General features: G+C 42.1%; 57 protein-coding genes and 1 tRNA gene (1 of these 58 cut by a window edge). 19 read left to right on the top strand and 39 right to left on the bottom strand.

The genetic code is table 11. From position 1 onward, the window contains the following. Positions 1-96 carry the end of a winged helix-turn-helix transcriptional regulator gene (locus RG47T_RS24845; protein ID WP_083627518.1) on the top strand. Its footprint begins 324 nt before the window's first position, so 96 of the gene's 420 nt are visible here — the last part of the coding sequence; the start codon falls outside the window, past its left edge; it ends in the stop codon at positions 94-96. Between the two features lie 6 nt (positions 97-102). Here RG47T_RS24845 and RG47T_RS24840 read toward each other — a convergent pair whose 3' ends face one another. Then, a complete protein-coding gene (locus RG47T_RS24840; RefSeq protein ID WP_074492875.1) occupies positions 103-471 on the bottom strand; it encodes a winged helix-turn-helix transcriptional regulator in 369 nt (122 codons plus the stop codon). Between the two features lie 107 nt (positions 472-578). Here RG47T_RS24840 and RG47T_RS24835 point away from each other — a divergent pair, with 107 nt between their 5' ends. Next, complete coding sequence (locus RG47T_RS24835; RefSeq protein ID WP_074492872.1) at positions 579-1,331, top strand: SDR family NAD(P)-dependent oxidoreductase; 753 nt, start codon at positions 579-581, stop codon at positions 1,329-1,331. 176 nt (positions 1,332-1,507) lie between these two features. On the opposite strand, the gene RG47T_RS24830 is transcribed toward RG47T_RS24835, so the two are convergent. The 6 genes from RG47T_RS24830 to RG47T_RS24805 form a co-directional block, all read right to left on the bottom strand. Then, positions 1,508-2,659 (bottom strand): FAD-dependent oxidoreductase, encoded by a 1,152-nt coding sequence (locus tag RG47T_RS24830; RefSeq protein ID WP_074492869.1) that lies wholly within the window; start codon positions 2,657-2,659, stop codon positions 1,508-1,510. A 38-nt stretch (positions 2,660-2,697) separates the two neighbouring features. Next, positions 2,698-3,465 (bottom strand): helix-turn-helix domain-containing protein, encoded by a 768-nt coding sequence (locus tag RG47T_RS24825; protein WP_074492867.1) that lies wholly within the window; start codon positions 3,463-3,465, stop codon positions 2,698-2,700. Positions 3,466-3,635: 170 nt separating this feature from the next. After that, positions 3,636-3,902, bottom strand: coding sequence for a LytR/AlgR family response regulator transcription factor (locus RG47T_RS27130; RefSeq protein WP_083627517.1), 267 nt, complete (start codon positions 3,900-3,902; stop codon positions 3,636-3,638). A 233-nt stretch (positions 3,903-4,135) separates the two neighbouring features. After that, on the bottom strand, positions 4,136-5,392 hold the full coding sequence (locus RG47T_RS24815) for an alpha/beta fold hydrolase (protein ID WP_216351103.1): 1,257 nt from the start codon (positions 5,390-5,392) through the stop codon (positions 4,136-4,138). An 88-nt stretch (positions 5,393-5,480) separates the two neighbouring features. Further along, positions 5,481-6,086 (bottom strand): TetR/AcrR family transcriptional regulator, encoded by a 606-nt coding sequence (locus RG47T_RS24810; protein ID WP_074492861.1) that lies wholly within the window; start codon positions 6,084-6,086, stop codon positions 5,481-5,483. 115 nt (positions 6,087-6,201) lie between these two features. After that, a complete protein-coding gene (locus tag RG47T_RS24805; protein WP_074492859.1) occupies positions 6,202-6,744 on the bottom strand; it encodes a cupin domain-containing protein in 543 nt (180 codons plus the stop codon). A 286-nt stretch (positions 6,745-7,030) separates the two neighbouring features. Here RG47T_RS24805 and RG47T_RS24800 point away from each other — a divergent pair, with 286 nt between their 5' ends. From RG47T_RS24800 to RG47T_RS24770, 7 genes are all read left to right on the top strand, one after another. Continuing rightward, a complete protein-coding gene (locus RG47T_RS24800) occupies positions 7,031-7,615 on the top strand; it encodes a Crp/Fnr family transcriptional regulator (protein ID WP_074492857.1) in 585 nt (194 codons plus the stop codon). A 69-nt stretch (positions 7,616-7,684) separates the two neighbouring features. Continuing rightward, the gene (locus RG47T_RS24795; protein ID WP_074492854.1) at positions 7,685-8,656 is read left to right on the top strand and encodes a quinone oxidoreductase family protein; all 972 of its coding nucleotides are present in this window, start codon (positions 7,685-7,687) and stop codon (positions 8,654-8,656) included. 171 nt (positions 8,657-8,827) lie between these two features. Beyond that, a complete protein-coding gene (locus tag RG47T_RS24790) occupies positions 8,828-9,214 on the top strand; it encodes a DoxX family protein (RefSeq protein ID WP_074493753.1) in 387 nt (128 codons plus the stop codon). Positions 9,215-9,432: 218 nt separating this feature from the next. Beyond that, positions 9,433-10,560 (top strand): ferredoxin reductase family protein, encoded by a 1,128-nt coding sequence (locus RG47T_RS24785; protein ID WP_074492852.1) that lies wholly within the window; start codon positions 9,433-9,435, stop codon positions 10,558-10,560. A gap of 244 nt (positions 10,561-10,804) precedes the next feature. Next, positions 10,805-11,290 (top strand): YbhB/YbcL family Raf kinase inhibitor-like protein, encoded by a 486-nt coding sequence (locus RG47T_RS24780; RefSeq protein ID WP_074492850.1) that lies wholly within the window; start codon positions 10,805-10,807, stop codon positions 11,288-11,290. Positions 11,291-11,301: 11 nt separating this feature from the next. Continuing rightward, positions 11,302-12,123, top strand: coding sequence for a helix-turn-helix domain-containing protein (locus RG47T_RS24775; RefSeq protein ID WP_074492847.1), 822 nt, complete (start codon positions 11,302-11,304; stop codon positions 12,121-12,123). A gap of 4 nt (positions 12,124-12,127) precedes the next feature. Further along, positions 12,128-12,634: a DinB family protein gene (locus RG47T_RS24770; protein WP_074492845.1), complete on the top strand. Its 507-nt coding sequence runs from the start codon at positions 12,128-12,130 to the stop codon at positions 12,632-12,634. 24 nt (positions 12,635-12,658) lie between these two features. On the opposite strand, the gene RG47T_RS24765 is transcribed toward RG47T_RS24770, so the two are convergent. Beyond that, positions 12,659-13,015, bottom strand: a complete 357-nt coding sequence (locus tag RG47T_RS24765; protein WP_074492842.1) for a winged helix-turn-helix transcriptional regulator — start codon at positions 13,013-13,015, stop codon at positions 12,659-12,661. Between the two features lie 113 nt (positions 13,016-13,128). Here RG47T_RS24765 and RG47T_RS24760 point away from each other — a divergent pair, with 113 nt between their 5' ends. From RG47T_RS24760 to RG47T_RS24745, 3 genes are all read left to right on the top strand, one after another. After that, entirely contained in the window at positions 13,129-14,112 is a 984-nt protein-coding gene (locus RG47T_RS24760; RefSeq protein WP_074492840.1) for a quinone oxidoreductase family protein, read from the top strand. A gap of 402 nt (positions 14,113-14,514) precedes the next feature. Next, the gene (locus RG47T_RS24750) at positions 14,515-15,039 is read left to right on the top strand and encodes a Crp/Fnr family transcriptional regulator (RefSeq protein WP_074492834.1); all 525 of its coding nucleotides are present in this window, start codon (positions 14,515-14,517) and stop codon (positions 15,037-15,039) included. 70 nt (positions 15,040-15,109) lie between these two features. Continuing rightward, entirely contained in the window at positions 15,110-16,591 is a 1,482-nt protein-coding gene (locus tag RG47T_RS24745; RefSeq protein WP_074492832.1) for an FAD-dependent monooxygenase, read from the top strand. 215 nt (positions 16,592-16,806) lie between these two features. Here RG47T_RS24745 and RG47T_RS24740 read toward each other — a convergent pair whose 3' ends face one another. The 5 genes from RG47T_RS24740 to RG47T_RS24715 form a co-directional block, all read right to left on the bottom strand. Then, positions 16,807-17,745, bottom strand: coding sequence for a helix-turn-helix domain-containing protein (locus RG47T_RS24740; protein ID WP_074492830.1), 939 nt, complete (start codon positions 17,743-17,745; stop codon positions 16,807-16,809). A 1-nt stretch (position 17,746) separates the two neighbouring features. After that, complete coding sequence (locus RG47T_RS24735; protein WP_074492828.1) at positions 17,747-18,532, bottom strand: SDR family oxidoreductase; 786 nt, start codon at positions 18,530-18,532, stop codon at positions 17,747-17,749. A 114-nt stretch (positions 18,533-18,646) separates the two neighbouring features. After that, positions 18,647-19,576: an alpha/beta fold hydrolase gene (locus RG47T_RS24730; RefSeq protein WP_175538910.1), complete on the bottom strand. Its 930-nt coding sequence runs from the start codon at positions 19,574-19,576 to the stop codon at positions 18,647-18,649. Positions 19,577-20,225: 649 nt separating this feature from the next. Further along, on the bottom strand, positions 20,226-21,542 hold the full coding sequence (locus RG47T_RS24720; protein WP_074492821.1) for a tyrosine-type recombinase/integrase: 1,317 nt from the start codon (positions 21,540-21,542) through the stop codon (positions 20,226-20,228). Positions 21,543-21,756: 214 nt separating this feature from the next. After that, positions 21,757-21,830, bottom strand: a tRNA-Asn gene (locus RG47T_RS24715). Positions 21,831-21,917: 87 nt separating this feature from the next. Between RG47T_RS24715 and RG47T_RS24710 the strand changes: the two genes are divergently transcribed. The 4 genes from RG47T_RS24710 to RG47T_RS24695 all read left to right on the top strand — a co-directional run bounded on the left by RG47T_RS24710 (position 21,918) and on the right by RG47T_RS24695 (position 26,728). Continuing rightward, positions 21,918-22,841 carry a PfkB family carbohydrate kinase gene (locus tag RG47T_RS24710; RefSeq protein WP_074492818.1) on the top strand — a complete coding sequence of 308 codons (924 nt, stop codon included), beginning with the start codon at positions 21,918-21,920 and terminating at the stop codon, positions 22,839-22,841. Between the two features lie 156 nt (positions 22,842-22,997). Next, positions 22,998-24,659 carry an ArnT family glycosyltransferase gene (locus tag RG47T_RS24705; protein WP_171972597.1) on the top strand — a complete coding sequence of 554 codons (1,662 nt, stop codon included), beginning with the start codon at positions 22,998-23,000 and terminating at the stop codon, positions 24,657-24,659. 8 nt (positions 24,660-24,667) lie between these two features. Beyond that, entirely contained in the window at positions 24,668-25,699 is a 1,032-nt protein-coding gene (locus RG47T_RS24700; RefSeq protein ID WP_074492814.1) for a lipid A deacylase, read from the top strand. A gap of 471 nt (positions 25,700-26,170) precedes the next feature. Beyond that, complete coding sequence (locus RG47T_RS24695; RefSeq protein WP_139235786.1) at positions 26,171-26,728, top strand: hypothetical protein; 558 nt, start codon at positions 26,171-26,173, stop codon at positions 26,726-26,728. Positions 26,729-26,823: 95 nt separating this feature from the next. On the opposite strand, the gene RG47T_RS24690 is transcribed toward RG47T_RS24695, so the two are convergent. From RG47T_RS24690 to RG47T_RS24675, 4 genes are all read right to left on the bottom strand, one after another. Continuing rightward, positions 26,824-27,531, bottom strand: a complete 708-nt coding sequence (locus RG47T_RS24690; protein WP_074492809.1) for a head GIN domain-containing protein — start codon at positions 27,529-27,531, stop codon at positions 26,824-26,826. A 115-nt stretch (positions 27,532-27,646) separates the two neighbouring features. Then, complete coding sequence (locus RG47T_RS24685; protein WP_074492808.1) at positions 27,647-28,336, bottom strand: response regulator transcription factor; 690 nt, start codon at positions 28,334-28,336, stop codon at positions 27,647-27,649. Between the two features lie 3 nt (positions 28,337-28,339). Further along, positions 28,340-29,992: a sensor histidine kinase gene (locus tag RG47T_RS24680; protein WP_074492805.1), complete on the bottom strand. Its 1,653-nt coding sequence runs from the start codon at positions 29,990-29,992 to the stop codon at positions 28,340-28,342. Between the two features lie 11 nt (positions 29,993-30,003). Continuing rightward, positions 30,004-31,899 carry an alpha/beta hydrolase family protein gene (locus RG47T_RS24675; protein ID WP_074492803.1) on the bottom strand — a complete coding sequence of 632 codons (1,896 nt, stop codon included), beginning with the start codon at positions 31,897-31,899 and terminating at the stop codon, positions 30,004-30,006. A gap of 148 nt (positions 31,900-32,047) precedes the next feature. Between RG47T_RS24675 and RG47T_RS24670 the strand changes: the two genes are divergently transcribed. The 3 genes from RG47T_RS24670 to rfbC are packed head-to-tail and all read left to right on the top strand — an operon-like array spanning position 32,048 to position 34,731. Beyond that, the gene (locus RG47T_RS24670; RefSeq protein ID WP_074492801.1) at positions 32,048-33,859 is read left to right on the top strand and encodes a tetratricopeptide repeat protein; all 1,812 of its coding nucleotides are present in this window, start codon (positions 32,048-32,050) and stop codon (positions 33,857-33,859) included. A gap of 17 nt (positions 33,860-33,876) precedes the next feature. After that, positions 33,877-34,179 (top strand): DUF4286 family protein, encoded by a 303-nt coding sequence (locus RG47T_RS24665; protein WP_074492799.1) that lies wholly within the window; start codon positions 33,877-33,879, stop codon positions 34,177-34,179. A gap of 3 nt (positions 34,180-34,182) precedes the next feature. Continuing rightward, entirely contained in the window at positions 34,183-34,731 is a 549-nt protein-coding gene (gene rfbC / locus RG47T_RS24660; protein WP_074492796.1) for a dTDP-4-dehydrorhamnose 3,5-epimerase, read from the top strand. A gap of 405 nt (positions 34,732-35,136) precedes the next feature. On the opposite strand, the gene RG47T_RS24655 is transcribed toward rfbC, so the two are convergent. The 22 genes from RG47T_RS24655 to RG47T_RS24550 form a co-directional block, all read right to left on the bottom strand. Further along, positions 35,137-36,111, bottom strand: a complete 975-nt coding sequence (locus RG47T_RS24655; protein ID WP_074490421.1) for an integrase core domain-containing protein — start codon at positions 36,109-36,111, stop codon at positions 35,137-35,139. Between the two features lie 104 nt (positions 36,112-36,215). After that, positions 36,216-36,992: a metallophosphoesterase family protein gene (locus tag RG47T_RS24650; protein WP_074492793.1), complete on the bottom strand. Its 777-nt coding sequence runs from the start codon at positions 36,990-36,992 to the stop codon at positions 36,216-36,218. A 47-nt stretch (positions 36,993-37,039) separates the two neighbouring features. Then, positions 37,040-37,891 (bottom strand): OmpA/MotB family protein, encoded by an 852-nt coding sequence (locus RG47T_RS24645; protein ID WP_074493751.1) that lies wholly within the window; start codon positions 37,889-37,891, stop codon positions 37,040-37,042. Between the two features lie 13 nt (positions 37,892-37,904). After that, entirely contained in the window at positions 37,905-38,567 is a 663-nt protein-coding gene (locus RG47T_RS24640; protein ID WP_074492790.1) for a DUF2461 domain-containing protein, read from the bottom strand. Continuing rightward, complete coding sequence (locus RG47T_RS24635) at positions 38,545-38,952, bottom strand: DUF983 domain-containing protein (protein ID WP_074492786.1); 408 nt, start codon at positions 38,950-38,952, stop codon at positions 38,545-38,547. The genes RG47T_RS24640 and RG47T_RS24635 overlap by 23 nt, the downstream gene beginning before the upstream one ends. Positions 38,953-38,997: 45 nt before the next feature. After that, positions 38,998-39,273, bottom strand: a complete 276-nt coding sequence (locus RG47T_RS24630; RefSeq protein ID WP_074492784.1) for a hypothetical protein — start codon at positions 39,271-39,273, stop codon at positions 38,998-39,000. A 23-nt stretch (positions 39,274-39,296) separates the two neighbouring features. Next, complete coding sequence (locus RG47T_RS24625; RefSeq protein WP_074493749.1) at positions 39,297-39,869, bottom strand: DUF420 domain-containing protein; 573 nt, start codon at positions 39,867-39,869, stop codon at positions 39,297-39,299. 5 nt (positions 39,870-39,874) lie between these two features. Then, entirely contained in the window at positions 39,875-40,576 is a 702-nt protein-coding gene (locus tag RG47T_RS24620) for an SCO family protein (RefSeq protein WP_074492782.1), read from the bottom strand. Next, entirely contained in the window at positions 40,576-40,923 is a 348-nt protein-coding gene (locus RG47T_RS24615) for a cytochrome C oxidase subunit IV family protein (protein ID WP_074492779.1), read from the bottom strand. The genes RG47T_RS24620 and RG47T_RS24615 overlap by 1 nt, the downstream gene beginning before the upstream one ends. 20 nt (positions 40,924-40,943) lie before the next feature. Further along, on the bottom strand, positions 40,944-41,657 hold the full coding sequence (locus RG47T_RS24610) for a cytochrome c oxidase subunit 3 (protein WP_074492774.1): 714 nt from the start codon (positions 41,655-41,657) through the stop codon (positions 40,944-40,946). A 20-nt stretch (positions 41,658-41,677) separates the two neighbouring features. Beyond that, the gene (locus RG47T_RS24605; RefSeq protein ID WP_317041623.1) at positions 41,678-42,259 is read right to left on the bottom strand and encodes a cytochrome c oxidase subunit 3; all 582 of its coding nucleotides are present in this window, start codon (positions 42,257-42,259) and stop codon (positions 41,678-41,680) included. Beyond that, positions 42,259-43,146, bottom strand: coding sequence for a heme o synthase (cyoE, locus tag RG47T_RS24600; protein ID WP_074492771.1), 888 nt, complete (start codon positions 43,144-43,146; stop codon positions 42,259-42,261). Before cyoE ends, RG47T_RS24605 begins: the two co-directional genes overlap by 1 nt. Next, complete coding sequence (locus RG47T_RS24595) at positions 43,143-44,201, bottom strand: COX15/CtaA family protein (RefSeq protein WP_074492769.1); 1,059 nt, start codon at positions 44,199-44,201, stop codon at positions 43,143-43,145. The genes cyoE and RG47T_RS24595 overlap by 4 nt, the downstream gene beginning before the upstream one ends. 89 nt (positions 44,202-44,290) lie before the next feature. Next, entirely contained in the window at positions 44,291-46,180 is a 1,890-nt protein-coding gene (locus RG47T_RS24590) for a cytochrome c oxidase subunit I (protein WP_074492766.1), read from the bottom strand. An 18-nt stretch (positions 46,181-46,198) separates the two neighbouring features. Continuing rightward, positions 46,199-47,392: a cytochrome c oxidase subunit II gene (locus RG47T_RS24585; RefSeq protein ID WP_074492763.1), complete on the bottom strand. Its 1,194-nt coding sequence runs from the start codon at positions 47,390-47,392 to the stop codon at positions 46,199-46,201. A 50-nt stretch (positions 47,393-47,442) separates the two neighbouring features. Further along, positions 47,443-48,717 carry a quinol:cytochrome C oxidoreductase gene (locus RG47T_RS24580; protein ID WP_074492761.1) on the bottom strand — a complete coding sequence of 425 codons (1,275 nt, stop codon included), beginning with the start codon at positions 48,715-48,717 and terminating at the stop codon, positions 47,443-47,445. 11 nt (positions 48,718-48,728) lie between these two features. Beyond that, positions 48,729-49,313, bottom strand: coding sequence for a c-type cytochrome (locus tag RG47T_RS24575; protein WP_074492759.1), 585 nt, complete (start codon positions 49,311-49,313; stop codon positions 48,729-48,731). Continuing rightward, the gene (locus RG47T_RS24570; protein WP_074492757.1) at positions 49,297-49,833 is read right to left on the bottom strand and encodes a DUF3341 domain-containing protein; all 537 of its coding nucleotides are present in this window, start codon (positions 49,831-49,833) and stop codon (positions 49,297-49,299) included. Before RG47T_RS24570 ends, RG47T_RS24575 begins: the two co-directional genes overlap by 17 nt. Positions 49,834-49,835: 2 nt before the next feature. After that, entirely contained in the window at positions 49,836-51,308 is a 1,473-nt protein-coding gene (gene nrfD / locus RG47T_RS24565) for an NrfD/PsrC family molybdoenzyme membrane anchor subunit (RefSeq protein ID WP_074492755.1), read from the bottom strand. A 25-nt stretch (positions 51,309-51,333) separates the two neighbouring features. After that, positions 51,334-54,375 carry a TAT-variant-translocated molybdopterin oxidoreductase gene (locus RG47T_RS24560; protein WP_074492753.1) on the bottom strand — a complete coding sequence of 1,014 codons (3,042 nt, stop codon included), beginning with the start codon at positions 54,373-54,375 and terminating at the stop codon, positions 51,334-51,336. Positions 54,376-54,416: 41 nt separating this feature from the next. Then, positions 54,417-55,685 carry a c-type cytochrome gene (locus tag RG47T_RS24555; RefSeq protein ID WP_074492751.1) on the bottom strand — a complete coding sequence of 423 codons (1,269 nt, stop codon included), beginning with the start codon at positions 55,683-55,685 and terminating at the stop codon, positions 54,417-54,419. A 256-nt stretch (positions 55,686-55,941) separates the two neighbouring features. Continuing rightward, on the bottom strand, positions 55,942-56,922 hold the full coding sequence (locus RG47T_RS24550; protein WP_074492749.1) for a deoxyhypusine synthase family protein: 981 nt from the start codon (positions 56,920-56,922) through the stop codon (positions 55,942-55,944). Positions 56,923-57,671: the final 749 nt, after the last annotated feature.

The raw sequence follows: 57,671 nt of genomic DNA, 5'->3' as shown, positions 1-57,671 counted from the left end.
AAAAGTATCGCTGACCCTGTGATGGCCCTGTTGAATTGGACAAAGGAATGGAAGGACGATCTCAGTGCTGTCTATGACGGATATGTTAGTCTTTAGCAACACCTAATTAACTTTCAAAGAGCCGATGATTTTTTTTCGGTGGTTACGCCCCCATGCACCCATGATATGGATAACAGGAACGAGCGTTTTACCATACTCCGACAATTCGTAACTAACGGTTATCGGTTTGGTCGCAAGCGGTAACCGTGTAATTATTCCATTCACTTCAAGTTCCTGTAATTCTTTAGAAAGCATCCTGGGTGATATGCCTATTACATCTCTTTTAAGTTCCATGAAAAATTTCTTACCAAAAGTAAGACTGCAAATGATCTCTATTTTCCACTTTCCGCTCAATAATTCAACAGTGTCATGTACCGGAATTAAATGGCTTCTGTATAAAGGCGTTTCTGGTTTATCACTTCTTTTATTCATAGCTAAACAGATAGTTACTCAAAGATAACTACTTACTATCAAGTAACTAATAGCAGACTTAAAAAAGCCCTACTTAAATTTGCCAAACAAATAAATTTAAAAGAACAATGGAACTTAATTTGAAAAATAAAACCGCTATCGTTACAGGCGGTTCTAAAGGAATCGGTGCAGCTATTGCCAGAGCATTGGCTTTAGAGGGAGTAGCGGTAGCAGTAAATTATGCAAGCAGCGAAGATGATGCAAATAAAATAATGGCGGAAATAGTTGATGCCGGAGGCAAAGCTATAGTGATAAAAGGGGATGCAAGTAATGAAAAAGACGTGAAAAATATGTTTGCGGTTACCAAAGAACATTTTGGACCAATAGACATCATAGTTAATAATGCCGGAATTTATAAATTTAATCCTATAGAAGAATTTGAGGTTGCAAGATTTCAACAATTCTTTAACACAAATGTACTTAGCGTCTTTCTCACTACTAAAGAAGCTTTACATCATTTTCCAGTTGCTGGCGGTAATATCATTAATATTGGTGCTACACTTAGTCACAGTCCGAATATAAACGGTAGTTTATATAGTGCTACAAAGGCGGCTGTAGACACGCTGACAATGGCCTTTGCAAAGGAACTTGCGGCCCGTAATATCAGGGTTAACACAGTTGCTCCCGGACCGACGATTACGGAAGGCTCGAAAGAAATGAAAAAGAACCAAAGTAGCGTTTCGATGGATATCACGAAAATGATTCCGCTTGGACGATTAGGAACTCCAGAGGATATAGCCAAGGTTGTTGTATTTTTAGCTTCAGATGCATCCGGCTGGGTAACCGGAGAAAGAATAAATGCATCTGGTGGTATGCGGTAACAAGTTAGGTTGATGGGGAATAGAATCTAATACCTTATTTGCTAAATAAATAATGGAGTGTCTCGCAGTGCCTTTTTAAAAATTCGCGGTATTCAAATATTAGGTTAAATAAGAAGTGTAGAGATAAATACTCCAAGAGAATATTTAAAATGCTGGGTGTAACCTATGATGGCTACTCAAAAAGATTTTAAAACTCCTCGATTGAAAAAATGATAAAACTTCATAACGACACCGCTGAAAAAGATGCCCCAACGAGATTTGATTTGCTTTTCAGGTTTATTCCTTTTTTCGGCACTTTCGCCAAGCTTTTTAGCTTCTTCCGCACGATTTTTTTGAAATGTTGTCATTTTTTCCTCGCTCAAGTTTCCGGAAAGAAGCATTTCGCACAACGCTTCAGCATCTTTCAAAGCCATACTAATTCCCTGCCCCCCTGGACCGTAGGGGTGGGCCGCGTCGCCAATTAAAATCATATTTTTGCTAAACCAGGAGGACGGTACTTTTCCATTGTATACTGGACCGTGAGCAATGATGGATTTAGAATCCGTCTTGCACATTTCAAATAGCTTTCTCAATTCTAAACTCCAGCCTTGCGACTTAACTTCAAGCATCTTCATAACCTTTTCGTTTGTCATTTCTTTAGCTTCCTGCTCTGTCATATAAAGGTGACTCCATAAGAAGACATTATTATTAACATCACTGGCACTCATCTTCCCAATTGAGGCAACACCAACATGATTACCTGGATGTTCGTAAAGGGACATTTCAATCTGCAAATCGCTTTGTGTTATTAACCCAACGCCTAAATAGCCGGCATAAGCCTTACTTGATGGTTGATCCGGATTCAATATTTTTCTTACTGTCGATCCTACTCCATCTGCACCGACGAACAACCGGCCTGTCACTTTCTGACCTTTTTCAGAGATGACTTCAATGCCATCGGGATGTTCTATTGCATTTAACAATTTGAAACCAGTAATCAACTCAATCTCCAGCAACTTCGCTTTCTCCAATAACTTTTCATAGACGGCCAATCTTGTTACCATGATTGCCGGGCTTGCTCCCGGAGGATTACTCAAAGCAAAGTCCGCAACGATATTTCCATAGTGCATAATCGTCCGCTGTGTAGGCTTACCCACACCACTGATCTTCATTTTTTCCAATATACTTACGCCTTGCGTGGAAATTCTAACTCCACTTGTAACACCATTGAAATTGTGCTTTTCTTCGAGGAGGATACAAGCTATTTTGTTTTCAGCAAGCTGAATAGCCAAACTTAATCCAGCTATACCCGCGCCTACAATTATAACTTTGTCAGTATTTTGTAACATCGTATTGAATTTTTAATTACGATGCAAAAGTGGGTAAGCTAAATGGCAGATAATAGAATAAATCGGTCGTTTTTGTTTTTTGAAAGTTCTTTTGGCGTTACGCCTGCCATCCGTTTCACTTCTCGGATAAAGTGGTTTTGGTCGGCAAAATTTAGTTCGGGAAATAGTTTCCCTTCTTTGATGTGATGCAGCGAAGTTTTGAAACGAAGGATGTTGCAATATGTCTTTAATGAAATTCCAAACTGCTCATTGAAATAACGATTGATTTGTCGGCTGTTCCAAAAAACTTTTTCTGATAATTCTTTTACAGATAAAGAACCACGAGAAGAATAAATCAAGTCAAATAATTTTTGTTTTCTGCTGTCAATGTTTGCTTTTTTTTGTAAAAGCATTTTTTCAGACACTTTTTCGCAAAAGCCTTCAAAATCATTCAGATCACTTTTTTTTATTCCCCAAAATTCAGTTGGTAAAGCATAAGCATTGTTAGGTCGTGAAGCCGCTTTCATCGCCAACAAATATTCGATTGCAAGCAATTTAAAACTGATTGCAAACATTACAATTTTAGGCGGAATGGACTGTTGTACCGCTTCTGTTCCTAAACCCATCAGCATTGCATCGAAAGGCTCGTTCTGTGAATAGGAAAAAATGATATCAAACCTGCCGTCAGGTAAGCCAACTGCTTCATGTGGTATAGCTGATGTATTTTCTATCATCCAAAAACTTTCTACAAAGTCGGATAGTTCCGTAGACGGTTTGGCAATTTTGTATTCAATACCACTGTCGGCTATACTATTGGTGCTTTGCATTTTTTGAGGAAGAAAGGTAAAGATATGATAATGATTTTGTTGCAAATTGCAGTTTCATTCCTGTTTACCATGCACAATAGTCACAATGCCCCCAGTTCTTAATATGACTGGGCCACTCTTTAGCGGCAGCGCTGCCTGATGCGGAGATTATCTGCCGATCAGTTTCCTTTTCACATATTCGTCAAAAAAAGGTTTTCTGAGATATCCCCTATAGGGACTTCTACCTCTCTGATCGTTACGAAATCATTATCAATAGCGGTGATGCGGTGGACGTTTATTACATAGGATTTGCTCACCCTAATAAAAGGTGATTTGGGCAGCTGATCATGAATTGTTTTAAGATTCATGGCGGTGATAATTTTCCCTTCTTCTGTCCGCATGACAACGTAATCTTTCAGGCCCTCGATATAAAGAATATCCTTAAACGCAACTTTAATATATTTCTTTCAGTTTTGACAAATACGTAATGGTCGTAAGTAACCTTTCAACCGTTTATTTCAATTGCTCTAATTAGGGGTGCGAACTATGTCCAACCTCAGGATCGTTTTTCGGATCTGTGTTTCCAAATCGAACGGTGGCTATTTTTGCTGATTCCATCTTGGCAATCAAAGAGCCGATACGATCTTTTAACATCATATCGGCTCTGATTTATACCATTATCAAATGTCCTCTATTTTAAGTTTTTCAAAAAATCAACTACCAATCCTGTAACTTGTTCAGGCTGCTCCTGCTGCAACCAGTGACCCGCACCTTCTATAATGTGAAAGCTTTCCATTTTTGTACAGGCCTTGCGCTGCATCTGCTCCAATGCGCCGGGCGGGCGAAATGTCGCCCAGTCTGCCACACCTGAAATAAAGCAGGAAGGCACATCTATAGTGTAACCCGAAAAAAGTTCGAGGTCAGATCTGTTTAATCCGTTGGTCGTACAACGGTACCAGTTTAATCCGCCCTGGAAACCGGTACGTTTAAACTCATGTATATAAACATCAAGATCGGCATCCGTGAGCCATTTACAAGCGGCTACTTCGTGCTGCGATGGCATGTAAGGAGCAACTTCCTCCGGCATCGTTTTATCAAGATCCAAAACATAGTACATCGGCTGTTTAGCGAATTCTTCCGCCGTGCCCGAAGTAAGGGGAAACGGTTTATTCTGGCTCCAGTCGGCACTTTTAACGTGAAAGTAAGCCCGCTGAAAATCGTGCAGGCCCTGCTTGCAGTTCAGCATATCATTATTTGCGCTGCGTGTGGAAAAATAAGTCGTACTGTCCTTACTGGGTCTTGGTAATGATGCAAGAGGATCTTGTGCAGGTGCTGTTGGTTGTAGATTCGGTCCGGATTGTGTTACAACGCCAAAAGGTAAAGGGGGTACACCGCCGAAAGGGCAACTTAGCAGCACAACAGACCGGAAAAAATCTGGTCTGACTAGCGCGCAATAAGACGCTATTATCGCACCCACGTCGTGTCCGATGATCGTATGGACAGCATCGTGTCCCATCGCCATCGCCACACCCAGGGCATCGCGGGAAAGTTCATGAGTCCTGAAAGAGGCAAAATTTCCATCATAAGAGTTGTCCCATCCCGTCGTGCGACCATAGCCGCGCTGATCATAAGCAATCACATGGTAACCCGCAGCTGCCAATGGCAGCATTACTTTCCGCCAGCTGTAGGCAAGTTCCGGAAATCCGTGCAGCAATAATACAGCCGGGCGTTTTGGTGTTTCAAAACCGGCTTCCAGTACATGCACGGTCAAGCCATTGACGCCGGGAACATACCGTTCGCGTATGCCTGCCGGTAGTTCCATTTCCTTTAATTGTTCATTTGTTTTCATATCATTTGGTTTTTTTTCTGCTAATACCTTCAAAGGGCGGATCAAAACCGCTCCTAAAGCAACAAGTGCTGTGTTTTTTACAAAGTTTCTGCGTTCCATATCCGCTACTCATTAAAAGACCTTTTAGTCTTATTTTGATTATAAAAAAATGGTTCTCCTGATTCAATCATTTAAACCATATACCTATTTATTTTTGCTTAATCTCGAAAGATCTCAATTCAGATTTAAGCATTTTGATGACCGTATGCATCGGCTTAACACTATCGGTTACTCTTGAAATCAAAGTTGCCCCTTCCAGCATGACCAGTACTTTCAAGCAATACTCTTCAGGGTTCAGTTGAGCAGATAATTCTCCGCTTGCTATACCTTGTTTTAAAATATCGATAAAAGAGGCCATAGATCCTTCGATCATAGCTTTTACCTTATTTTTGACTATTGGATTTGTGTTATCCGAGTCCACGCCGAAATTCAAAATAGGGCACCCACCTTCGATAAAGGGAACCAAAGGATTTTCACGGAGATTTATAAACGCAAACAGTTTTTTAACCGCTGTTTTTTCTTTTGACATCACGGAATAAGCTTTAGCGGACATTTTACCGAAAAGAAAATCTACACTAGCGATAGAAATCGCCTCTTTGTTTTCAAAATTCCCGTAAATTCCTCCTTTCGCCATTTTTGTGGCCGCCAGTATATCATATATGGTCGTACCGGCTATTCCTTTAGCATTGAATATTGGTGCCGATTGTTCAATGATAAACTGCTTGGTTCTTTCCGCTTTTCCTTTTACGTTCATTGGTTATTTTTAATAATTCAAATATAGACTAAAAGGTCTTATTTTGAAAATTACTTAAAAAACTAACAAAATTATGACAATGCAAGGTTGATTCGAATAATTATTGACGAATTGATCACACACAATATTTACTTATAAGCCGTTCTGTAATCCCTGTCCATCTTGCGCAGTGTGCAAGTAGGATAAATACTGGATTTAATAGTGATTTCAACCCAGGAAGCCGGGTATCACTCATCACGGAACAAACTGAAAGGTGAACAAAATTCCGCGGCATTTTATGTGCGTTATAAAGTCCGTCATTAGCTAAGCCGTACATTATTCGTAATGCAGATTCAAATCCCTGGTTGGCAGGAATTATGATGCTCCTAAGTTTTAGCTTCACATCAGCCGCATTTTGTAAGCTGTGTACTTGTCCTGCCTTAATAACATATTGGTCACCTTGCAGCAGGGTGATTTTGGCTCTCTTAGACAAAGTAAGCAATAATATTCCTTCAAGCACATGAACCGTTTCGTCATATTTTTTATGGAAATGTGCAGGGTTTATCCCACCCGGCATGACCACAACTTCTAACTCGGTTACGTCACCGCCGGAACTTTCGGAAGTTTGAATGAAAGTTACCGTATCCCTTAATTGAGCGTTTTTGATTGTACGTTTCATAGTAAAAATGTAATCGACGATACTCCGTCATTTTTAGCTAATCCTCCAATTCATGTATGCTGATCAATTCCATCATCCTTATAATGCTGTGTAGCCGTATTACAAATTAAGTGGACACCATTGTCTTTAGCGATAACATATGTTATTAAATGCAGATAGTGTGCAAGTAAAGATTATGTTGCTGATATTTGAACTACGCAGAATTATTTACTTATCGTAAAACTAATTGCATGTCCGATCTGAATATTATGTGTAAAGGGTATTATTATCAATAACAACATGGACAATGATTTTTCAATTTAAAGAACGGTTTCCGGAATTGAATCCTTACTGGGATAAGTATCTGGAATTTCAAAAACGTATGGAGGTTCCCGCAAAAACGGTACTTCTTGAAGAGGGAAAAACCTCCCAAAACTATATCTATATCGAGAAGGGCTGTGTGCGTCTATATTTTAATAATAACGGGCAGGATAAAAATGTGCAGTTCTTTTTTGAGCATGAAGGCCTGACCTCCATCGACAGCTTTATCAATGATGTGCCCAGCGCTTTTACCATTGAAACCATTGAACCATCCGTCGTTTACATGTTGCCTAAAAAATATGTGATGCAACTCATGGATGAGCTAATTCATATACATGACTTCAGTAAAACACTTATACAGATGTCTGCACAGCGGCAAACGCATTATATGAACGAGTTCTTATCTTTTATACGGGATACACCTGAAATGCGGTACCAAAAACTGCTGTCCGAACGTCCGCATATTATTTTGCGCGTCCCCCAGAACTATATCGCGAGCTATCTTGGTATTACCACTGTCCACCTTAGTAGGATCAAAACCAAGATCGCATCAGGCAAAGCACATTTTTGATTACATAACATATGTTATCGCTGCTGCCATTTTAGTCGCCTAATTTTGTTCTAACAAATACTAATAAAAATGAAAGCAGCAGTAATGTATCAAAAAGGGGAACTTCCGCAATATGTAGATTACCCCGAACCAACTCCTCAAAATGAGGATGAAATATTAGTTACCGTGAAAGCGGTAGCGATCAAACATCTGGATAAAAGCAAAGCCAGCGGTAAGCACTATTCAAGCGACGGACTTAAGGAAGGCGGCAAAGTTGTAGGCGGTGACGGCGTTTGTATTTTACCAGACGGAACAAGAGTTTTCGGGATGGGTGTCAGCGGTATGCTGGCCGAAAAAGCAACTATTGAAATAGACCGGATCGTAAAACTTCCCGATAACCTTGATGATGCTACGGCAGCAGCACTGCCGAATGCAGTGATTGGTGCCGCAATGGGACTCAAATACAAAGCCGACATGCAGGATGGCGACGTGGTGCTGATCAATGGCGCAACCGGTTTCACCGGGCGCGTGGCTGTACAGATCGCCAGGCATTACGGGGCAAAAAAGATCATCGTAACAGGCCGGAACCAGGATTCCCTGAATGACCTCTTGTCATTAGGCGCTGATGAGATTATAACCATACTTCAGGACGACGACAGCTTTAAGTCAAAAATCAAGAAAATACATCAGGAAACGCCAATAGACGTGGTCATAGATTATCTCTGGGGTCACACGGCGGAGATGATCCTTTCCTGTCTTAAAGGAGATGGTTCATTTGGTAACAGGACAAGGTTCGTATCTGTGGGCAGCGTAACAGGCGACCTGATTCAACTTTCAGCCGCTATCCTGCGAAGTGTAAACATTCAGCTGACCGGTTCGGGACTGGGTGCCTGGACGAAGGATCAGGTGCGCAGTTTATTCACTGATATCCTTCCGGAAATGTTCGAACTGGCGGCGGACGGTAAGCTGGTGGTGGAAACTATCAAAGTCAAACTCGAATCTATCGCTGATCTTTGGGATCTTGAAGTTCCAGATGGACAACGCCTGGTCGTAACTATATAATATGCATTGATTACCCATGCAGCGATAACATGGGTAATCATTCCTGAAATTTTACTGGAGATTAATATCTGCTGCCGGGTTTTCCGGCTGCCGGCCATTCTATTTTCAAATTTTGCCATTTTCTAAATGGCAATAATGAGTTCCACTTATTCGATAACGAAAAAAAACCATATGAAAAAGTTAAAAATCACATATTGGGTATCTGCAGCCATGATCGCGGCCATGGTATTTTTCTCCGGTTATAATTACTTAACCAGGGAAGAGGTGAAACAAGCCTGCCAGCACTTGGGCTTTCCAGATTATTTCCGGATCGAGCTTGCCTTCGCAAAGTTCTCAGCAGTTCTGGCCTTGTTAATTCCTGTGGGATCAATTTTAAAAGAATGGGCTTATTTTGGATGCATTATTATTTTCATTTCCGCCCCCATCGCACACCTGGCATCGCATGATCCCGTTGCACATAGCTTCGGTTCAATAGGCTATTTGATTATTCTGGTAGTTTCCTATGTTTCTTACCGCAAATATTTTAGGTCGGTCAATATCCGCGAACTCTTATTTTAAAGATGAAATCATCATGACGAAATCTGGATTGGTTGTTACAGGAAGTATTTTGCTTACTTGTCTGATTTACGCGCTTTCACCAGGCCCAAAGTTGTATTTGCAACATCCTACAAACTGGGAGTTGAGAAACCAAGTGATCTATCTGTCTGGTGTATGTAGTATTTCACTTATGGTCGCTTCTATGCTGATCTCGGCAAGGATCAATTGGATCTCTAAAAATGATGGCCGGACTTGATAAGGGGTACATTGTTCACAAATGGGCCGGTATATGGACTACAATATTTGTGCTCTTGCATTTCATGATGGCTTATGTGCCGGATTGGCTGGTAGTCCTGCATATCATTTCAGATCCGGGGCAATTAGTTGACTGCAGCCAATATACCAAGCCTGAACTGATCCTGTTCCAGACCGGCGTCCTGTTTGCTCACCTGCTTTTTTATATTTTATTGGCGCTGGTTATTATCGCGTTGTTCGAAAGGTTCAGCTATCATTTTTTTCGGAGATCTCACAAATATTTTCCGGGTGTATTTCTATTATTTGCATATCACTCCGCAACAGCGCAGCTAAAAGATCACTGGCTGGGGAGCCCAGGTAGTTACTTATTATTCCTATTATTGTTAGCGGGCTGTTATGCAGGTTTTACCGGACTTTTCCAGCGTATCGGAAAATCCAGGAAACATACATTGGTCATTAAGGAAATCGTAAATTATGAGCAAGGAATTATCGATCTGCATCTGGGAAACCCAGGGAAGACTTTCGTTCATCAGCCGGGCCAGTATCGATTCCTCCGTTTCGAGCATGATAAAGAACCTCATCCTTTTACAATTGCCTCAGCCAGTAAAGATGCTGTCAGCCTAAGATTTGGTATCAAGGCTTCCGGAAATTTTACGAAAGAACTCGCAGATCATCGGGCTATCGGCCAGGAGGTCGAGTTCGAAGGTCCGTATGGGGAATTCAAATTTGAGGATAGTTGCAAAAGGCAGGTTTGGGTAGCCGGAGGTATCGGAATAACCCCGTTCATGGCCCGGCTGGAATATCTGGCCCAAAATGGCGGCAGCAGTCAACCGATTCCCTTTTGGTACGCTACCCAAAGCGAGAAACGCCAGATATATCCGAACTCACTTACCGATTCCTGTAAGGAAGCTGGGGTGAACTTTTACCATTTAGACTCCAGAAATAATGAACTGTTAGGAACCGAGCGTATTAAAAATGTAATCGGAGATTTCGATAACGTTAGTTTCTGGTTTTGCGGTCCACCGGGTTTTCGGCAAAAGTTACTCGAAGATCTGAAATTCTATGGATTTGATAAGCGCAGGTTTCACTTTGATGTTTTCAATATGCGCTAATAGCATCTGCTTTAACAATAGACTTATCTTTCATTTGCTGGTTTAGGTCTAGAATTTAAATAATGGATCATACGAACCGGGCTAATAACTAATCGACTTCCATTATAAAGTTAGGAACAAATGTGGAAGCCAAAATAATATAAAGCCATTAATTTGACCGTTTAGCAATACTTTTTGAACGTTGGCCTATCGGCTCGCTTGGATGAAGGGTTTAACTTTGATCTATAATCAAATGTAAAAAACAATGACAACATTCACTTTAAAAAGCACCGAATTAGGGGGGCAGTTAAACAGAGAACAGTATGCCGACGTTATCGGCTTTGATGGACAGAACCGCTCACCTCAACTTTACTGGGAGAACGCGCCGAAAGATACCAAGGCTTTTGCGCTGACAATGCATGACATCGATGCGCCAACCGGCAGCGGATTCTGGCATTGGGTTGTATTCAATATTCCAGCTGACGTTCATGAACTGCCACCCGATGCCGGCAACCCGGCGAAAAATTTAATGCCGGGAAATGCGATACAAAGTAATACCGACGTGGGTATTCCCGGTTATGCAGGAGCAGCACCACCCGAAGGCCCGGCCCACCGTTATATGATTACTGTTCATGCCCTCGCCCAGGAAATTGAGCTGAATCAGAACGCTACGCCTGCCTATGTAGGATTCAACCTTCATTACGCTACGCTTGCTAAGACCTCTTTATTGGTTTACGGACAAAAGCATTAAATTAGCCTGAAATGAAACAAGCGGAACCGATCTCTATCTTTAGCTATCAGGCGGAAGGAACCAGCATCAGGAACAGGATCACACTTCAGCAAAATCTGTTTAGTTTTTTGCTGGAAGGCGAAAAAACTGTTCATTATGCAGGCACAACGGTCGGGATAATACCTGGCCAGTTCCTGCTGCTCGCCGCAGGCAACTGCCTGATGAGCGAAAAAATAGTGGCCCCCGGCGGAGATTACCGAAGCATTTTGATCTCCTTTGATAACGGAGTGCTTGCTGATTTTTTTACAAGACAGCCAAACCTGCTGCGTATTCAAGCTGTCGAAGTACCTGAAGAGCCCATTTTACGCTTTGAGCAGGATGCTTTCCTCCGTGATTTTATCAGTTCCCTGGGACATATGCTCACAGGTGGTCAAACCATTTCGCCAAATATGCAGCAATTAAAGCTGCATGAGCTCTTACTTTACCTTGGCGAAAAGTATCCCGGCGCTTTACAAAAACTCCGGGGAATGAGCCAGTCAGACGCTGATGACATTCTTATCAAGCAGGCGGTAAACGCGAATATTGATCATCCGATAAGCGTTGAAGAACTGGCTTTCTTATGTAATACAAGCTTATCCACCTTCAAGCGGCGCTTCGACAGACTCTATGGTACCTCGCCCAGTAAATGGCTGCTGGAAAAAAGAATGCAAAAAGCTGCCATGCTCCTTAAGCAAGGAGACAGCACCGCCAGCGAGATCTATTATGAACTTGGTTACGAGAATTTATCCAGTTTTATACATTCTTTTAAACAGGTACACGGCATCACACCGAAACAGTACCAATTAAGCAATTAAAAAAATGACTAAACAATATTTTACGGCCTTAGCTGCATATAACAGCTGGGCGAACGATAAAGCTATGGCCTGGCTAGGCCAGATCAATGACACACAATGGGATCAATCCTTTACCAGCAGTTTCGGAAGTATTCGACAAACAGCGGCCCATATTGCCAGTGCGGAAAAAATATGGATCGATTTCTGGACGGAAACACCAAGCCCAATCTATCTTTCGGCTGATTTTCAGGGTTCTAAAAATGAGCTTATCAATATTTGGAAAACAGCTTCATCGGGGATGCTGGATTTTATAAAAAATTGTCCGGAAGAAAGTTACAATGATCCTGTCACCTTTGTTTATCCCAGGGGCGGATCAGGACAACTGTTATACTGGCAAACCTTCGCGCATAGCATGAACCACTCCACCTATCATCGCGGGCAGTTGGTTAACCTTTTGCGCCAGGCAGGTTTCATCGAACTCTCTTCAATCGACCTGGCAACCTATTATTTGACAACTCATCAATCTCAGTAAAAATGTGCGAAGAATTGCGGGAAATTATTTCGCGGCTATCTCCTGAATAACTTTAACCCTGTGCTGGCTTCCCCAAGAAGCCATTTCATCAATAATTGGTTTAAGTGTGCTTCCGTATGCAGTAAGCTCATACTTGACGGTAACAGGTTTAGTGGGCATGACAGTCCTTTTGATTAATCCGTTTATTTCGAGTTCCTGCAATTCTTTTGACAGCATCTTAGTGCCTATACCGTCAATGATCCGCTGTAATTCTGTATAACGCTTTTCTCCAAATACGGACAGGCTTGCGATGATCATGATTTTCCATTTTCCGCTCAAGATATCTTTTACATCATTTATCGCCTTAAACCGCTGTAAGCAGTCATTTGAGATTATTTCCATTCTTATTCTTATTAGAAAGTTCCTTTTGGGAAGCGACTTCCCTTTGGGACAGCCATTCCTTTTATAAAGTTACATGGATTAATTTTGTAATTCAAAATAAACAGAAGTACAAAATGAAAACAGAAAGATCAAGCGCGGTAGTGCTTATTGAACAGACCGGATCACCTGACGTGTTGAGATATCAAACCGTAACGCTGCCGGAGCCGGGAGAAACAGAAGTTTTAATTGCTCAAAAAAGTATTGGGGTAAATTTCGTAGATATTTTTTTTAGAAACGGAACGTTTCCGATGGACACCTACCCCGCACCCGTAGGTTCGGAGGCGGCCGGTATCATTGAAGCTGTCGGGCCTGGCGTAAAGGATTTTGTCATTGGCGACCGTGTAGCTTATCCATTTGCTATGGGGGCTTATGCAGAAAGCAGGATCATTCCTGCATCCAGTCTGTTTAAACTTCCTGATGACATCACTTTTGACCAGGCTGCGGCTGTTTTAGTTAAGGGGTTAACCGCCCATATGCTCCTCAAACAAAGTTACTGTGTAAAGTCCGGCGATATTGTCTTAATACACGCTATGACAGGTGGGGTTGGTACCTTACTTAGTGACTGGGCAAGGGCGTTAGGTGCTATAGTGATCGGAACCGTAGGTGGTGCCGCCAAAAAAGAGCTCGCCTTGACGCGTGGATTTGAGCACGTTGTTAATCTGCAATCGGAGGATTTTGCTGACGTAGTAAATAAGGTCACGCAGGGCAAAGGCCTGGATGCGGTATATGATGGCACCGGGGAAGCAACTTTTCAAAAATCTGTTGACTTGATCAAAGCCGGGGGCAGTGCGGTATTGTACGGCTGGCCTTCCGGGATGCCAACTATATACACAGAATTAATGGAGCAAAAGAACATTCATTATGCAAATCCTGCCCTTTATCAGTACCTGCAAGATCAGGAAAAGATAACTTTAGCGGTCACTGAAGTATTTAATTTGCTGAGGAAAGGTATATTGAATGTTCAAAACACAAGCATATACGCATTAGCCGATGCAGGGAAAGCACACGCCGATCTTGAATCACGTAAAACCACAGGCAGTATTATCCTCCGGCCATAATTGTTATTCATTCACAAATGAAAAATTAAGAAAATTAAAAACGCGTAGTGCACATCTACCGGCCATCTTGTGCTGGGGTGTGCGCCACGTTTATTAATTATTTTTTTAACCCGGCCTTCAAGCAATTTTTGCTCACCTCGCCTGGTTTTTTGTTTAAATAATTACTGAAGGACGGCACATGTTCGAAACCGAGACTATAAGCGATCTCACTCACTGTCTGATAGGTATTAGATAGTTCCGTTTTCGCGGCTGATATGTTTTTCATATGCTTAAGAGCCATGTCATACGAAAAAGCGAAAGAACTCGTTACGAGTATAAAGATGGCACAGAATAACCGACTTACTCAAATAAAGCACTTGATCATTCAGTAGCCGGAATTATTATTTTCCCGAACTTAGTTCTATGGAGCATTTTACGGATCGTCTAAAATCCATTTGTACAAGGGAAGAATTCCCCGCAAGGGTGTTATTGGTTAAAGAAGGTGCTTTGGCCAAAAAGTTATTTTTCATCGAAACCGGCTGTTGCAGGTGTTGGTTCAATGCCGACGATGGCAAAGAAATTACGATGTCATTTGGATTTGAAGGTAACTTCGTGTCATCCATGGAAACCATTATTTCTAATGAACCCAGTTGGTATAGCGTGGGAACCCTAGAGCCAACCGTAGCTTATAGCTTGCCCTTAAGCGAATTCAAAGAAAGGAAAGCCAAGGATGCAGATTTTCGTGCTTCTTATTGCGCACTTGTGGAAAGTAGGTTATTGCATTATCAGAAGCTTTTTGTTTCTCGCATTAAAGACAGCCCGGAAAAGCGGTACAAAGAATTGCTGGAACATCATCCCGAAATCATCCTCAGGGTACCGCAACATTATATCGCTTCTTTCCTTGGGATCACTTCCGTTTCACTCAGCCGGATCAGGAATAGGAAGTGATTAATTAACAATTGTTATCGTGTGCCGGCTTGGACGACCGGTAATTTTGCATCAACAAAACATTACAACGATGAACCATACTACTGTCCTCATAATCGGTGCCGGTCCCGTAGGCCTTACATTAGCCTGTGAATTGGCAAGACGTAACATTAACTATCGGATAATTGAACGCTCAGTATTACCACCTAGTGGCTCACGCGCCAAAGCATTGCAACCCAGAAGCCTTGAAATACTAAACGAGCTTGGTATAGCGGACAAATTAATGCCATTAGGCCATACCGAGCTGCCGTACCGCAAATTTAGCGGCAACCAATTCATTGGTGAAACGCCACGCAACACAATCCCCCGCGAAGACACAAAATATCCTAAAGTCTTATTGCTCCCGCAATACCAAGTTGAGGAAGCCTTGCGCCATAAACTGGCCGAGTTGGGAGTAAATGTGGAATGGGCTACCGAATTAATTGAATTTACCCAAATAGATAACGGCTTCACTTGCCGACTGGAAAACCCCAACTGGACAGAGGAATTGACCTGTGATTATATGATTGCCTGCGACGGCGGAAAAAGCACTACCCGCAAAAAGCTTGGAATCAATTTTGTGGGCGAAACCCATCAGGAAGAGCAACTCTGGGTGGGTGATGTTGAAGTGGAAGGTTTTAAGCCTGATGCCTGGTACAACTGGCTTAGTCCGGAATTTGGTCTGGCATTCGCTTTATTCCCATTTAAGGGTAGCAATAGCTGGCAGTTGCAGGCCGTTGTGCCGCGAGATAACGATGGTAATGTACCAATACCTACGCTGGAAGGCTTTAGACAGCTTTTTAAGGAACGCACGCAAATGGAGGGTGTTTCTTTTACTAATAGCACGTGGCAATCTATTTACCGAGTAAATGTCCGCCGGGCAGAACAATACCGTGTAGGTAATGCCTTTATTGCCGGAGATGCCGCACACGTGCATTCTATAGCTGGAGGCATGGGGATGAACACCGGCATTCAGGATGCTTATAACCTGGGCTGGAAACTGGCGGCAGTGATTCATGGAGAGGCAGGTGATGATCTATTAAATACCTACGCGGAGGAACGCATACCGATTGCTGACTGGCTACTTAGGACTACCTCCGAACGTCAGCAAGTGATGTTAAAAGCTGCCACAGCGGGTAAGGGAGCCTTTGAAACCTTAGCCACAAGTGACACGACCCAGCTTAACCTCAATTATCGGGATAGCCCATTAACTGTAAAAAGCAACGACACGGAAAGCAAATTACAAGCCGGAGACCGCGCCCCTGACGTTGAATTAGCTGATAGAACATGGTTATCTGATCAATTGAAAGGAACGCAATGGAGAGTCCTGGTTATTAACGATAAAGCACCGGTGGAAACTATAGAAGGGATAAAAATTGTAAACAGTAATGATAAGGCAATTGTTAGTGCTTACGGCATTGATAAAGGCTGGGTGATTATACGCCCTGATGGTTATATTGCAGCTATCGTGGCCGATTGGGAAAAAGTAAAAGTTTATTTCCAACAGTTTTATAAAAGTAATCTGCCGAAATAATATAAGATGGCATAAACAAGTTTTCATTGACCTTTTTCCGTTGTTCATGACAAATGTTTTAATAGCTGTATGAAGTTATTACCTTTAAAATGGCTAGGCTAATAGGACACATGCTCATGCTGTCCAGCGATTAGCTTAAAAGGGATCTATTCTTAGCTCCCTTTTTTATTTAAATCTTAATTGTTATAAGCCAGTGAAACTGAAGTCACGTTAAATTAGTTTTCCGTAAAGCCATTTTGGAAACCCTGCCTGAACGCGACGGGTGATTGCCTGGTTTTTTGCTTAAATAATTTGCTGAAGGACGGCACATGTTCGAAACCGAGGCTATAAGCGATCTCACTCACTGTCTGATCGGTATTAGATAGTTTAAGTTTCGCAGCCGCGATGAGTTTTTCATGGATATGTTGCTGGGTGTTCAAGCCGGTAAGTGTTTTCAGCAGGCCGCTCAGGTAATTAGGGGACATGTGGAGTGTTTCGGCTACAGACTGAACCGTGGGAATACCATGAAGCAACTGTTCTCCGCTGCTGAAATACTTGTCGAGTAAAGTTTCCAGGCGGCCAAGCACCTGGTGGCTGCCGCTTTCGCGGGTGATGAATTGACGATGATAGAAACGGTCTGCATAGCCAAACAGAGCTTCGAGTTCAGCCACGATGATCTGCTTTGAAAACCTGTCGGTATAAGCCTCGCATTCCTGCTGGATATGACTGATCAATCCATTCACAGTTTGCTCTTCCCGCTCGGACAAGAAAAGCGCTTCATTGGCCGAATAGCCAAAATAACCATATTGCCTGATATTTTTCGACAGGGCCGTGTTAGCTAAAAAATCAGGGTGCAGCAGCAGCAACCAACCGGAAGGCTCATTGTTTGCATATTCGTTTACCTCAACTCTCAGCACCTGGCCAGGGCCCAAAAAAAACAGGATGCCCTCATCAAAGTCATAGGATTGCTGGCCATAGATCATTTTATAGTTCAGCCCCCGCTTGATCGAGATCGAATAAAAATCGAATACTACACTTAACCCGCTTCGTTCCTGCGGATGGCGGATCATGGCATAGTCTACCAGGCTAACGAGCGGATGCAGCGGTCCGGGCAGGCTATTCAGCCTGTGAAACTCGGTAATGGTCTTTACCCTGTATGGTGCAGCACTGCTCATACTACGAATGTAAGTTTTTCGACCGCGTTTTTTGCAGCGTTTTGTCTAAAAAATTGAGGATAAAATCTGGCATCAGCCTGCTCATGAATTTGAGCACTTTTGAAAACCCCGGTTTGATCTCCAGCTGATCGTTTAACAAACCTTTAATAGCGATGCCGATCATTTTGTCCACAGCCATGTTGTGGCTGCTGTCCACCAGTCCTGTAAAATCTTTTTGCAACGGAGTTTCCGTACTTGGCGGGGCGAGTTCGAACACCTTGACTTTGGTAGACTTCAGTTGCAGGCGTAGCACACGGGTATAGGCCCGCAGTCCTGCCTTTGCGGCACTGTAAATTGGTGAGATCGGGAAAGGAACAAAAGCCAGGCCCGATGTGACGTTGATAATAGCAGCTGACGACTGAGTGAGTAAGTGCGGCAGAAATTGCTGCACCATTAAAATGGGGCCGGCAAGGTCGATGTCGATCTCGGCAGTGATGCTCTGCTGATCCGCGATGTTATCCAACAGGTTGATGTTACGCATAACCCCTGCATTATTGATGAGGATATTGAGTTTAGGGAATTGCGCTATGGTTGTTTCCGCTAATTGCATAATGGCTTTAGGATCGCTGACATCGCTCTGAAAAATGTGTACCTGCGGGTATTGCTGCCTGACTTGTTCCAGGCGGGAAATATCCCTTCCAGTGATCAGGATGGCTTCAGGTTGCTGAGCTATCAATTGTTTTACGAATTCAAGCCCTATGCCACTGCTACCGCCTGTGATGAGTATGGTGCTGTTTTTTAATTTCATGGTTGTATAATTTAATGATACAAACTTAACTGGTTGGCAAGATTGATGATTAACCGATTACACGATTGCGTTAGCCAAAAGCAACGAAATGTGCGGACCATTAAATCTCCCGTTTTAATTTAATTTTTTAAAATATTCAATGATAGCATTTGCAACGAGTTCCGGACTGCCGCCTTTATCTTTATTCCATGGGCCGGAATGGTCAAGCCCTTTAAATATTTTCCGGCTGCCGTTCGGAAGGATCTTTTGCAAAGAATCAAGCGATAATTGGAGGTACTTCGGACTTTTAGTTCCTCCTAATAATAATATGGGCTGGTTAACTGAATGGTAGGTTTTGATCTCGCCGCCCCGTTCCAGTACGATCTTCGCATCATAGCGAATGGAGGGGATCAGTTTGCTATAATACTCGTATTTGCCGGGGCCATTTTTTTGCTCAAGTTCGAGCGGCCTTTTTACTAAAAAGGTAAGCACGGGCCTTGGGATATAAGCGAATACCGGCGGACCGACTTTTATCGTTCTGAAAATGGTAACCATGGCCGAAGCCAGTTTTCCTTCAGCAACTTCTTGATTCAGACGGTCAATATTTTTGGTTGGAACCCCTTTGACATAAAATGGCGGCTCATACAATACTACTTTTTGGATAGCTGGCAAAACCTTACAAGCCTCCAGCGTAATGATCGCCCCGGAACTCAACGCGAAAACCAGGTGCGCCTGCGTTTTTTCTAAGATGCTTTGCAGGTCTTCCACATCCCTTTGAATGGTATATTGTGGCGTGTATTCCAGCGTGCTCAGCCCTCTTCCCCGTCTGTCTGGAACGTAAACCGTAAAACCCGCGGCCAGTGCTTTAGCCAGTTGATCGTAGTTATAGGCCACACCCATTGCCCCCTGCACAATAACCAATGGCGTACCATGCCCGTACTGCCGGTAACCGATTTTAGTGCCGTCTTTTGAAATAACCGAACCTGTAGTATAGGAAGTATCGGTGTAAGTTGCTTTGTCGCTAACTACTTGCGACTGCACTTTAGAAAAGGAAAAAAGTGTCATAATTAAAATCCCGATTTTGCTAATGCGTTTCATATGTACCTTTATTTAATAGAACAATGTGTTATTTTAACTTCCATCATTGTATGAGTTAATGGTACAAAATTGCCTGTCCGGCACGGTAATGGTTTAGCCAAATCTATTATTGCGTTAGCCAAAAGCATTCTTTATGCTGATAATGTGCGCCGCTTTTATCAATTATTTCTTTAACCTGCGAGCAAAAGCATATAACCTGCTCCTTTTCCTCAACTGGAGCCGGATATCGGATAGCAAGGCAAAATCCCTAAAATCACATCAGGTTCTTCCGCTTTTGATCTGCCAAGTAGCCGGCGATCCTCAGTCTCATGGATTCCCAGCGGCTGCAGTTGGCGACCGAGCAAAGCCGTGCCATCGGCATTATAATAACAACCATTGAATTTTTGATGCGGTGAATTAGAGATGCTACGGTTCATAGGGATATTGATTTCAGGACTTTAATTGTAAAAAAAAGTCCTGAAATCTCTAAAACCGTTGATCTGTACAAAACTCATTCTTACCAATTAGTAAGGATAAGTTTGCTTGCTACATTAGACTTGTTCGATGGGAGCCAAGTTTGAACGACTTGGGTCTTTAATATACAACAAAGGTATATTTACAGCTGAATCAGCAGCTGTCAAAACAACTGGGGTAATCTAATGTCTTTGAAAATAATGGTTCTGATACCAACGCGTTCACCCTCTGATAGGATTGGTTGTATCCTAAGCAGCTTGATAACCGAGGCTTGTACTTCATCCACTATACTCCAGTCCTTTTCCAAATAGATGTCGGTCGTTTTTCGACCCTGATCGACGTGGTTAAGCGCCAGCGCCACGTCGTCTTTGGATTTCCGGCATTTATTACGGGCTAAATTGCCAAAAGAATGGCGTGCCCAATAAAACGTAACTCCTGATAAGCCGGTTAAATCACAAATAACTTTCATGCCTTTGCTTAATGCTTTATTGAAATTCGTAATCGTAGCATAACGTTTAGAGAGTTTACCATTATATTTCAATATTAAAGACATTGCTTCAGGAGGGATGTTGATGCTTATGAACGCATTATCTTTTCTCTTGCCTTTAGTTTTCGACCTGTTGTATTCCAGCCTGCCCTCGTTAATTATGTAGCTTCCCTGATAAATATCAACCGCATTAATTCCACAAAGGTAGAAAGACAGCATAAACATGTCTCGCGCGAGTTCAGCACGGCTACTTTCCTCTGGGCGACAATCTCTGATTTTAATAATTTGTTCAACATCTATATTCCTTTTTTTGGTTTCAGGTCTTTCTATTGACCTGAATTCCAAAAAAGGATTGTATGAAATTGGGTTATATCCTAATGCGGGCTTGTTATAGTAATGGATCGCTGCGGTAAAGAACCCGCTAAAATCTCTTAAATAATTCGATATGCTACCAGCGGCAGCGCCTTTAGCTTGAAATTCGTATGGCTTGCCAAATTGATTCTTTCGAATTACCTTTCTTTTTGAGCTTAGAAATCGAACAAAAGCCTTTATGACAGGAACAGATATATCGGATATCTGGAATCGGTCACCTTCAAAAAAATCTACCAAGTGATTTCGCAGCGTGTTATAATTCGCAGCACTCTTTACCTGGCCGTTTGCCTTTAATTGGTCAATATGAATTTGGCAAAATCCAAGGAAGTTAATTCCGTCCTCTTTTTTTTGAAGATAATCTTTTAACGAATGTGCATCTAGTAGATCAAGGCGTGCACCAAGATCACTAATAGCCTTTCTGTAATCGTCCAATGTCCTGTTAAGTATTGAAAGCAAGAACGTGTCTTTAATCTGCAAATCTTTCTTTAGTTGTTTGTCAGTGACGTAGTGCTCCGTATCCATATAGGATCGAACGGAATTGTGATAGATGTAAATTTTAACATTGTAAGTACCATCTGCTTTTTTGTGGTGCTTAAAAACTTTAGCGCTTAAAGTGGCCATAACTCAATAATTAACCACGAAAATTCTGTCGCACATTTGTGGCAGTCATTCGTGAAATTCAACAAAAATTGATGCGAAATTGAAATATTGAAGTAATTGCCTCTGATCGTTCAGATGGAGAAATTTTCATTTATTATAATGAAAATATGCTTTAATTGCATCAAAAAGGCCATTTTTTAGAAATAAAAGCCCCCACAGGCATGTGGGGGCTTTGCTCCTGAGGCTGGGCTCGAACCAGCGACCCTCTGATTAACAGTCAGATGCTCTAACCAGCTGAGCTACTCAGGAATCGTTTTCCGTTTGGAGTGGTGCAAAAGTATAATTTCTCCGTTAATTTCACAATATTTGCACAAAAAAAAATTAAAATATTTTTTCATGAGTCTGTTAGTTATTGGTACTGTGGCGTTTGACGCAATTGAAACACCTTTTGGTAAAACTGATAAAATTGTTGGCGGGGCAGCCACCTATGCAAGCCTTGCGGCATCATATTTCTATGATAAGGTAAAGATTGTAGCCGTTGTTGGTGATGATTTCCCGGCAGAGTCGATAGCCAATTTTGGCAGTCATCATATTGATACCGAAGGCCTTCAAGTTAAGGCGGGGGAAAAATCTTTCTTCTGGAGCGGCAAATATCATAACGATATGAACAGCCGCGATACGCTGATTACTGAGCTAAATGTGCTTGCAGACTTCGATCCGATCATTCCGGCGAATTACCAGGACTGCGAATATTTAATGCTGGGTAATTTAACACCACAAGTGCAGCAAACGGTAATAAAAAGATTAAAAAATCGCCCCAAATTAATTGTGATGGACACCATGAACTTTTGGATGGACATAGCAATGGACGATTTATTGGAAACAATTAAGCTGGTTGATGTACTTACCATCAATGATGCCGAGGCCCGCCAACTATCCGGCGAATATTCTTTAGCCAAAGCTGCCAACAAAATTTTAACCATGGGCCCAAAATACCTCATCATTAAAAAAGGAGAGCATGGCGCCCTGTTATTTGGCGAGGGTAAAATATTTTCGGCCCCGGCTTTACCGCTCGAAGAAGTGTTTGACCCAACTGGTGCCGGCGATACTTTTGCGGGCGGCTTTATTGGTTATATGGCTAAAGCCGGAACTGTTAATTTCGACAATATGAAAAATGCCATCATTTACGGTTCGGCGCTGGCATCTTTTTGCGTGGAGAAATTTGGTACCGAAAAAATTAAAAACCTAAGTGCCGGTGAAGTTGCAGCACGTGTACAGCAATTTGTAAATCTTACCAAGTTTGAGATTATCACTGCGTAAGCAATAATTACCTTACTTATACCGTTAAAACGCCTGTTTATTACTTACAATAAACAGGCGTTAATTTTTAATATACCTTTGTAAGCGCCGGCGATTATTATGAATTTAACTTACCCCAGTAAAGCTGTAAATCAAGAAAAACTTATTTGGTTTTTTATGCTAGGCTGGACCGTATTAAATGCCCTGCAAGCCTTTACACTAGGCCTTCACTCAGATGAGGCCTATTACTGGCTCTATTCGCGCCTGCTTGACTGGGGATACTATGACCACCCACCCATGGTGGCTATCTTTATCCGGATAGGTTACGCAGTGTTTAAAAACGAGTTTGGCTTGCGGATGGTTACCGTAATCAGCAGTACCCTGGCTATCCGTTTACTGTGGTTAACATTAAGAGATTATAAGGTTGATGCCCGCCAATTTATTTTGGTTGTTGGCGGCATGTTCATCTTTCACATCTATGGCTTTATTACAACGCCCGATGCCCCTTTGTTCTTTTTCACGGTATTATTTTACTACCTGTATCAGCAATATTTAAAAACAGATAAATGGCTGCTGGCTACATTAATCGGGCTAACTATTGCATGCCTTTTGTATAGCAAGTACCATGCTGTACTGCTTATTACTTTTACCATTGCGGCAAATATTAAACTGCTTAAACGCAAGTCTTTCTGGCTTATACCAGTGCTGGCTACCGTTTTATTTATTCCTCATATTTACTGGCAGGTAAGCCACGGCTATCCTTCGGTAAATTACCATTTGTTTGAGCGATCATCAGAAGTTTACGATTTTGCACACACCTACCAGTTTATACCCGGCCAGTTATTAATGGCAGGGCCGCTAATTGGCTGGATTGTATTTTATTATGCCTTTAAAGTGCGTATTAAAGACGCATTTATCCGCACGCTGGTTGTTAATGCTGCAGCTACCTTTATCTTCTTTTTAATTAACACGCTTAAAGGTAATGTACAGCCACATTGGACATTGATTGCCTTTGCCCCGCTTAGTATGCTGGCCCTTATCTATTTTGGGCAGGGCTTTAAACCACCGGGCTGGTTTAATAAGGTGGCAATAGCCAATATTCTGCTCATTATACTACTTCGTATCGCTTTGATATTCGGTATCCCGGCTGTTGCACAACTAAGGCCGTTTAAAAGCTTTTTCGGCTACAGGCAGTGGGCCGGTCAAATTAAACAGCGGGCAGGCAATAGTTACGTTATATTTGGATCAGGGTTTCAAGACCCATCCAAATACAGTTTTTATACGCAATCATTAAAAGGCTTTGCATATGATAACCGGTATTACCGCCGTACCCAATTTGATATATGGCCGCTGGAAGACAGCTTGCAACACCAACGCGCCCTGTATATTTTGTCTGAAACAGATAGCGCCTCAACCAACCAGATTATGCATACGGTAAAAGGCTCTTTTTATACAACCTGGGTTAATGATATCCGTACCTATCAGCGTATTAACATCCAAAGCGACAAATACAAAGTAACAGCAAGCACGGGCCAGCCACTTATATTTAATTTAACCCTTACTAACCCCTACCCTTACGCCATTAATTTTAGCGATACTGGGCAAACACAAAAAGCATTAATGGGCGCATGTTTTATACAAAATGACAGCCTTGTTTTGGCGCTGCGCGCACCAGCAAACTTTAATAAAATAAAATTGCAACCAAGTGAAACTATACATTATACTTTTGCACTTAATGCACCTAAGCAAAAAGGCAAATACGATCTTATATTTTCGATCAGGACAACACCTTTTCCAGGGGGCAGAAACAGCAGAATCATTAATTTTACCGTTCAATAATTTTTTAGATGAATAGAAAACTCTACCTCGTATTAAGCTTATTATTTTTATCTGTACTTGGCGCAAAAGCCCAGGGCAGCCTTGATATACATTTTAACGGTTTCAGCTTTCTGGACAACCGCGAATACAAGGCCTTTACAGAGCGCTCACGCACTTATTCGGGCACACGTACTCAACTAGACCTTGGTGTGAACATCGATAGCGCAAATCACTTTATTGTGGGCGTTAACGGCATACATGAATATGGTGCACAGCCCTATTTTTTAAAAGTAGACCCGGTTGCCTATTACAGCCACGAAAGTCATAAGTGGCTATTTAATGCGGGTATGTTTCCGCGCGATGGCCTGGTGACACAAATACCAAGGGCTATGTTTAACGATACGCTGCTTTATTACCGCCCTAACATACAGGGTTTGCTAACCCGCTATCAAACTAAATACGGTTATCAAACATTGTTTATTGACTGGGTGAGCCGCCAAACAGCCATTGAGCGCGAACAATTTATATTTGGGATGCTGGGTAAATACCAGCCCAACCCAACAGGGCCATTTTACCTGATGAATTATTTTACAATGCTCCACGATGCAGGCCCGGCGGTATCCATCCCCGGCGACCATATTCGTGATAACGGTGCAGCGCAGATTCGTGGCGGATTAAATTTTAAACAAACAACATTTGATTCCCTATCTGTTGAGGCGGGTGGCATGATCTCACTAGAGCGTACCCGGGTTAATGATGGCGGCGGTTTTAAAATACCTAAAGGTTTTGTAGCAAGCGTATATGCCGGCTTACACCGCTTTGCATTCTTCGACGAGTTTTATGCGGGCCAGGGGCACCATGTAACTTATGGTGATGCTTTTTACGAAAAGAAAATGTATAACAGGCTCGACGTAATTTATTCACCCTTTTTGTTCAAAGGCATTACCGGCCAGTTTATTATCAGCTTAATGCAGTCACCGGGGCAATGGGGCGATAGCCAGGAAGCCTTCAGGCTCAAGTATGATATTGGCCGAAAAAGGCTCGTGAAGTTTAAAGATTAAAACAAAGCAGGCCCCGATTTGATCGGGGCCTGCTTTGTTTTAATTAGTTAGGGTTGTCCATAATGCTATTTTAAGAATTGGAGTGGAACGTTCCACGTGTGCCACCTGTTCCATCTTGCAGACTTAAAAGTCATTATTATACCAAATGGTACATTTTTAATGTATTGAAAACTAAATATTTAAGTCAGATATTCGTGTATTTTGAGATCGCACCCATGTTCCACTTTTCGTGCTTATAAGCCATTTTTATAACTACTTTTAAGTTTTATTTGTGACAAGGTATTGGCATATTTTTCGAAAACCAGTCATCCCGAACTTGTTTCGGGAACCCACGGGACAGGTTGTAAATTATGCAAAGTATACACCTAACATGTGGGGTGCTGAAACAAGTTCAGCATGACTTAAGAGTTATTTCAGTCTCCGCAGGGTCTCTCAGAGAGAACCCTGCGGAGACTGAAATAAACAAATTGAGTGAAACACGCGGTACGCGTGCACCAACAGGGGGCATCCTCTCCGAGAGACCCTGCTGAGACTAAAAAGAATTTAAACTATATCAATGGACGGAAAATGGCTAAGAGAGTAACAACGATTATTGGGGACTTATTAGAAAATAATGAAAAGAGCAAGTTGTTTTCTAATAGATATATTTTATCAGTTCATAGCCATTGGTTAAGTGAAGAAGAAGCTGATGAAGCATTTAAAATACTGGGGATAAAAGACTACAGGAGATTAATAGATATAGAAATTAAAATAATTGAATTTTTAGTCGAGCTTAACAAGATTTACAAGTTAACTTATTTTGATAAGAGTGAGGCAATCATGTATGACTTTTGGGATGATGGCGAATTTATAAAGAAGGCTGCTGATGGATTGCGTGAAGTAACCCAATTTGTGTTTTATGCCAAATCATTGGACTTAATATTAATTAGTGGTTTCGATCAGGATATTAGAATTTTTTTTATTTCAGACGGAGATCAAAGTCCATTTAAAAACCTTGTTTACGATAATAAATTATATTTACTCGAGTAAGACTAAAAAAAAGCAGGCCCCAATACAATTGAAGCCTGCTTTTTATTGAATTGATTGGTTAGCGAATTTGAACTTAATCAACCATTCACTAAAAATCAACTCCCGTGAATATCGCCGCTTCCTGATTTAGATTTTGAAACACTTTTGGCACCACCGCTGTAGCGGATATCGCCCGAACCCGATACTGATGCATCGATTTTTGTGCTTGCATTTACAGAGGCATCGCCAGAGCCGGATACATGAACTGCAGTACTTAACGTAGTTAAATCGCCTCCTCTGTAATCACCAGAGCCAGACACGCGCACATCGGAGCTTGTTGCGCTGCCGATAAGGCGTACATCGCCCGAGCCCGAAACACTGGTTTGCAAATCTTTAACCTGCACCTTACCGCTCATATCGCCCGAACCGCTAACTCTTAATTTTAAAGAACTTGTAGTAATACCGTCTTTAAAAGAAACATCGCCCGATCCGGAAACAGTTACCGCATTTAAATCTTTAGCGGTTACATAGACGATCATTTTTTTATGATTACCACCAAACCAGTTAAAGTTCCAATCAGCGTTACGTTTATTGTAAATTTTAAGCACGCCATCCTGCACTTCAGTTTTTATACGGTCCATTACATCGCTTGGGGCTTCCACTTTAACAGATTCTGTGTTCCCCTGGGTAATGTATACATCAAATGATCCAGCCACGTCTACAGCTTTAAAGCCTGTAAGGTGGCGGTCTTGCGTATCTGCAAATGCACTATTAACACCCGCTATTAATAACAGGGCAAAAAATATTTTGGTCAGTACTTTCATGGTCTTTTTATTTTTTATTCAATATTAAGACGCCTGTTTTAAGTAACAGGTTGCAGCAACAGCAATATATTTTTTAAACAACTATGCAACATGCTTAAAATCAACAAATTATTAATTAATCGTGCGCAAACTTATAGCCTACTCCCCTAACGGTTTGCAGGTATTGCGGCGAATCCGGGTTGTCTTCAATTTTTTTACGCAGCCTTACAATGTGCATATCCAGTGTACGGGTGTTTACATCAGCATTGTAACCCCATACTTCCATCATCAGCTCTTCGCGGTTAATAACCTTGTTGCGGTTTTTCAGAAAGTATAATAAAATACGGTTCTCTAAAATGGTAAGCTCTACCTTTTTACCATCCTTTATCAGCAGGTGGGTATTGGGGTGGTGCTCCATATTGGCAAAGCGGTAAGTTTCGGGCTTATCGTTGTTTAACGAAAATTTGATCTTGTTATCAATCATCGCTACCAATACGTCCATATTGTATGGTTTGGTAATATAATCTGATACGCCAAAATTATAAGCCTCTATCTTATCTACATCCTGCGCTTTGGCAGTCATCATAATTACCAGCTTATCGAAACCATTTTTGCGGATGTTTTCGCAAACTTCAGATCCTTGTTTACCCGGCAGCATCCAGTCTAACAACACAATGTCGGGGTTTTCTTCCATAATCATTTTTTCGGCATCGTCACCATTTGATGCTTCTAAAACACGGTAACCTTCGGTCTGTAATCTTTCCGACACCAGAAAACGCAGGTTCTCATCGTCTTCAACCAGCGCAATTTTTATTTCTTGATTCATATATTATATTTCGTATGGTAAGGTAACCGTAAACTCCGATCCCTGGTTCAGTTCACTTTTAACGGTGATATCTCCGTTCATAAAATTAACCAGTTCTTTACAGAACGCCAAACCGAGGCCTACGCTACCATTCTGATTGTACTTATTCTCTATGCGATAAAATTTCTTGAATATATTTTTAATCTCGCTTTTAGGTATCCCAATGCCTTTGTCTATAAATGTAAATACAATATCCCGTTTTTCGTGTATAACGCTTATGAACAATTCTTTATGCTGCGGATGCGAATATTTGTAGGCGTTTTCTATCAGGTTTTGAAATATACTGCCCAGCAAAACCGGGTCTGTATAAAACTTATCAACGCCCTCAATCTTATAATCGGTTTTAAAATCGGGATATTTAATCCGGAAGGTTTCGATAAATCCCTTTACAAACTCTTCAATATTTACTTCTTTGCGCTTAATGTTGATAGACCGGTTTTCTATCTGTGTAAAAGAAAGCAGTTTGTTCATCAAATCATTTAGGCGGTCGGCTTCTTCATCCAATATGCGGCCGTAGTGTTTACGCTGTCGTTCGGTAAGTTCGGCCTCGCTGCGCAGGTTAGAGCCTGCAATTTTTATCACACTTACCGGCGTTTTAAACTCATGGGTAAAGTTGTTAATAAAATCATACTGCAGTTTAAAGATCTTGAGGTTGGTGCTCAGGTTACGGTAAATAAGCCACCCTATAAACACCAGTACAAAGTATATCAGAAAAACGATAGCGCCGGTTGGCATAAACCTGCGGTTAATTTCGCCCTGCAAATAATTAGTAGATGCCATAAAGTACAGCTTGTAATCAGAAAACGCACCGGGGAAAGCCAGCTCGGTAACATACTGCTGCTTATTATCATTATTATCAAGCGGATCATAAACTACCGGCTTAATACTAATTTGCTGATATAGTTCGGGGTGTGGGTTGGCAACATGCAAGGCATATGGGTCAAGGTAAAAAGTCATCATGTTTTGTTTGTAAAACGATGATGTTTGCCCGGTTTGCTGCAAGTTGCGGTATGCCTTTATCTCCTGCCTGCGAGGTATGTTAAGGTAACTTACCTTATCGGGCTTAATATCATAAAATGTCTTATAAATCTCATCGGGGTTGGGCGCCCTGGAGGTATCGGCATTGGCAATGTAATAGCTGAATTTGGCAGCCATTTGCCTGAAATTGATATCCTCAACATCGGGCATGCGGGTGCCGGTTAAGCGTTTTTGCTTGTTTAATGTATACTCGTATATAGATTTTACGCTAATACCGAGACGATACTTTTTAGACCCCGGCTCTACCAGTTCATTGCCAATGCGTACATCATAAAAAACGGTGCGTTTTACAAAAGGATAATCCTTAAAAACCGTTGCAGAATATTTGCCCGCCGAAGCCGAATCTAAGAACCCCTGGTAAGATGTAATTTCATATACCTTATTAAGGTAAAGGTCATTGTAGGGTTTCAGCGTTTGCTCCAGTACATCTATTTTTTTTGATGCAAACTCGTTTTCAACATAGCGCTGGGTAAGGTTATATACAATAATGAGTGCTACAACAAGCGTCACCGAAATCAGGACGAAAAATGCAATAATTAGCGAGAAGTTTTTCTGATAGCCCTGTTGCTGTGGTTTCATCAACTACAAGGTTATGGTTTCCCATGCATATTATCATCCAGATATTTTTCTATATCGGTGTACATCTGGGTACGGTTATGTTCGCTGCGGAAATAAGTCCGCTCGTTTTCTTTAAGCACATAAGTAACCGCCACATTACGCCGCTTCAACTCGCGCACGTATTGGTTAAGTTCGCTAATGTTTGCCCGCGGGTCTTTAGCACCCTGAAATATCAGCAAAGGAGCCTTAATTTTATCAGCATGAAACACCGGCGATATAGCCCGCAACTGGTCGGCATCTGTTTCGGGGTTGCCCACCATTTCATAGGTCATTTTTAAATAGGGCTTTAAAAACGGCGGTGCATCTTTAATATAAGTAAAAAAGTTAATGAGGCCGTATTGTATCACCCCGCAATTATAAAGTTCGGGATGGAATGACATGCCATAAAGGGCCGAGAAACCACCGAAGCCGCTGCCAAACATCGCTATCTTCTTAGGATTGGCTATTTTTTGATTAATTAACCAATGTACGCCATCGGTAATATCCTGCTGTACTTTACCTCCCACCTGCTTAAAGCCGGCGCTATGAAAAGCCTTGCCATAGCCCATGCAGCCACGGTAATTTATCTGGAAAACAGCATAACCCCTATTAGCCAAAAACTGCGCTTCGGCGTTATACCCCCAGCTGGTTCTGCTCCACAAATTATTTCGCAACAGCAAAACTACCACAGGCAGGTTTGTATTTTTATCTCCCTGTGGCAGGGTTAAATATCCTTTAATATTTAGCCCATCAGACGCTTTAAAGCTCACAGGTTTCATTCCGCAAAGTTCGTCAGGCTTAATATCCGAGTTTACATCGCCCAATTTGGTTAATTTTTGCGTATCGCTTTCATACAGGTAAAACGAGCCGGGGTTGGTATCAGTACTGCTGCTGATAATAAATTTTTGTTCGGCGCTGTCCCTGTCGGCTACCTTTACATCGTTGCCCGGCAATTGCCTAATAAGCGTATTGTAAAGGCGCTGTGCATCATTACTTAAAAAGTGAATCTGCGGCTTATCATCATTCCAGGCAACATATTCTATTTGCTTGCTCTTTTTAGAGTAGCCCCAATCTTCCACGTCGCCACGCGGAGTTGCAAAAAGCACCTTTTCTTCGTGCCCGTTCTCGGCATTTATTTCAACCAGTGCTGCTTTGTCGCGGTTTATGTTTGATAGCGCGTAGAAGTTATTTTTGGTGCCGGTAAACGCAATAGGCTGCACCATATCCTTAAAATTGCTTACAATAATGGGCTTAAACGTGGTATTTTCATCCTTACGAAATAAGATGGTTCTGTTTACCCCGTCAGAGGCTTGCACCAGCCTTATTTTACCATCAGCATCAGGAAACCAATCGGTTATATTACCGGGGTTTATGAGGTATGGTTTTAGTTCGCCGGTGCGGATATTTAAACGGTAAACATCGGCATTTGCCGGGTCGCGTTTGTTTAAACTACAGGTAATAATATCGGGATTAAACCGCCCCCTGTTCAATACCCTAAGCCTCACGTTAGTGCCCAGCGAAAGTACTTCGCGCAATTTAAACGTGGCTATATCAATGGCATAAACCTTAAACTGGTCTAAAGCAATAATGTCCTGGCTTAGCACAATCTGGTTATTATACGTCCATGAGTAATCGCGGATACCGTAGTCGGTAAAAGAAGTTGCCATTACTTCCTTGCCATCTGCCAGCGATTTAACAAACAGGTTCTGCTTCTCCTTATAGGGTTTTAAATAAGATATATACTTACCATCCGGCGATAGTTTAAAGAATGTTTTCTCCGGCGTTTTAAAGAAATCGCGCACGGGTATTTGCCTAACCTGTTGTTGCTTACACGAGCTTATAGCGATAATTATAAGGCTTAGAAAAAATAATTTAAAATGGTTTATCATGTTGCACTAACGGCTCTGCTCGTATTCAATTAGGTCAAATTAGGTAAATTTAATCATTAGCTACAAAATTGTCACTACAATTTTACCCGTTTATGGCGTTATTAATTACAGATGAATGTATTGCATTTATTAAGTATTTTTGATTTGAATGAAGCGATTTTACGCATTAATAGCCATAAGCCTGTTTACCTGTATAAAGGTGCTGGCACAAAGCAGTGATTTGCAGCTTGCCCAGCAATATAATCTTAACGGCGAGCAGCAAAAAGCGTTCGATATCTATCAGAAACTTTACAAACAGGATAACGAGAATTATTTCAGCTATTACGTAAACAGCCTCATTGGCCTCAAAAAATTTGACGAAGCCGAGAGCATTACCAAAAAACTTCTCCGTAAGCACCCCGCCGATTACCAGTACACCATTGCGCTTGGCCGCATATACCGCGAACAGGGCAATACCGCTAAAGCAGATGAAGCTTATGACAACCTGGTTAAAAACCTACCCGCCGACCAGGGCATTATAGGTAACCTGGCAGCGCAGTTTTACCAGTCTGAAAATGCAGATTATGCCATCAAAATATTTTTGCAAGGCCGCAAGCTGCTGCATAATGATCAATTATATGCGCTCGAACTCATCAGCCTGTACCGTTACAAGCGCGATAAGGAAGCATTAACCAATGAGTATCTTAACTTTTTACCGGCCAACCCCGGTTATTTAAACCAGGCCGAAAATATTTTCGCAACAGCCTATGAGGGCGAGGGTGATTATAACGTGTTGAAGTTTGAATTACTAAAACGCATCCAGAAACAACCGGAGGCAACCATTTACGCCGACCTGCTTACCTGGCAGTACATGCAGCAAAAGCAATACGACCAGGCGCTTAACCAGGCTTTAGCCCTAAGCCGCCGGCGCAATGATAAAGGCAGCAGTATCTACGACCTAAGCCGTACACTGGCCAGCTTAGGCGCTTATGATGAAGCTATACGCGGGTATAACTTCATCCTCGAAGGCACTAAAGATGACCCATTTTACATTCCATCTAAAATTGACCTGATAGATGTTAAAAATCAAAAGATCACCTCGGGCAAATACACAGAGGCCGATTTGCTGGGCCTTGAGCAAGATTACCTTTCTTTATTGAACGAATTTGGCCGCAACGGCAGCACGGCCTTTGCCATGCAAAAGCTGGCTAACCTGCAGGCGTTTAAACTGCACAAATATAAAGATGCCGAAAAACTACTGTTAGAAACCATCAATATAGCCGGTACGCGGCCGGGTACAGTATCGTCGTCCAAGTTAGATCTGGGTGATATTTACCTGATGGACAACCAGCCCTGGGAAGCCACTTTGATTTACAGCCAGGTAGAGAAAGCTAATCCGGGTACGCCTGTTGGGCAGGACGCTACCTTTCGTAATGCTAAGCTGGCTTACTATACCGGCGATTTTGTTTGGGCCAAAGGCCAGCTGGATGTTTTAAAAGCAGCCACCTCGCAACTCATAGCCAATGATGCGCTTAACCTGTCGCTCATGATTACCGATAATACCACGTTTGATACCACCGGCAATGCCCTGCGTATGTACGCCCGTGCCGATCTGTGGATCTTTAAAGAGCAACCCCAAAAAGCGCTGATCACATTGGATAGCATCGATAAAAAATATCCGGGCAACTCACTGGCAGATGATATCCTGATGGCCAGGGCACGCATTTATATACAGCAAAAAGATTATCAAACAGCCATTACCGCGCTTAAACAAATTGCCGAAACCCACAAGTTTGACTTATGGGCCGATGATGCTGTTTACATGCTGGGCGATATTTATGATAACCAATTAAACGACAAGGCGCAGGCTAAAACTTACTATCAAAAAATTATCACAGATTATCCCGGCAGCTTGTGGATAAATGAGGCCCGTAAACGTTTCAGATTATTACGCGGAGATAAGCCCGACAGTTCATCTTAATTTATATTTTTGTGCTAATGATCATTTATAACGAAACCTTTGTTGTTGACGAAGGCATCCACGAGCAATGGCTTGCATGGGTAAAAGAAAACCATATTGCTAATATTATTGCCACCGGCGATTTCCAATCGCACCAGATATTAAGGGTGCTTAATTCGCCCAATGAAGGCGTTACCTACTGCATCCAGTATTTTACAGACCATGTGGATAAACATGAGCATTTTATGCTTTACCACATGAACCCGCTACATATTGCCCATAACCAGCAATTCGAAAACCGCTTTGTATTGTTTAATACGTTAATGGAGCAAATAAACTAACTTATGACTGTTACAACCACTGCCATTGAAGGCTTACTGATACTTGAACCACGCATTTTTCCGGATGACCGAGGTTATTTTTACGAAAGCTATAACAAGCAAAAATTTGCCGACATAGGCATCACCGCAGATTTTGTGCAGGATAACCAATCATTCTCTCAAAAAGGTGCGCTACGTGGGTTACACGGCCAGGCTAATCCATTTGCACAAGGTAAGTTAGTACGCGTATTAAAAGGCAGCGTATTAGATATTGCTGTCGATATCCGCAAAAATTCGCCAACATACGGCCAACATGTGAGCATCGAATTGAGCGGCGATAACCATAAACAATTTTGGGTACCGCCCGGCTTTTTGCATGGTTTTGCAACGCTGGAAGATAATACCATTTTTACTTACAAGGTAACCAACTTCTACGATAAAGCATCAGAAATTGGCGTGATCTGGAATGATCCATCATTGGGTATCGGCTGGGGTATTGCAGATACAGAGGTATTGCTTTCGCCGAAAGATGAATTGCTGCCTGCATTTGCTGACTTTGTGAGCCCTTTTTAATTCCATCTATAATTGCGGGGCACGAAGCAATCTCGTCGCTTAATTAGTATACGACGAGATTGCCACGCCATTGTTCGCAATTGACAAATTTTTAATACTTGTTAAGAAACTGTCCCGAAGAACCTTTAATAAGCTAATAATTGTGGCATCTTAATTTTCGGATGGCTACACATTAGCCAAAGCACACACTTTCAAAGAAAATTGAGCAGCCACGACTTTTTCTTTGTGTCACTTTGCTTTTGAGAGAAAAAGAAATTGACATCCACTGACGATTCATTAAACGTTACCATTCCTAATGTAAAATGGATTTTCTGCGTTATTGAGATTAGTAATAATAGGTCTGAGATTGCTTCGTACCTCGCAATTGTAAGGGTTATGTAATTCGGTAACAGAATTAGGTATTTATTATTTGTTGTTTAGGGTGCACATTTCGATAGGTTTTTTGCCGTTAATGCCTTGATGCGGTCTTTCCCAATTGTAATAAACAAGATATTTTAACAATTCGTCTTCTAACTCTTGCAGGGTATCAAAATCTGTTTCTTCGATAAGATCTTCTTTTAATGTCCTCCAAAAGCGTTCAACCTTGCCGTTGGTTTGTGGCCTGTAGGGTTTCATGTAACGGCGTTTAATGCCGGTTTCCATTAGCATTCTTTCAAACGGGTGCTTGTTTTTGTTTTGACTGCCAGCTGGCCCAAATTCAGGCCCGTTATCTGCGATCATTTCCTCGAACTGGATACCGAACTCTCTTTTGATTGCCTGCATGCAATGCATAGCAGTAAACATGGTGGTTAGTGCGGTGATGTCCTCCATCACCTGCGCCCAGGCTACGCGTGAATAATCATCCAGCACACACAGCAGATAAAGCTTCCTGTTTTGCCCCCTGATCACACTTTTGCTTAAGTGATGACAGTCGATATGCCCTAACTGGCCCATACGTTCCTTAATGATCTTTACCTTTAATTCCCGGTCTGCCGGCTTTAAACGATTCCGGTTATGCCGCTTCAGGACGTTGTATACCCCTGATGGTGATGGTGTAAAGTTATTTGATTTCTGTTTAAGTTGATTCGTGATCTCAAACTTATTGCAACCCCGGTCCCGAAGGTTTAATATCTGCTGCTCATCTTCATCAGATGGCCTGCGGTTCCCATACTTAGGTCCGCGCTTGCCTGGCAACAGATCATTTTCATTACCAGACTGTTTGAAAAGATTGTAATACTTTAAAAAAGCCCTTGCATCTGTATCATGAGCCAAATAGAAATCTTTGGCAAATCTGAATACAGGGTGCTCCCCGCGCTTTACCTGTTCATACTCTCCAATTAGAAAACGATATTTACTTAAATAGTTCCGTTTTAAGGTGAGGTCATTATTAATGTTCCGCATAACGTTAGCTTTAATTGTATAAAGCTAATTCTGTTACCGAATTACTTGACCTTTACAGCAATGACGCGTTGTGTGGAACGACTGCTACCGCTACTAAACTATCTCTACCCCACTCTCAAATCTTTCGGCATCCTGCCGTGGAGCAGAAACTCGGCCCAGTTGGGGTTGCCGTTGCTGCGGGCCATTTCAGATGCTGTTTTCCAATCGTAGGTTATCTGTACCTGCTCTATATCCACATGGTCGCCGCTTACGTATACTATGGCATATTTGGCGTGCGGTGTCATGGATTCCATGGCAAAACGGTGCTCATATTTTTCGGAACCCAAATAAGCTGGCAAGCCTACACTGCCGGGGTTCAGGATTATTTTATCATTTGATAGATAGATGGTACGGTTTACATGCGAGTGACCGCAGAGGATAATGCGCTCTTTAATGTCTTTTACCTTCTCTATTAAATCTTCATCGTTGTACACAAATACGCCATTGGCAGTTACTTCTTCCAGCAGGTATTCGTTATCGCATTCGGGAGTGCCGTGGCAAATAAAGAAAACATTATCGCAGGTAGCAGTTAACGGCAGTGCTTTGATCCATTCAATGGTTTTCTCAGAGATCTCTCCTTTAACCCGTTCCATTTCGGGTTTTTCAGATTTCATGCCATCGCGTTCCAGACTTTCCAGTATGGCGCGGTCTGTATTACCACGAATATTGATCATCGGATTTTCACGCAGTATCTCGGCCACTCCTTCGGGTTCTAAGGCACCGTAAAAGTGATCCCCCAGGTTGATTATCGTTTCGATCTCGCGCGCTTTAATATCTCTTAAAACGGCCAGCAGGGCATGCAGATTTCCATGTATGTCTGATATGATGGCGTATGTTTTCATATCGCATATTAACAAAAAAGCCCCTGCTTTGTAGCAGGGGCTTTCAATTATTTTGTAATTAAATTGTACAGCTCATCCAGTTTGGGCGTCAGCACAATTTCTATGCGGCGGTTACGGGCACGGGCTTCGGGGGTATTAGCCGGGTCAATGGGTTGGTATTGGCCCTTACCAGTGGCTGTAATACGTTTAGGGTCCATATTTTCGGTCTCTACCATGTACCTGCTTACCGATGTGGCGCGCAATACGCTAAGATCCCAGTTGTCTTTAATCTGGCCCAGGTTAAGCACCTTCTTATCATCGGTATGGCCTTCAATAGCCAGGTTAATATTCGGTTCTTTATTTAACACTACGGCTACCTGCTTTAAAGCCGCCTTGCCTTTATCGTCTATCACAATACTGCCGGATGGGAATAGTAATTTATCAGTCAGCGATACATATACCTTTCCATCGCGAATATCAACCGATAAACCGCTTTGCTGGAAACCCAGTAAAGCCTGCTGCAATTTTGCTTTCAGTGCGTTGGTGGCTTCATCGCGGCGTTTCAGAATATCTTCCACCTCTTTTAAGCGGGCCTCCCGTTTTTGCAGATCGCTCGAAAGCTGGCTAACCTGCGATGATGTTTTATTGAGCTTGCTATTGGCTTGCGTATAACTTGCGTTCAACAAATTATATCCATCATTTAGTTCGTTATATTTTGTGTTTAGTTCGGCTAATGCACGATGCATGCGTGCGGTATCTGCTTTAAGCTCATCTACCTGCGCTTCTAAGGATGTGGTTCGGGTCGACAGTGAATCGCGCTCGGCAACCATTGATTTATATGCCTTTGTAGACATTACCTTACAAGAATGCATGGTGGCGCATAATACAACGCCTATTAATAAATACCTGAGTTTTATCATGGGTTTAAAAGAATTAAGCAATGGCATTATTTAAAAACTCATTCAGCGGATATATTTTGGCTAATATATCGGCTACCATTTTAGGGCTGTTGGGCTTTTGGAGCGCAGCATCAGTAAAAGTATGCATACCGATAAAGTCCTTTATTTTAAGCAGGCTAATATCCGTGTGAGTGGGCTCATAACCACGAGGCAAGGTTTTCAGGCTATTCTCATTCCTGATATCGCCAAATAGTTTTACATATTCAGGATCATCAACAATGCTTTTCAGTTCGGCACCATTGTAATCAATTTCCTGACGGATGGCTTTAACATGCTCTGAAGTTGGCTGCCAGTATCCGCCCCCGGCAAAAGAACCTCCGGGCATAATATGCACGTAATAACCGGTAGTATCTTTACTGGCAGTAGACACGGATGAAAAACCTATACCGAAATGATTTTTATATGGGGTTTTATCTTTGCTGAAACGGATATCGCGGTAGATACGTTTTACTGCCTTCTTGGGGTCTACATCAGTAACACCCAGATCTGTTTTGGCCAGCTCTGTGATCATGGCAGCAGTAAAGTCTAGCACGTTTTCACGGGCTACCTCGTATCTGTCTTTATTATCCTGAAACCACTCGCGACTGTTATTCAGGTTTACGTCTTTTAAAAAATTAAGCGTGTCCTGGCTTATCATCTGTATCCAAATAAGGCTGATAATGTACTTTTGGCGATAACCAATATAGCAGTATTATCCGTGAATAACGATAGTTAAACGGTGCCAGCAAAAAGCAGCCACCTAAAATTGTTGCCAGGTATAACCATGGCGAAGTACTGTTTTGTGTGATAATGTAAGTAAGTAAACCCAGTGTAACCGACTGCGAAACATTTAAGGCATAGCTTACATACATTGCTGCATAAAAGTAGCCCGGTTCTATTTCAAACTTCATTCCGCAATGCGGGCAGTAAATATGGGTACTGTTTGTGCCAAAACTATACATGGGCCCGCTAAACATATTACCCCTGCGGCAACGCGGGCATTTGCCGGCAAGCATGGCTTTGTATTTTGGGGTTTGGCTCATTTAAGGGTATATGTTAATGAGGAGGCAAACCTCGTGCAGCAGCTATTAGTTCAGGTGGATCTTTTGGTCGAGCATGTTAAGGTCAACATCCTTGCGGCGATATTTTTTGTACCAGATCCAACCACAAAGACCTACAGCCAAATAAGGCGCTGCTAACAGGTACATAATGCCATTGTTTAATCCCTTGGTTTCATTATGGCCGCTTTTAGAGTTGGTTTCAACAGTGGCAGTACACATGGCACATTGGGCTTTTGCCTGCTGTACCAGTAATAAGCTCAATCCTACAAACACGGTGGCGATTAACAATTTCAAGCTTTTCATAATGCAAATTTACGCTTAAGTATTTAAAAATGATAGTAAGGCGAAATCATCAGATACACAATTACCCCCGTAACGGTAACATACAACCATATAGGGAAAGTCCACCTTACCAGTTTCTTATGTTTGGCTACCTGCATTTGCAGTCCGCGGTAAAAGCTCAGTAAAATTAAAGGTAAAACACCGGCTGCCAGTATAATGTGTGTAATCAAAATCACATAATACACATAACGGATTCCCCCGGTGGCTGCTTTCTCGGCAGCATCAACCAGGTGGTCACCATTTAAATCCCCAAACTTAGTTTCGGGGGCCAACCAATGAAAGCCAATGTATGATATCAGGAAAAGTGACGACAAGCAGAAGGCGACAATATTGATGGTTTTGTGTACCGCCACATTGCCTTTGCGGATAAAGTATAATGACATTAACAAAAGCACACTACAGGTACCATTTAATATGGCGTTAAGCTTTGGCAAAAAAATAGTGAAGGCAGGCAGTGGATGCGGTACCGGGAGCACTTTCATACTCAGGATAACCACCACCACAAATACAAATATGGAAATACCTGCTACAAAGCGGAATATCAGTTTATCATTCATTATCATTATAACTCGGGAGCTTTAATTTTTCTTAGTTCTTCGGCAATTAGTACTTTAATCTCATCGTTCAGGCGGTTCATATCTGTGATGGATGTCCCGGAGTAGTATCCGCGAATACGTTTCTCAGCATCAATTAAAACCAGCTTATCATCAACCACAAACTCATTATTACCGGCGTGTGCCGCATTAACTAAAAAACCCCTGGCGGCCAGGTTGTAAATGGTAGCCGTATCGCCGGTTAAAAATTGCCATTTAGCGCTCGATGCCAATTTACTTGCATAAGTTTTTAATACTGCGGGTGAGTCGTGCATCGGATCGACCGTGATTGACACAAAATGCAGCATTTTGTTGTGCGCGTAGCCCTTAACCAAACTATCCAAGTTACTGTTCACCTGGTCGCAGATGGATGGGCAGTGCGTGTAAAAGAATCCCGCTACAAAGATCTTGTTATCGAACGATTTTAAAGATACCGGCTGGTTGCTTTGATCTACCAGGTTAAAATCGGGCAGTTTGTGGTAAATAGTGTCGGGTATGTATGTACCGTGAAACTTATGGCCGGTTTTGGCAACTATCTTCGGTCCATAAAATGGCAGTGGCTTATAGCGGTTTTTACCCTTTGCGGTTAGTAAATAATATAAAAATCCCGGTACTGCTAAGATGAGTACCAGGATCATAACCTTTTTAACGGTGGCCGACGTTTTGTTCATTATGCTCTCAGATCGATCCAGTGGTGGCTTTCGTTAGTAAGTACCAGGATTAAACCGATGATGAACAACACAGGTACAACTACTGCATATATCAGGCCTACTCTCTCAAACTTTAAGTGCATAAAGTAAGCAATAATGTAGAATGCTTTAAACAGCGTTAATATAATATAAACAGGGTTGGCAGCTTTAAGTGGGATAATACCGTGTGGTACCAAATAAAGTGCAATAATAAATTCGATGGTGGTGATACCCAAAAGAATCCAGAATACGCTCCAGATTTTCTTTTTGGTCATTGATTCGTGCTCTTCGCCTTCGTGATGAGCTGCGTGTGTGGTTTCTGATGACATATAATTGATCAGTTAATGTTTTAAACTAAATAGAAGAAAGTAAATACAAATACCCATACAAGGTCTACAAAGTGCCAGTAAAGGCCTACTTTTTCAACCATCAGGTAGCTGCCGCGTTTTTCGTAAGTACCAACCAGTACGTTAACCAGGATGATGATGTTGATAATAACACCTGTAAATACGTGAAAACCGTGGAAACCTGTTATGGTAAAGAATAGGTTTGCAAACTGTTGTGTATAAGCTGCAGATGGTGTTGCATCCTTGTGAAAGAATTCTCCAAGGTCTTTAGGGATATGTCCCCAGCCAAAACCTTCAGAAAACAAGTGTCTCCACTCCAATGCCTGGCAACCCAGGAACATAAAGCCGCCTACAACAGTAAGTACTAACCATATGGCTACTTCCTTTTTAGCGCCACGGTGACCGGCTTCTACGCCTAATACCATGGTTACAGAGCTCATGATGAGGATAAACGTCATGATACCCACAAATACTAATGGTGCTCCATGTTCTATGGATGTGCCGGGTACAGATTGAAAAATAAGATCGGCAGCCGGCCAGCTCACAGAGCTGAAACGTAAGGCACCGTAAGCAATTAGTAATGATGAGAAAGTGAATGCATCTGATAACAGAAAAAACCACATCATTATTTTACCATATTCAACCGAGAATGGCGAGCGGCCGCCAGACCATGGTGTGGTTTTAACTTCGTCAATTGGTGATACTGCTGTACTCATGTGTACTTAAATAGAATTGTTTAACGTTGGTTCAAAAGTAAAAAAACATAGAGATAAATCCATATAATATCGATAAAATGCCAAAATATCGAGGACATACTCATACTATATAGGTTAATTACCTGCGGCGTGTTGCGGTAGGTTTTAACCAGTGTATTTATTAGTAACAATAAACCTGCAAAAATGTGTATAAGGTGCATCCCTGTAAACACATAAACAAAGGTTTGTGAAGCGTTGGGGTTGCTAAAATATACCCCCATTTTAATTAAAAGGCCCCAGGCGTATACCTGTAACACAAAAAATAAAATACCTAACGCAATGGTTGCCCATAAAAACAGGCGTTGTTTTTGAATTTGTAACCGCTTAGCTGCATTTGATGCCAATAGCATGGTTATGCTGCTAAGTAAAATAGTACCGGTACTGTACATAAACACGCCGGGTAAATTAAAATCAAGGCCATGCCCTTTACCGCCGCTATATACAATAAAGCCGCTGGTAAGCGCCATAAAAAACATAAACGATGTGAATAGGAAAATCCACATGTTAAACTTTTTAGGTTCGAGGTTAAGTTGTTCCCTGTCTTGCTGTATCTGAGCCATCATTATCGCTTTCCTATAAAATCAAATAAAAACATTAACTGCACTACAGGCAGGTATAAAAATGAACCAAACATTAACGTTCGCGCCGCCTTAACTTCCAGCGTACGCATCAGGTTAAATGCCTGGTATAAAAATATTAAGCTACATACTAATGATACGCCGCCTACATAATAACCACCGTAACCCATATATGTTGGTAACAAGCTCACAGGCAATAAGATCAATGCCGTAGCAAAGGTAACTATTGCACTTGTTAAATCGCGCTTCCCGGTAGGTAAAAGTCTAAAACCAGCTAATTTATAATCATCGTCCAATACCCAGGCTATAGCATAAAAGTGGGTAAACTGCCACATAAACTGGATACCGAAAAGTATTAGTGCTATTTCATCAATAGTTGGATGTGCGGCCACATAACCAATAAGTGTTGGCAATGCACCCGGTATAGCACCTACAAACACGGCAATTGGTGATCTACGCTTTAACGGTGTATAAACAAATGCATACAGTATAATCGAAAACACCGACAGAAAACCAGTCAATAAGTTTAATTTACCCAGCAAATAGGTACCCAACAGCGCCATAAACAGCCCGATAACCAATGCCTGGCCGGTTGTCATTCTTTCGGATGGTAGTGGGCGGTCGGCAGTACGGGTCATTAACCTGTCCAGATCCTTTTCAATAATTTCGTTAAAGCAGTTAGCTGCACCTGTTACCAGGAAACCGCCTACGATAAGCATTACCCAGTTCATCCAGTTAATATGGCTCCAGCCTGTATAGCCGTGCGCCTCGTTGTCAATCTTACTCCCTATTAAAAAAGAGATAGAAGCAGAAAATACGACCAGTAAGGTTAATCTGAGTTTAACCAGGTTTTTAAAATCGCTAAAACTCATAGCTTTCCCTCCTTCATCCCGGCTGACCTTTGCAGGTTTAACAGCAAATAAAACTGTGCGCTAAACACCAGGCTGGCCAACAAAATATGTGCAGCTTGTGCATATGGCGGCAACATCCAGTAGGATAAAATAACACCGGTTACGATCTGCAACAGAATCATCAGGAATGTAAAGCTCATTAATTGCTGCTGTACAGACTGACGGTTATAGTTTTTACGGATCAGCCCGTATAGTAATACATTAATCACTAAAACACCGATAGCTAATGTGCGGTGGTTGGCAAATACTGCCCCTACGCTATTAATCCAATCTTCGCGGTAACCTTGTAAGTGGTTGGATACGGCATCAATTTCTTCGCGGACATCTGTACCAATTACTATCTGCACTACGCTAATAATTAGCGATAGTACTGCGACAATGATTACCAGGCCTTTTGCTTTTCCATTTTGCTTGTTATAAGTAAACGCCAAATGGTAAGTATATATGCTTACGGCCAAAATAGCCAACGCCAGTAGCATGTGCACGGTCACTATCCAGCTGGTTAAATTGGTAGATACCACAATAGACCCTAACCAGCCCTGAAAGCCTACCAGTATCAAATTAGTAATGCTTAGCACCGGGATCATCTTAACTTCATCGCGATAGCTAAAAGAATAAACAACTGTCAATACCATAAAGATGCCTGCAATTACACCTATCAGTCGGTTTATATATTCTGTCCAGGTATTAACCACGTTAAAATCCTCGGGCACCAGTATCGACTTATCTTCGCGGATGCGTTTGGCCAGGTTACTATATCCAAATACATCAAGTGTTTTTGCAAAGCGGATGTTCTTTTTGATGCGACCGGCTACATAAGCCTGCTTGTAATCTTTGGGTAACTGAGCAGCATCGGTAGGCGGTACATACCGGCCAAAACACTTTGGCCAGTCGGGGCATCCCATACCCGAGCCGCTACTGCGTACTACACCGCCAGCCAGTATGACAACAAAAAGCGAAACAATGGCAATCAGATTGACTTGTTTAAACTTTATTCGCTGCGATGATTTACTCATTTATAATTGTTTCCTCAAAAAATTAGGGTATCCGTCCGGTAAATGTAACGGCGCAGATACCCTAATATATAGTCAGATCAACGATCTGTTTATTTAACTTCTTCTTTTACCGGTTGTGTTTTTAACCAGTCATTATACTGGCCTAAACCAATAGGGTTATCTTCAAAATCATGCGGCAAGTTCGACGTCATGGTTTGAGAATAAGGTGTAGTTTGTAGAATAAAATCTTCTTCAGCACCCGGTTTGCTGTAATCATATGGCCAGCGGTAAACAGTTGGGATTTCTCCAGGCCAGTTACCGTGGATACGCTCAACAGGTGTAGTCCACTCTAAAGTAGTAGAATTCCAAGGGTTTTGCGTAGCTTTTTTACCGAAGAATATAGAATAGAAGAAGTTGAACAAGAAAGCAACCTGCGCCAGAGCCGACATGATAGCCGCCCAGGTAATAAATGTATTAACAGATAACCATTGTTTTAACGACTCAATTTCGGTAAATGCATAGTAACGACGAGGTACACCATCCAGACCCATAAAGTGCATCGGGAAGAATACCAGGTAAGCACCGATAAATGTTAACCAAAAGTGCAGGTAACCTAACTTCTCGTCCATCATACGGCCAAACATTTTAGGGAACCAGTGGTAAACACCGGCAAGCATACCGCAAATTGCTGCAGAGCCCATCACCAGGTGAAAGTGAGCTACTACAAAGTAAGTATCATGCAGATTGATATCTAACGCAGCGTTACCTAAAAAGATACCAGTGATACCACCAGAGATAAAGAAAGATACCAAACCAATAGCAAATAACATAGCCGGTGTAAAGCGGATGTTACCGCGCCACAGTGTAGCCAGCCAATTAAAGGTTTTTACGGCCGATGGCACTGCGATAATTAACGTAGTGATCATGAACACCCCACCCAGGAACGGATTCATACCCGTTACAAACATGTGGTGACCCCATACGATAAACGATAAGACAGTGATACCAATTAGTGAATAAACCATTGCATGGTAACCAAAAATTGGTTTACGGCTGTTAACAGACATAATCTCTGATGAGATACCCATTGCAGGCATAATTACGATATATACTTCCGGGTGACCCAAGAACCAGAATAAATGCTGGAACAGGATTGGGCTACCACCTTCGAAGTTCATAACCTGGCCTTGTACAACAATTTCTGATAAATAGAAACTGGTACCGAAGCTACGGTCAAATACTAACAACACAACACCTGCAACCAGTACAGGGAATGCCAGGATACCTAAAATAGCGGTTAAGAAAAACGCCCAGATAGTCAATGGCATTTTCCAAAGGTCCATACCTTTTGTACGCATGTTTAGTACCGTACTTACATAGTTGATACCACCCATTAACTGAGAAGCAACAAACAGTACCATACTGATTAACCACAAGGTCATACCTTCTGCCGAACCCGGCATTGCTTTAGGTAAAGCAGATAGTGGCGGGTAAATTGTCCAACCGCCACCAGCAGGGCCTTTTTGTACAAAGAACGATGCTAACATAATTACACTGGCAGTAAAAAACATCCAGTAAGAAACCATGTTCATAAATGGCGAAGCCATATCGCGCGCACCGATTTGGAAAGGGATAAGCAGGTTACTAAAAGTACCGCTTAAGCCTGCCGTTAGTACAAAGAATACCATGATGGTACCGTGTATAGTTACCAGCGAAAGGTAAAAATTGGGATCTAAACGACCACCTGGTGCAAAACGGCCTAAAATAGTTTCCAGAAAAGGAAACGCTTTGTCCGGGTAAGCAAGCTGTATACGGAACAATATGGACAAGAGCATTGCAATAACCGCCATAATAATACCTGTGATCAGGAATTGTTTAGCGATCATTTTATGATCCATACTAAAAACGTACTTGCTTATAAAAGATTCTTTATGGTGATGTCCATGATCTTGATCATGATGTTCAACTCCGTGATGATCGTGAACTGCTAATGTTGACATAATAGCTACTCCTGAATATTAATTATTAAATGCTAACCTATTTTGTACTCCACTCTGTTGCGGCTGAGTTGCATCAGCCATCTTCAGCTCTTTTCTAAGAGCATCGTTCAGGTATGGTTTTTGGTGCGAAAGCCAGTCCTGGTATTCGGCCTCAGTTACAACCCTTACAATTTTTTGCATGTTGTAGTGACTGCCTCCGCAAATTTTATTGCAATACAAGTGATACTCGAAATCCGTTTTATCAAGCCTGTTACGCATATCTGCAGTAGTAATGGTTGGTGTAAATTTAAAGAAGGTTGGTAAACCCGGTACCGCATTCATTTGCAAACGGAAGTTTGGCATGTAAACACTGTGGATCACATCCTGCGCAATGATGTTTAACCTTACAGACTTGTTAACCGGCAATACAATGGTATCGGCGTTTAAATCATCCAGGCTGTTACGGTCTTTAAAATCAACACCTACTTTATTGCTGCCGCTTACCAGTTTGTAATTCTTCATACCCAATTTACCGTCTTTGCCCGGGTAGCGTACTTCCCATGCAAATTGATGGCCTGTTAAATCGATATTAATTGAAGCGGGTTCGCCTTTGGCATCAACTGTATTGGTAATTGACCTCCATGTAAAGAAACCAAATATTACCAGTACCGTTAAAACGATAGCTGGCGCCACTGTCCATATTTTTTCGATGGTGTTATTGTGCGGCAAGTAGTAAGCTTTACGTTTATCAGAGCTTCTGTAAACAAAGGCAAACGAAAACAGTAAAATTTGCGTGCCGATAAATACCACAACGGTAATACCAAATGTAGTCCAGAACATGCTATCAATAGTTTTACCGTGCAGTGATGCTGCCTCTGGTAAAATCATGCTGCCTTGTACACTAAAAGACCAGTATACCCCAGCCAAACCTACAATAAGGAATGCCAGGCACAATGCGCCCATAATGTTGTTCCATTTGATGCCTTTTTTGCGTTGCAGCTTTAAGGTAAGATCATAAACCTGCAGTATTTTACCAATTATGCCTACCGCGAAGCATACTACCAAAAACAGTAGTACGTAGTAAGACACACCCGGCCATACAGACGGGGCCGAATCGCTACCTGGGGCTGCTGCAGTAGTTGCATCAGCGGCCATCACCATGCTGGTTCCAGATAACATCAGAACGCTGAACAGCGATAGTATTTTATTATTTATCAGTTTCTTAAATGCCATTTTAATAGTTCGGATTTGGTATTCTCAATGAATTACAAAGTTAGCAATTATTATATGTGATGATGAAGGCTCTCTTCCAAAAATGGATGTTTAGCTGGTGCCAACGATTTAAATTTACTTAGCGCATTCAATACCAGGAAGGTAAATAAGCCTGCAAAGCCAATGAAAATAGTGATCTCTTCTACACCGAACGGAAATGCTGTATCGCGCGGGGTCATTGTGCCCGGCATAATCATCAGGTAGTAATCTAACCAGTGGCCTATGAGTAACAGGATACACGTAAACTTAACACGCGTAAAATAACGTTTAGCATCGCGGGACATTAACAGCAATAACGGTGCAACAAAGTTTAATACAATGTTTAACCAGAACCACCATTTGTACTCAGGCTCCCATCTTTTGTAAAAATAAGCGGTCTCCTCGGGCATGTTGGCATACCATGTAAGGAAAAACTGTGCAAACCATACATAGGTCCAGAAGATAGAGAAACCAAAGATCAGTTTACAAAGACTATGTACATGGTTTTCGCTGATCCAGCCAAAGTTACCGCTTTGGTGCAACAAAACCAGGATAAGTGTAATACCACATAATGCAGTTACGTGTAATGCTGCCAGGTTATACCAACCAAACATGGTAGAGAACCAATGTGCCTCAAGCGACATAATACCATCGAATGCAAATATTGGGTAAGTAAAACCGAATATTACCAGAAATAGTACAGCTGCACTAAAGCTCTTGTTATAATTGGTCATACCACCTGTAGTGTCTTCGCTTTCAGAATATTTTACCAGCATCCAGCCAATAATAGCATAAAGGCCTAATAAAACAACGATCATGCCTATAAAAGGCCAAAAGCTCAACAATGCAGACTTACCTGCAATAATAGCATCAAAGTTTTCACTACCCGGAGTAGTTAAACCATGTGTAGCCCAGTGTGCATATAAATAAGGAGCAACAGCTTCTTTACCGTCTTCAATAACTTTGTGCGTTGTTAATAAACCGGCTGCAATAACTACAACCAATATAACAGCCGCAATTGGCAATACACGTGCAAATGCCTGTGGTATTCTTAACAGCGCTACAGACCAGCCTGCCTGCGCGGCATACTGGTAAGCCAGAAAGAATATGGCACCGATACAAATACAGGCAAAGTAATAGCCCATTAACAACAGGTTAGAGAATGTACGCTGTACACCCAGTTCGCCGTGGTCAAGGAAAAAGCCATATAAAATGCCCAGTACACCGATCACAATGCCTATTAAGCTCCAGGTTTTTGCCTTACCTGCAAACTCAAACCGTTCACTAAAACTATATTCAGTTTTCATTAATCTAATACTTATAAGGTTTGTAAATGGTGAACATACATAACTACTTTCCAGCGCTCCTCTGGCGATAATTGCGATGCGTAAGAACCCATTGCATTTACTCCATAAGTAATTGTATGATAAATTTTACCGTCGGTAAGGTCTTTCATAGCGCCACCGCGAGATGATTGCCCTTTTGAATATGACGGAGGAGCAGGGAAGCCGTGCGCTACAACTGTACCATCACCCTGCCCGGTAGCACCGTGGCATGGAGAACAGAAATGCGAAAACAATACTTCACCTTCTTGAAAGTTAGCAGGCGTGTTGTGAAGCGGGTTTTGTACTTCACCACTGGCTTTCTCATAGCCATCACGCGTGTTCGGGTAATCAAAGCGGGTAAAACCTAGTGGGATAGTCCCGGCAGGTGGAACCTGAGCCGTTTTACCGTCCTTAAAATTCGGATTCTTCTGATCCGGATCATAAGCGATATGTTCATACATATTGGGGGCATACTCCCATCCGGTACTTTTCTTGTCTTTACAAGAAGTTACCAAAATGGTAGCAGCAATAGTAATAGCTGTTATACCCAATATTCTAAATTTATTCATAGCTAACATATTTTCTATCGTTATGCTTTACTTCAACTGCACCAGCTTCTTGTAAAATTCTGGTGATATCATCATGTGGTATATTTCCTTTGGCATCAATGGCAATCACAAAGCGATCATCCGTTGCACGCAGATCCATTACACGCGGCGTACGGCCGGGGAAAAGGTGCGTTGCATAAAAGAAGGTAAACACCATACCAAATGCAGTCCATAAAATAGTCCACTCAAACGTAAATGGAACAAAGTTTGGCATTGCAAAGTGTGGTTTACCACCTATATTCATTGGCCAGTCATGTACCAGCGTGTAATAAACAATACTGAAGATCACACTACCTCCCAGGCAACCAAAGCAAAATGCTGCATAGCCCAAGCGCGATTCTTTGATGCCTAATTTATCCTCAATACCGTGTATTGGCATTGGGGTGTACACATCATAGATAGGCACACTGTTCTTTTGCAATTTTTCGATCCCATGCATCATTTCATCCGGGTCATCGAAAAGACCTAATATCATTTTAGTGCTGCTCATGGTTATACTTTATCGTAGTCGGCAAGCTCAACGCTGTCGAATTTTGTTAATGATTCTTTATAATATGCTACCTGATCCGGATCAAGGTGGCCTTCTTCTATCAGTTTCTTCTTAGCCTGCTCGCTCGATGATTTCAGCAATAATTTCACCTCGGCAATAGCCACAGAAGGTAATACTCTTAAGAATAACAGGAACATGGTAAAGAATAAACCGATTGAACCGATGAAGATACTTACGTCAACCCAGGTTGGGTAAAACATAGCCCAGCTTGATGGCAGGTAATCGCGGTGTAATGATACAACGATGATCACAAAACGCTCAAACCACATACCAATGTTTACCACAATAGATAAGCCCCATGCAATTGGGATGCTTGTTCTGATGCTCTTGAACCACATTAACTGGGTCATCAATACGTTACAGCCATACATCATACAAGCTGCCCACCAATACGGACCAATAAACCTGTTTAAGAATGTATATTGTTCATACTCGCTACCAGAGTACCATGCGATAAAGAACTCAGTGATGTAAGCCACACCCACGATTGAACCTGTTACAAGAATGATCTTGTTCATTGATTCGATGTGGAACATGGTAATATAGTTTTCCAGACCTAATACTTTACGCACTACCAACAGCAGGGTTTGTACCATCGCAAATCCCGAGAAAATTGCACCCGCAACGAAGTACGGAGGGAAAATGGTAGTATGCCAGCCTGGTTCCAGTGATGTAGCAAAGTCAAATGATACAATGGTGTGTACCGAAAGTACCAGAGGTGTTGATATACCGGCCAAAATTAATGACACGGTTTCAAAACGCTGCCAGGTTTTTACTGAACCTGTCCAGCCGAATGATAATACTGAATAGATCTTTTGACGAAGACCTGTTGCACGGTCGCGGATAGCTGAGATATCCGGTAATAAACCAGTGTACCAGAATACCAGTGATACCGAGAAGTAAGTCGAGATCGCGAACACGTCCATCATCAGTGCCGAGTTCCAGTTAACCCATAACGAACCGTATTGATTCGGTAATGGTAAGGTCCAGTAGGCTAACCACGTACGGCCCATGTGACCGAAAATATACGTGGCCGCACAAATAACCGCAAAGATGGTCATGGCCTCTGCCGAACGGTTAATAGAGTTACGCCAGTTTTGGCGGAACAATAACAGTACTGCCGAGATCAGGGTTCCGGCGTGGCCGATACCTACCCACCACACAAAACTGGTAATGTCCCAGGCCCATCCTACTGTTTTATTTAAACCCCACTCCCCTACACCGTACCAAAAGGTCCAGCTCATGGCAAATAACCAGAGTGTTGCACCCATGCTTGCTGCAATAAAGCCTATCCACCATGCCTTGTTCGGTTTGTTTTCAACCGGAAACAGTACATCGTTGGTAATCTGGGCATACGTAATGTTTTTACCCGTAATTAACGGTTCCCTGATTATTGATTCACTATGAGATGCCATATATTATTAATCTCTGTTGTAAAAATTAAGCGCCTAATTCTGTTGTATTTCTAACTTTTGCCTGGTAACCTATGCCTGGTTTAACGTTAAGTTCTTCCAATACATAATAAGTTCTTTCGCTCTTCAGTGCTTTTGCAACTTCAGAGGTAGGATCATTTAAATTACCAAACACAATAGCATTTGTTGGGCATGATTGCTGACAAGCCATTTTAATTTCGCCATCTTTCAATGAGCGTTTTTCTAATTTAGCTTTCAGTTTGCCTGATTGTATACGTTGTACACACATACTGCATTTTTCCATTACCCCACGGAAACGTGTAGTAACATCCGGGTTTAATACCAGCTCTGTGTATTCGTTTTGTACGTAGTTCTCGAAACGAGAGTCATTCCAGTAGTTAAACCAGTTGAAACGACGCACTTTGTAAGGGCAGTTGTTTGCGCAATAACGGGTACCTACGCAACGGTTGTAAGTCATTTGGTTTAAACCTTCGCTTGAGTGCGTGGTTGCCAATACCGGACAAACTGTTTCGCAAGGTGCGTGATCGCAATGCTGACAAAGCATTGGCTGGTAAGTTACCGATACGTGATCCAAATCCTGCAATTTGTCTATCTCGTCTTCTTTGGTAACGTTTTTACCGTTATCGTTAAAGCTGTAGTAGCGGTCAATACGGATCCAGTGCATTTCGCGGCGGTTACGTACTTCGTCGCGGCCCACAACCGGAACGTTATTCTCTGCAGTACAAGCTACCACGCATGATCCGCAACCGGTACAAGCGTTAAGGTCGATAGCCATTACCCAGTTATAAGCCGGGCGTTCGTACTCGTCCCACAAATCGTAGTTCTCTTTACCTTCACCTTTACCAACTATAGAAGCCGGACTTTTTACATATTGTGCCAGGGTACCCTCGTGGATAACGCTGCGGCCTTCATATGAGTGGTGGGTTTGAGTTTGTGCGAAGATGTATTTTAAAGCACCAGTTTTCTTAATATCAGCAGCAACAGCAGTTTGGAAAGTACCGTTACGGAAGGTGTGGAACGGATAAGCGTTCTGGCCAACTTTATCGCCTACTTTACCTGCTTTGGTACGGCCGTAACCTACCGCTACAGAAATAGTACCTTGCGCCTGGCCTGGTTGTAATAACACAGGCAAATCAACCGAGTAACCGTTTGCTGTAATGGTGATATAATCGCCTTGTTCAACACCAATTTTTTTTGCAGTGGTGATAGACATGGCAGCAAAGTTATCCCAGGTTACTTTCGAAACCGGGTCTGGCAACTCTTGTAACCAAGGGTTGTTTGCTTTTTTACCATCGCCAATGTTAGGGCTTTCAAATATTTGAAGTTCTAACTGGCTGCCGCTAGCTGCAACCTGCGTGCTATGGGTTAAGATAGTTTGTGCAACCGCATTTAAATCGCGGTTAAAAGTGTAAACACCTGCCGCTTTAGCCGGGGCTTTAACAAAACCTGTCTGCAATAAAGTTTCCCAACCGCTCTGGCCAGATAAACCTGCAATAGGTAAAAGGTTTTTATCCCAGTTGTTGCGGATATAAGTATAATATTCTTTAACCGGATTGTCAGACCATTTAAGCAAGCTTTGCTCTGCCTGGCGGGTATCATAAACCGGGTTAATGGTTGGCTGTACAATGGTATAGTAACCGGCCACAGCGTTTTCATCACCCCATGATTCCAAGTAATGGCTGTTAGGGGCAACTACATTACATAATGCAGCAGTTTCATCATTATAAGGTGCAAATGATACTTTCAGCTTCACTTTAGCTAGTGCTGTGGTAAAGTCTTTTGCAGCGTAGAAATCATAAACAGGGTTAGCATTCAAAAAGAACACAGCATCAACTTCGCCACGCTTAACTTCGTTTGCAAATTCAACAAACTCAGCGTCGTTACCGGCGTATTGTAATGATGGGTTATCTAAATCGATAGTAGTACCGTAGCTACCTAATAAAGAGTTGATAGCGTTTATCAATACTTGTGTAGCCACATCATTGCTGCCAGATACTACTAATGCGCGGCCTTTGGCAGATAATAATTCTTTAGCTACAAGCGTAATCGCTTTATCTGTATTAGCGTCGCTTACCTTTTTAGAGCCTGGTAAGGTTGTAGCAGATAAGGCATTGTATAAGCTAATGATAGCCAAACCTTCTTCAGACGGTTTAAGTGGCATACGCACATCGGCATTACTACCGGTTATGCTCATACCGCTTTCGAACTGGATGTGGCGAGACATTTTTTTCTCTTCCAGCGCTTTAGCAGCACGGTTTGCCATATACTGGCGGCTAAACTCAGTATGTGAAATCCATGAGCCTAAGAAGTCGGCATCAAAACTTACAATAATGTCGGCTTTATCAAAGTTGTAGTGCGGCAATACTGCTTTACCAAAACTGTTTTGATTAGCCTGGATGATACCGGTATAAGATACCGCATCGTAATTAATGTGTTTGGCAGTTGGGTATTGTGTAATAAAATCTGCAATTACAGCCAGTGTAGATGGGCTGTTAATGCTTGATGATACGATACGTATTTTTTTACCGCCTGCTTTAATACCTGCTAGCTGACCTTTTACAAAAGAATCGATCTGGCTCCAGCCGCTTTCGCTGCCATCTTGCAGTGGGTTTTTTAAACGGCTCGAATCATAAAGGTCCAAAACCGAAGCTTGTACGCCTGCAGATGTACCACCTTTACCAAAAAAGTCATTAGGGTTACCTTCTATTTTAATAGGGCGGCCTTCACGTGTTTTAACTAAAATGGCACTGCCTTCGTAGCTTGATACATAAAAGTTAGCCAAACCCGGGGTTATTTCCTCTGGCTTAATCAGGTAAGGGATTGATTTGTGAACCGGCACTTTCTGACAAGCAGCCAATGATACAGCCCCAACACCAAAGCCCAGCGCCTTTAAAAAGTCGCGACGAGGAGTTTTAGATTTTAGTCCATCACCACTCAATATTTCTTCGATAGGAATAGGCTCTGCAAACTCGTGTTTATTTTTCTCAACAAACTCCGGCGTTCTGTTCAGCTCCTCTATACCTTTCCAGTATTTTTTATTGCTTTCCATTTAAGCTATATAAACTGTAATTGCTAAGTTCTTTTTAATTATTAATAGTGGCATTTACCGCACTCGGTTCCACCCATTTCTGCTTCAGTAATTTTATCGCCTTTTTTAATGCGATCGTGAATACTGATCAGGTTTTCATAGTAAGCGTTGCCTTTGCCGTTTACGTTGGTACGTTTGTGACATTGGATACACCACTTCATAGTAAGCGGCGAGTACTGGTAAACTTGTTTCATGGTTTGGATAGGACCATGGCAACGTTGACACTCTATACCACCAACTTTAGTATGTTGTGAGTGATTGAAGTAAGCAAAATCTGGCAGGTTGTGTATACGTACCCACTGGATTGGCTTCGCTTTAGTGCTATCGTATTTCTGAGTAGCCGGATCGTAACCCAAAGCATCATAAATTTTATGAATTTCAGGAGATTCGGTTTTAACTACCTTATGGCAGTTCATACACACGTTAAGCGACGGGATAGAAGCATTCTTGCTCTTGTATGCACCGCCGTGGCAGTACTGGCAATTGATCTTCATTACACCGGCGTGTAACTCGTGCGAATATTTAATAGGTTGCTCTGGTTGGTATCCCTGGTGCACGTTAGTGTTCCACATGGTAACCCAGGCCCAGCTACCCATTGCTAATGAACCGCACAGGATGATAAAGAATACAAGTTTCTTGTTTTTAGCGATCTTTTTAACCGTGGCCAAACGATCAACCTTAACAGCTTCTTCCTCTTCTTCTTCCTCTACAGGTAAGTTTTCTTTTTTAATTAACAGTTTTTCCAGTGTACCGATAACCTTGTTTAATACCAGGATAACGATAAAGGCAATAACAATTACGCCTATTAAACCAAAAATAACCATGTTGCTTGGTCCGCTATCTTCTGCAGCAGCACCTGTTGCAGCGCCAGGAGCAGGAGCAGCCTGCATTTTTTTCCAGTCTTCGCGTACATAAGCAATAATGTTTGCTACATCACCGTCTGACAGATTGGTGAAAACGTTCATACCAGCCTGATTGTACTCGTTGTAGATCTTAAGCGCCTTAGGATCTTTAGCAGCAATTAAAGCCTGGTTGTTCTGAATCCATTTGGTTAACCACTTGTCATCGGTTTCTGATGTAATGGTGGGGCCCAATGCCGGACCGGTCATGCGCACATCTATCTTATGGCAAGCGGTACAATTGGCCTTAAATAAAGCTTCACCTTTGGTAGCATCACCTTGGGCCTGGGCCGTATAACCCATAGCAGCAAAGCCAGCAACCAGTAAAACTGCCCTGGAAAATTGTTTAAAAATCAATGAGATATTTCTCATACAGTGTATTTGTGCTAAATAATTCTATTTTATATTAATGCAATAGCTTGCAGATGTACGCTGATAAGCATTTTTTGCAGTCCACAAAAGTATAATTTATTACAGTATCGCTGACAAAGTAATGACACATAATCATAATTTATAATCTTTCTAAATAAATTGCAAAAGCCCTCTAAATCAATATTAAAGGGCTTTTGTGGTATAAATGCATCAGCGCAAGGCCAAAATGGTTTCGGCCGTATTTGCAAATTTTAAATTATTGTTTTAGCACCCATGCAAAAATTAATGGGGCAACAATAGTAGCGTCAGATTCAACTATAAACTTTGGCGTATGGATATCAAGCTTGCCCCAGGTTATTTTTTCGTTAGGCACAGCACCCGAATATGAACCGTATGAAGTGGTAGAATCAGAGATCTGGCAGAAGTAGCTCCAGAATGGAATTTCCGGCATTTCCATATCCTGGTAAAGCATCGGCACCACACAAATCGGGAAATCGCCGGCAATACCGCCACCAATCTGGAAGAAACCTATACCCTTGCCACCAGAGTTTTCGGGGTACCAGCCGGCAAGCCATGCCATATATTCGATACCGCTTTTCATGGTGGTAGCTTTAACTTCGCCTTTGATCACATATGATGCAAAGATGTTACCCATGGTAGAGTCTTCCCAACCCGGTACAACAATCGGCAGGTTTTTTTCGGCAGCAGCCAGCATCCATGAGTTTTTAGGATCAATCTCGTAATACTGCTCCAGCTCGCCGCTTAATAATATCTTGTACATAAACTCGTGCGGAAAGTAACGCTCGCCCGCAGTATCTGCGTCTTTCCATATTTTGTAAATATGTTTCTGCAAACGGCGGAAAGCTTCTTCTTCTGGGATACAAGTATCGGTAACACGGTTATAGTGGTTCTCTAACAAGTCCCACTCATCCTGCGGGCTCAGGTCGCGATAGTTAGGCACGCGTTTGTAATGCGAGTGCGCAACCAGGTTCATGATGTCCTCTTCGAGGTTGGCGCCGGTACACGAAATAATGTCGATCTTATCCTGGCGAATCATTTCTGCAAGCGAAATACCCAGCTCGGCAGTACTCATGGCACCACCTAAAGTAACCATCATTTTACCGCCTTCCAGCAGGTGGGTTTCGTATCCTTTGGCTGCATCAACCAAAGCAGCTGCATTAAAATGCAGATAATTGCGCTCAATAAATTGAGATATAGGGCCTCTTGTAGTACTCATTATCAATTAAATAAATGGAGTGCAAAGGTAGCACCTCTATTTAAGAATCAGCAACAGTATTTTAATAATTAATAAATGTTTAATTATAAGTACATCAGGTTGATGTGATTACTGTAGTTCTACAGCAGTAATAGTATCCTAACCATAATTATCAGAATTAGGGATTTAACAAAATTTAAAGCCACATTACATTATACACCTTGTTATCTCGAACGCCTGTGAGAGATCTTATACGTTTACTGTTTGGGAGCAGAAGATCTCTCCTACGTCGAGATGACAAATTGGAGATTAAAGTACTCTAGTCACGCATTCAAAATTCACTCACTATCTTTCGGTAAAGCAATGCCAGTGCTCATCGGTTCCGGCAGTCCCGCTTTGCGCTCATACTGCACTAGCCATTAAGCGCGAGGCCGGTATCCGCTACAATCGGGTTTAAGTTATTTCTACTTTTGGTCGTATTGAGCGGCAGCGAAATATCTTCTTCGTCCTGTATTGCCGAGTTGGATTAACGCAGAAGATTCTCCCTAATGAAAAACGGATTCTAAACGCCTCTGTAAAATCCAGGACTGCTTCGTGCCTCACAATCGGCATGCGCGGGGAAGATACAAGCTTGATCTTAAAAAAAATTTGCGCGCGAGCTTGTCCTGTCTCTTGACTCTTGGTTCTAATCCTCAAACTATTTTCCTTTTCTTTGCACATTCAACCGCATACATGAAACGAACGCTTACGCTCTTAATACTCCTGGTTAC

The organism is Mucilaginibacter polytrichastri (assembly GCF_001911425.1).
GTDB lineage: Bacteria > Bacteroidota > Bacteroidia > Sphingobacteriales > Sphingobacteriaceae > Mucilaginibacter > Mucilaginibacter polytrichastri.
The sequence above is the reverse complement of the archived record's forward strand: the minus strand, read 5'-3'. Positions and strand labels throughout refer to the sequence as shown.

Bases quoted from the DNA above. Each gene is read 5' to 3' on its own strand.
- RG47T_RS24840 (WP_074492875.1), bottom strand. From the start codon at position 471: ATGAATAAAAGAAGTGATAAACCAGAAACGCCTTTATACAGAAGCCAT.
- RG47T_RS24835 (WP_074492872.1), top strand. From the start codon at position 579: ATGGAACTTAATTTGAAAAATAAAACCGCTATCGTTACAGGCGGTTCT.
- RG47T_RS24830 (WP_074492869.1), bottom strand. From the start codon at position 2,659: ATGTTACAAAATACTGACAAAGTTATAATTGTAGGCGCGGGTATAGCT.
- RG47T_RS24825 (WP_074492867.1), bottom strand. From the start codon at position 3,465: ATGCAAAGCACCAATAGTATAGCCGACAGTGGTATTGAATACAAAATT.
- RG47T_RS24815 (WP_216351103.1), bottom strand. From the start codon at position 5,392: ATGGAACGCAGAAACTTTGTAAAAAACACAGCACTTGTTGCTTTAGGA.
- RG47T_RS24810 (WP_074492861.1), bottom strand. From the start codon at position 6,086: ATGAACGTAAAAGGAAAAGCGGAAAGAACCAAGCAGTTTATCATTGAA.
- RG47T_RS24805 (WP_074492859.1), bottom strand. From the start codon at position 6,744: ATGAAACGTACAATCAAAAACGCTCAATTAAGGGATACGGTAACTTTC.
- RG47T_RS24800 (WP_074492857.1), top strand. From the start codon at position 7,031: ATGATTTTTCAATTTAAAGAACGGTTTCCGGAATTGAATCCTTACTGG.
- RG47T_RS24795 (WP_074492854.1), top strand. From the start codon at position 7,685: ATGAAAGCAGCAGTAATGTATCAAAAAGGGGAACTTCCGCAATATGTA.
- RG47T_RS24790 (WP_074493753.1), top strand. From the start codon at position 8,828: ATGAAAAAGTTAAAAATCACATATTGGGTATCTGCAGCCATGATCGCG.
- RG47T_RS24785 (WP_074492852.1), top strand. From the start codon at position 9,433: ATGATGGCCGGACTTGATAAGGGGTACATTGTTCACAAATGGGCCGGT.
- RG47T_RS24780 (WP_074492850.1), top strand. From the start codon at position 10,805: ATGACAACATTCACTTTAAAAAGCACCGAATTAGGGGGGCAGTTAAAC.
- RG47T_RS24775 (WP_074492847.1), top strand. From the start codon at position 11,302: ATGAAACAAGCGGAACCGATCTCTATCTTTAGCTATCAGGCGGAAGGA.
- RG47T_RS24770 (WP_074492845.1), top strand. From the start codon at position 12,128: ATGACTAAACAATATTTTACGGCCTTAGCTGCATATAACAGCTGGGCG.
- RG47T_RS24765 (WP_074492842.1), bottom strand. From the start codon at position 13,015: ATGGAAATAATCTCAAATGACTGCTTACAGCGGTTTAAGGCGATAAAT.
- RG47T_RS24760 (WP_074492840.1), top strand. From the start codon at position 13,129: ATGAAAACAGAAAGATCAAGCGCGGTAGTGCTTATTGAACAGACCGGA.
- RG47T_RS24750 (WP_074492834.1), top strand. From the start codon at position 14,515: ATGGAGCATTTTACGGATCGTCTAAAATCCATTTGTACAAGGGAAGAA.
- RG47T_RS24745 (WP_074492832.1), top strand. From the start codon at position 15,110: ATGAACCATACTACTGTCCTCATAATCGGTGCCGGTCCCGTAGGCCTT.
- RG47T_RS24740 (WP_074492830.1), bottom strand. From the start codon at position 17,745: ATGAGCAGTGCTGCACCATACAGGGTAAAGACCATTACCGAGTTTCAC.
- RG47T_RS24735 (WP_074492828.1), bottom strand. From the start codon at position 18,532: ATGAAATTAAAAAACAGCACCATACTCATCACAGGCGGTAGCAGTGGC.
- RG47T_RS24730 (WP_175538910.1), bottom strand. From the start codon at position 19,576: ATGACACTTTTTTCCTTTTCTAAAGTGCAGTCGCAAGTAGTTAGCGAC.
- RG47T_RS24720 (WP_074492821.1), bottom strand. From the start codon at position 21,542: ATGGCCACTTTAAGCGCTAAAGTTTTTAAGCACCACAAAAAAGCAGAT.
- RG47T_RS24710 (WP_074492818.1), top strand. From the start codon at position 21,918: ATGAGTCTGTTAGTTATTGGTACTGTGGCGTTTGACGCAATTGAAACA.
- RG47T_RS24705 (WP_171972597.1), top strand. From the start codon at position 22,998: ATGCTAGGCTGGACCGTATTAAATGCCCTGCAAGCCTTTACACTAGGC.
- RG47T_RS24700 (WP_074492814.1), top strand. From the start codon at position 24,668: ATGAATAGAAAACTCTACCTCGTATTAAGCTTATTATTTTTATCTGTA.
- RG47T_RS24690 (WP_074492809.1), bottom strand. From the start codon at position 27,531: ATGAAAGTACTGACCAAAATATTTTTTGCCCTGTTATTAATAGCGGGT.
- RG47T_RS24685 (WP_074492808.1), bottom strand. From the start codon at position 28,336: ATGAATCAAGAAATAAAAATTGCGCTGGTTGAAGACGATGAGAACCTG.
- RG47T_RS24680 (WP_074492805.1), bottom strand. From the start codon at position 29,992: ATGAAACCACAGCAACAGGGCTATCAGAAAAACTTCTCGCTAATTATT.
- RG47T_RS24675 (WP_074492803.1), bottom strand. From the start codon at position 31,899: ATGATAAACCATTTTAAATTATTTTTTCTAAGCCTTATAATTATCGCT.
- RG47T_RS24670 (WP_074492801.1), top strand. From the start codon at position 32,048: ATGAAGCGATTTTACGCATTAATAGCCATAAGCCTGTTTACCTGTATA.
- RG47T_RS24665 (WP_074492799.1), top strand. From the start codon at position 33,877: ATGATCATTTATAACGAAACCTTTGTTGTTGACGAAGGCATCCACGAG.
- rfbC (WP_074492796.1), top strand. From the start codon at position 34,183: ATGACTGTTACAACCACTGCCATTGAAGGCTTACTGATACTTGAACCA.
- RG47T_RS24655 (WP_074490421.1), bottom strand. From the start codon at position 36,111: ATGCGGAACATTAATAATGACCTCACCTTAAAACGGAACTATTTAAGT.
- RG47T_RS24650 (WP_074492793.1), bottom strand. From the start codon at position 36,992: ATGAAAACATACGCCATCATATCAGACATACATGGAAATCTGCATGCC.
- RG47T_RS24645 (WP_074493751.1), bottom strand. From the start codon at position 37,891: ATGATAAAACTCAGGTATTTATTAATAGGCGTTGTATTATGCGCCACC.
- RG47T_RS24640 (WP_074492790.1), bottom strand. From the start codon at position 38,567: ATGATAAGCCAGGACACGCTTAATTTTTTAAAAGACGTAAACCTGAAT.
- RG47T_RS24635 (WP_074492786.1), bottom strand. From the start codon at position 38,952: ATGAGCCAAACCCCAAAATACAAAGCCATGCTTGCCGGCAAATGCCCG.
- RG47T_RS24630 (WP_074492784.1), bottom strand. From the start codon at position 39,273: ATGAAAAGCTTGAAATTGTTAATCGCCACCGTGTTTGTAGGATTGAGC.
- RG47T_RS24625 (WP_074493749.1), bottom strand. From the start codon at position 39,869: ATGAATGATAAACTGATATTCCGCTTTGTAGCAGGTATTTCCATATTT.
- RG47T_RS24620 (WP_074492782.1), bottom strand. From the start codon at position 40,576: ATGAACAAAACGTCGGCCACCGTTAAAAAGGTTATGATCCTGGTACTC.
- RG47T_RS24615 (WP_074492779.1), bottom strand. From the start codon at position 40,923: ATGTCATCAGAAACCACACACGCAGCTCATCACGAAGGCGAAGAGCAC.
- RG47T_RS24610 (WP_074492774.1), bottom strand. From the start codon at position 41,657: ATGAGTACAGCAGTATCACCAATTGACGAAGTTAAAACCACACCATGG.
- RG47T_RS24605 (WP_317041623.1), bottom strand. From the start codon at position 42,259: ATGATGGCTCAGATACAGCAAGACAGGGAACAACTTAACCTCGAACCT.
- cyoE (WP_074492771.1), bottom strand. From the start codon at position 43,146: ATGAGTTTTAGCGATTTTAAAAACCTGGTTAAACTCAGATTAACCTTA.
- RG47T_RS24595 (WP_074492769.1), bottom strand. From the start codon at position 44,201: ATGAGTAAATCATCGCAGCGAATAAAGTTTAAACAAGTCAATCTGATT.
- RG47T_RS24590 (WP_074492766.1), bottom strand. From the start codon at position 46,180: ATGTCAACATTAGCAGTTCACGATCATCACGGAGTTGAACATCATGAT.
- RG47T_RS24585 (WP_074492763.1), bottom strand. From the start codon at position 47,392: ATGGCATTTAAGAAACTGATAAATAATAAAATACTATCGCTGTTCAGC.
- RG47T_RS24580 (WP_074492761.1), bottom strand. From the start codon at position 48,717: ATGAAAACTGAATATAGTTTTAGTGAACGGTTTGAGTTTGCAGGTAAG.
- RG47T_RS24575 (WP_074492759.1), bottom strand. From the start codon at position 49,313: ATGTTAGCTATGAATAAATTTAGAATATTGGGTATAACAGCTATTACT.
- RG47T_RS24570 (WP_074492757.1), bottom strand. From the start codon at position 49,833: ATGAGCAGCACTAAAATGATATTAGGTCTTTTCGATGACCCGGATGAA.
- nrfD (WP_074492755.1), bottom strand. From the start codon at position 51,308: ATGGCATCTCATAGTGAATCAATAATCAGGGAACCGTTAATTACGGGT.
- RG47T_RS24560 (WP_074492753.1), bottom strand. From the start codon at position 54,375: ATGGAAAGCAATAAAAAATACTGGAAAGGTATAGAGGAGCTGAACAGA.
- RG47T_RS24555 (WP_074492751.1), bottom strand. From the start codon at position 55,685: ATGAGAAATATCTCATTGATTTTTAAACAATTTTCCAGGGCAGTTTTA.
- RG47T_RS24550 (WP_074492749.1), bottom strand. From the start codon at position 56,922: ATGAGTACTACAAGAGGCCCTATATCTCAATTTATTGAGCGCAATTAT.